Source organism: Stenotrophomonas sp. BIO128-Bstrain (assembly GCF_030128875.1).
Lineage (GTDB): Bacteria > Pseudomonadota > Gammaproteobacteria > Xanthomonadales > Xanthomonadaceae > Stenotrophomonas > Stenotrophomonas bentonitica_A.
This window is the reverse complement of record NZ_CP124620.1, coordinates 3,243,533-3,301,203: the sequence shown is the minus strand read 5'-3', so window position 1 is coordinate 3,301,203 and position 57,671 is coordinate 3,243,533. Positions and strand designations below refer to the sequence as shown.

46 protein-coding genes, 2 pseudogenes and 1 riboswitch (1 of these 49 cut by a window edge) are annotated in these 57,671 nt (G+C 67.6%); of the genes and pseudogenes, 40 read left to right on the top strand and 8 right to left on the bottom strand.

What is annotated here, in order from left to right; all coding sequences use genetic code 11:
* Window positions 1–41 precede the first annotated feature (41 nt).
* From POS15_RS15145 to bcsZ (POS15_RS15040), 22 genes are all read left to right on the top strand, one after another.
* A complete protein-coding gene (locus POS15_RS15145; protein ID WP_284128381.1) occupies window positions 42–1,895 on the top strand; it encodes a S8 family peptidase in 1,854 nt (617 codons plus the stop codon).
* A gap of 125 nt (window positions 1,896–2,020) precedes the next feature.
* Complete coding sequence (gene gspE / locus POS15_RS15140; RefSeq protein ID WP_070471691.1) at window positions 2,021–3,748, top strand: type II secretion system ATPase GspE; 1,728 nt, start codon at window positions 2,021–2,023, stop codon at window positions 3,746–3,748.
* 37 nt (window positions 3,749–3,785) lie between these two features.
* On the top strand, window positions 3,786–5,006 hold the full coding sequence (locus POS15_RS15135) for a type II secretion system F family protein (protein WP_070471692.1): 1,221 nt from the start codon (window positions 3,786–3,788) through the stop codon (window positions 5,004–5,006).
* Window positions 5,007–5,054: 48 nt separating this feature from the next.
* Window positions 5,055–5,486: a type II secretion system major pseudopilin GspG gene (gspG, locus tag POS15_RS15130; protein ID WP_019182542.1), complete on the top strand. Its 432-nt coding sequence runs from the start codon at window positions 5,055–5,057 to the stop codon at window positions 5,484–5,486.
* 24 nt (window positions 5,487–5,510) lie between these two features.
* A complete protein-coding gene (locus tag POS15_RS15125; protein ID WP_102789000.1) occupies window positions 5,511–5,996 on the top strand; it encodes a GspH/FimT family pseudopilin in 486 nt (161 codons plus the stop codon).
* Entirely contained in the window at window positions 5,993–6,409 is a 417-nt protein-coding gene (locus tag POS15_RS15120) for a prepilin-type N-terminal cleavage/methylation domain-containing protein (protein ID WP_070426591.1), read from the top strand. The genes POS15_RS15125 and POS15_RS15120 overlap by 4 nt, the downstream gene beginning before the upstream one ends.
* Complete coding sequence (locus POS15_RS15115; protein ID WP_026069676.1) at window positions 6,406–7,044, top strand: type II secretion system protein J; 639 nt, start codon at window positions 6,406–6,408, stop codon at window positions 7,042–7,044. The genes POS15_RS15120 and POS15_RS15115 overlap by 4 nt, the downstream gene beginning before the upstream one ends.
* Window positions 7,041–7,904, top strand: a complete 864-nt coding sequence (locus POS15_RS15110; RefSeq protein ID WP_046272732.1) for a type II secretion system protein GspK — start codon at window positions 7,041–7,043, stop codon at window positions 7,902–7,904. Before POS15_RS15115 ends, POS15_RS15110 begins: the two co-directional genes overlap by 4 nt.
* Complete coding sequence (locus POS15_RS15105; RefSeq protein WP_284128380.1) at window positions 7,901–9,049, top strand: PilN domain-containing protein; 1,149 nt, start codon at window positions 7,901–7,903, stop codon at window positions 9,047–9,049. Before POS15_RS15110 ends, POS15_RS15105 begins: the two co-directional genes overlap by 4 nt.
* On the top strand, window positions 9,024–9,767 hold the full coding sequence (gene gspM / locus POS15_RS15100; protein WP_254665259.1) for a type II secretion system protein GspM: 744 nt from the start codon (window positions 9,024–9,026) through the stop codon (window positions 9,765–9,767). The genes POS15_RS15105 and gspM overlap by 26 nt, the downstream gene beginning before the upstream one ends.
* Window positions 9,757–10,551: a general secretion pathway protein GspN gene (locus POS15_RS15095; protein ID WP_284128379.1), complete on the top strand. Its 795-nt coding sequence runs from the start codon at window positions 9,757–9,759 to the stop codon at window positions 10,549–10,551. The genes gspM and POS15_RS15095 overlap by 11 nt, the downstream gene beginning before the upstream one ends.
* Window positions 10,552–10,560: 9 nt before the next feature.
* The gene (gene gspD / locus POS15_RS15090) at window positions 10,561–12,762 is read left to right on the top strand and encodes a type II secretion system secretin GspD (RefSeq protein ID WP_070471697.1); all 2,202 of its coding nucleotides are present in this window, start codon (window positions 10,561–10,563) and stop codon (window positions 12,760–12,762) included.
* A 115-nt stretch (window positions 12,763–12,877) separates the two neighbouring features.
* Window positions 12,878–13,744 carry a glycosyltransferase gene (locus POS15_RS15085; protein ID WP_046272737.1) on the top strand — a complete coding sequence of 289 codons (867 nt, stop codon included), beginning with the start codon at window positions 12,878–12,880 and terminating at the stop codon, window positions 13,742–13,744.
* Window positions 13,741–14,577 carry a glycosyltransferase family 2 protein gene (locus POS15_RS15080; protein WP_284128378.1) on the top strand — a complete coding sequence of 279 codons (837 nt, stop codon included), beginning with the start codon at window positions 13,741–13,743 and terminating at the stop codon, window positions 14,575–14,577. Before POS15_RS15085 ends, POS15_RS15080 begins: the two co-directional genes overlap by 4 nt.
* 106 nt (window positions 14,578–14,683) lie before the next feature.
* Window positions 14,684–15,862: a nicotinate phosphoribosyltransferase gene (gene pncB / locus POS15_RS15075; protein WP_284128377.1), complete on the top strand. Its 1,179-nt coding sequence runs from the start codon at window positions 14,684–14,686 to the stop codon at window positions 15,860–15,862.
* 247 nt (window positions 15,863–16,109) lie between these two features.
* On the top strand, window positions 16,110–16,568 hold the full coding sequence (gene bcsD / locus POS15_RS15070; protein WP_284128376.1) for a cellulose biosynthesis protein BcsD: 459 nt from the start codon (window positions 16,110–16,112) through the stop codon (window positions 16,566–16,568).
* Window positions 16,569–16,592: 24 nt separating this feature from the next.
* A complete protein-coding gene (locus tag POS15_RS15065; protein WP_019182529.1) occupies window positions 16,593–16,955 on the top strand; it encodes a hypothetical protein in 363 nt (120 codons plus the stop codon).
* A gap of 100 nt (window positions 16,956–17,055) precedes the next feature.
* A complete protein-coding gene (bcsA, locus tag POS15_RS15060; protein ID WP_019182528.1) occupies window positions 17,056–19,206 on the top strand; it encodes a UDP-forming cellulose synthase catalytic subunit in 2,151 nt (716 codons plus the stop codon).
* A complete protein-coding gene (gene bcsB, locus POS15_RS15055; protein ID WP_019182527.1) occupies window positions 19,203–21,542 on the top strand; it encodes a cellulose biosynthesis cyclic di-GMP-binding regulatory protein BcsB in 2,340 nt (779 codons plus the stop codon). Before bcsA ends, bcsB begins: the two co-directional genes overlap by 4 nt.
* A gap of 2 nt (window positions 21,543–21,544) precedes the next feature.
* Window positions 21,545–22,708, top strand: a complete 1,164-nt coding sequence (gene bcsZ / locus POS15_RS15050) for a cellulose synthase complex periplasmic endoglucanase BcsZ (RefSeq protein ID WP_019182526.1) — start codon at window positions 21,545–21,547, stop codon at window positions 22,706–22,708.
* Entirely contained in the window at window positions 22,690–27,171 is a 4,482-nt protein-coding gene (locus POS15_RS15045) for a cellulose biosynthesis protein BcsC (protein WP_284128375.1), read from the top strand. Before bcsZ (POS15_RS15050) ends, POS15_RS15045 begins: the two co-directional genes overlap by 19 nt.
* A gap of 92 nt (window positions 27,172–27,263) precedes the next feature.
* The gene (gene bcsZ / locus POS15_RS15040) at window positions 27,264–28,418 is read left to right on the top strand and encodes a cellulose synthase complex periplasmic endoglucanase BcsZ (RefSeq protein WP_026069670.1); all 1,155 of its coding nucleotides are present in this window, start codon (window positions 27,264–27,266) and stop codon (window positions 28,416–28,418) included.
* A 31-nt stretch (window positions 28,419–28,449) separates the two neighbouring features.
* On the opposite strand, the gene POS15_RS15035 is transcribed toward bcsZ (POS15_RS15040), so the two are convergent.
* Both POS15_RS15035 and ettA read right to left on the bottom strand, forming a co-directional pair.
* Window positions 28,450–29,766: an NCS2 family permease gene (locus tag POS15_RS15035; RefSeq protein WP_019182523.1), complete on the bottom strand. Its 1,317-nt coding sequence runs from the start codon at window positions 29,764–29,766 to the stop codon at window positions 28,450–28,452.
* A gap of 125 nt (window positions 29,767–29,891) precedes the next feature.
* Window positions 29,892–31,556: an energy-dependent translational throttle protein EttA gene (gene ettA, locus POS15_RS15030; protein ID WP_019182522.1), complete on the bottom strand. Its 1,665-nt coding sequence runs from the start codon at window positions 31,554–31,556 to the stop codon at window positions 29,892–29,894.
* 235 nt (window positions 31,557–31,791) lie between these two features.
* Between ettA and POS15_RS15025 the strand changes: the two are divergent.
* From POS15_RS15025 to POS15_RS14960, 14 genes and pseudogenes are all read left to right on the top strand, one after another.
* Window positions 31,792–32,267 (top strand): annotated as a pseudogene (locus tag POS15_RS15025) (RcnB family protein).
* Between the two features lie 202 nt (window positions 32,268–32,469).
* Window positions 32,470–33,723 carry a serine hydroxymethyltransferase gene (glyA, locus tag POS15_RS15020; RefSeq protein WP_019182520.1) on the top strand — a complete coding sequence of 418 codons (1,254 nt, stop codon included), beginning with the start codon at window positions 32,470–32,472 and terminating at the stop codon, window positions 33,721–33,723.
* Between the two features lies 1 nt (window position 33,724).
* Window positions 33,725–34,147 carry a hypothetical protein gene (locus tag POS15_RS15015; RefSeq protein WP_284128374.1) on the top strand — a complete coding sequence of 141 codons (423 nt, stop codon included), beginning with the start codon at window positions 33,725–33,727 and terminating at the stop codon, window positions 34,145–34,147.
* Window positions 34,148–34,255: 108 nt separating this feature from the next.
* On the top strand, window positions 34,256–34,777 hold the full coding sequence (gene nrdR / locus POS15_RS15010) for a transcriptional regulator NrdR (RefSeq protein ID WP_019182518.1): 522 nt from the start codon (window positions 34,256–34,258) through the stop codon (window positions 34,775–34,777).
* A 70-nt stretch (window positions 34,778–34,847) separates the two neighbouring features.
* On the top strand, window positions 34,848–35,930 hold the full coding sequence (gene ribD / locus POS15_RS15005; protein ID WP_284128373.1) for a bifunctional diaminohydroxyphosphoribosylaminopyrimidine deaminase/5-amino-6-(5-phosphoribosylamino)uracil reductase RibD: 1,083 nt from the start codon (window positions 34,848–34,850) through the stop codon (window positions 35,928–35,930).
* A gap of 189 nt (window positions 35,931–36,119) precedes the next feature.
* Window positions 36,120–36,264: riboswitch (FMN riboswitch) on the top strand.
* A gap of 75 nt (window positions 36,265–36,339) precedes the next feature.
* Window positions 36,340–36,942 carry a riboflavin synthase gene (locus tag POS15_RS15000; protein ID WP_046272747.1) on the top strand — a complete coding sequence of 201 codons (603 nt, stop codon included), beginning with the start codon at window positions 36,340–36,342 and terminating at the stop codon, window positions 36,940–36,942.
* On the top strand, window positions 36,939–38,054 hold the full coding sequence (ribB, locus tag POS15_RS14995) for a 3,4-dihydroxy-2-butanone-4-phosphate synthase (RefSeq protein ID WP_019182515.1): 1,116 nt from the start codon (window positions 36,939–36,941) through the stop codon (window positions 38,052–38,054). Before POS15_RS15000 ends, ribB begins: the two co-directional genes overlap by 4 nt.
* Window positions 38,055–38,238: 184 nt before the next feature.
* Window positions 38,239–38,706 carry a 6,7-dimethyl-8-ribityllumazine synthase gene (gene ribH / locus POS15_RS14990; protein WP_019182514.1) on the top strand — a complete coding sequence of 156 codons (468 nt, stop codon included), beginning with the start codon at window positions 38,239–38,241 and terminating at the stop codon, window positions 38,704–38,706.
* Entirely contained in the window at window positions 38,703–39,182 is a 480-nt protein-coding gene (gene nusB / locus POS15_RS14985; protein WP_019182513.1) for a transcription antitermination factor NusB, read from the top strand. The genes ribH and nusB overlap by 4 nt, the downstream gene beginning before the upstream one ends.
* A 14-nt stretch (window positions 39,183–39,196) precedes the next feature.
* Window positions 39,197–40,153, top strand: a complete 957-nt coding sequence (gene thiL / locus POS15_RS14980; RefSeq protein WP_046272759.1) for a thiamine-phosphate kinase — start codon at window positions 39,197–39,199, stop codon at window positions 40,151–40,153.
* Between the two features lie 196 nt (window positions 40,154–40,349).
* Window positions 40,350–41,084, top strand: a complete 735-nt coding sequence (locus POS15_RS14975; protein ID WP_080150020.1) for a CS1 fimbrial subunit B flags: Precursor — start codon at window positions 40,350–40,352, stop codon at window positions 41,082–41,084.
* Window positions 41,085–41,193: 109 nt separating this feature from the next.
* A complete protein-coding gene (locus tag POS15_RS14970) occupies window positions 41,194–41,688 on the top strand; it encodes a CS1 type fimbrial major subunit (RefSeq protein ID WP_284128372.1) in 495 nt (164 codons plus the stop codon).
* 99 nt (window positions 41,689–41,787) lie between these two features.
* Window positions 41,788–44,256, top strand: coding sequence for a TcfC E-set like domain-containing protein (locus POS15_RS14965; protein WP_284128371.1), 2,469 nt, complete (start codon window positions 41,788–41,790; stop codon window positions 44,254–44,256).
* A 34-nt stretch (window positions 44,257–44,290) separates the two neighbouring features.
* Entirely contained in the window at window positions 44,291–45,478 is a 1,188-nt protein-coding gene (locus POS15_RS14960; protein WP_284128370.1) for a hypothetical protein, read from the top strand.
* A 44-nt stretch (window positions 45,479–45,522) separates the two neighbouring features.
* On the opposite strand, the pseudogene POS15_RS14955 reads toward POS15_RS14960, so the two are convergent.
* The 3 genes and pseudogenes from POS15_RS14955 to POS15_RS14945 form a co-directional block, all read right to left on the bottom strand.
* Window positions 45,523–45,932: pseudogene (locus POS15_RS14955) on the bottom strand (hypothetical protein).
* 416 nt (window positions 45,933–46,348) lie between these two features.
* Window positions 46,349–47,071 (bottom strand): molecular chaperone, encoded by a 723-nt coding sequence (locus POS15_RS14950; RefSeq protein WP_284128369.1) that lies wholly within the window; start codon window positions 47,069–47,071, stop codon window positions 46,349–46,351.
* Between the two features lie 58 nt (window positions 47,072–47,129).
* Window positions 47,130–47,645: a fimbrial protein gene (locus POS15_RS14945; protein WP_019182506.1), complete on the bottom strand. Its 516-nt coding sequence runs from the start codon at window positions 47,643–47,645 to the stop codon at window positions 47,130–47,132.
* 496 nt (window positions 47,646–48,141) lie between these two features.
* Here POS15_RS14945 and POS15_RS14940 point away from each other — a divergent pair, with 496 nt between their 5' ends.
* From POS15_RS14940 to POS15_RS14925, 4 genes are all read left to right on the top strand, one after another.
* A complete protein-coding gene (locus POS15_RS14940) occupies window positions 48,142–50,598 on the top strand; it encodes a fimbria/pilus outer membrane usher protein (RefSeq protein WP_284129656.1) in 2,457 nt (818 codons plus the stop codon).
* Between the two features lie 34 nt (window positions 50,599–50,632).
* Window positions 50,633–51,142 (top strand): fimbrial protein, encoded by a 510-nt coding sequence (locus POS15_RS14935; RefSeq protein WP_284128368.1) that lies wholly within the window; start codon window positions 50,633–50,635, stop codon window positions 51,140–51,142.
* A 34-nt stretch (window positions 51,143–51,176) separates the two neighbouring features.
* Window positions 51,177–52,172 carry a fimbrial protein gene (locus POS15_RS14930; RefSeq protein ID WP_019182501.1) on the top strand — a complete coding sequence of 332 codons (996 nt, stop codon included), beginning with the start codon at window positions 51,177–51,179 and terminating at the stop codon, window positions 52,170–52,172.
* Between the two features lie 207 nt (window positions 52,173–52,379).
* The gene (locus POS15_RS14925) at window positions 52,380–55,331 is read left to right on the top strand and encodes an autotransporter outer membrane beta-barrel domain-containing protein (RefSeq protein WP_284128367.1); all 2,952 of its coding nucleotides are present in this window, start codon (window positions 52,380–52,382) and stop codon (window positions 55,329–55,331) included.
* Window positions 55,332–55,418: 87 nt separating this feature from the next.
* Here the strand turns inward: POS15_RS14925 and POS15_RS14920 are convergent, their stop codons facing one another.
* From POS15_RS14920 to POS15_RS14910, 3 genes are all read right to left on the bottom strand, one after another.
* Window positions 55,419–56,804, bottom strand: a complete 1,386-nt coding sequence (locus tag POS15_RS14920) for an FAD-linked oxidase C-terminal domain-containing protein (RefSeq protein ID WP_019182499.1) — start codon at window positions 56,802–56,804, stop codon at window positions 55,419–55,421.
* Between the two features lie 85 nt (window positions 56,805–56,889).
* Window positions 56,890–57,258 (bottom strand): YraN family protein, encoded by a 369-nt coding sequence (locus POS15_RS14915; protein WP_026069665.1) that lies wholly within the window; start codon window positions 57,256–57,258, stop codon window positions 56,890–56,892.
* Window positions 57,259–57,263: 5 nt separating this feature from the next.
* Window positions 57,264–57,671, bottom strand: partial view of a penicillin-binding protein activator gene (locus POS15_RS14910; RefSeq protein WP_037552989.1) — the 3' portion only. 1,314 nt of this gene lie beyond the right edge of the window; the window shows 408 of its 1,722 coding nt (coding positions 1,315–1,722); its start codon lies off the right edge, out of view — the gene reads right to left on this strand; the stop codon is at window positions 57,264–57,266.

Here is a 57,671-nt window from a genome sequence, read left to right as displayed (position 1 = left end):
TGAACAGTCGTTTGATCCATGACCTTGAAGAGGACGTCAACGTGACCAGTAAGCAGAACCTTCGCATCAATGTGCTGGCAGCCGCCGTGCTGTCGTTGTCCGCAGGCGCCAGCGCCTATGCCGCGGGCCTGCCGGCCAAGGAGCCGGTGCGCCAGCCGGCTGCCGCCCAGGGCGCAGAGCGCATCATCGTCAAGTACCGCCCCGGCAGTGCCGCGGCCACGGATCGTTCGGCCAAGCTGACGGCCGTGCAGTCGGCGGTCGCCCGCGCCAGTGTCGGTGGCTCCGCCGCCGGGCGTGCCAGCGCGGTGAACCCGCAGATCGTGCGCAAGCTCGGTGTCGGTGCCGATCTGATCCGCCTGCAGGGCCGCTTGAGCCCGGCCGAACTGCAGAAGGTGCTGGCCGAGATCAAGGCCGATCCTTCCGTGCAGTACGCCGAAGTGGACGTGAAGCTGCAGCGCACCGATGTGCGCCCGCGCGACGCGACCCCGCAGCTGGTGCCGAACGATCCGTACTACGCGCAGTACCAGTGGCATCTGAACAGCGCTACCGGCGGCATCAATGCGCCGGCCGCGTGGGACATCGCCCAGGGCGAAGGCGTAGTGGTGGCGGTGCTCGATACCGGCATCCTGCCGCAGCATCCGGACTTCTCCGGCAATCTGCTGGAAGGCTACGACTTCATCAGCGACGCGGAGACCTCCCGCCGCGTCACCGATGACCGCGTGCCCGGCGCGCTGGATTACGGTGACTGGGTGGAGAACGACAACGAGTGCTATGCCGGCTCGCTGGCCGATGACAGTTCCTGGCACGGCACCCACGTGGCCGGCACCATCGCCGAATCCACCAACAATGGCGTCGGCATGGCAGGCGTCGCGTACAAGGCCCGCGTGCTGCCGGTGCGCGTGCTCGGCAAGTGCGGCGGCTACCTCTCCGACATCGCCGATGCGATCACCTGGGCCTCCGGCGGCACCGTTGCCGGGGTTCCGGCCAATGCCAACCCGGCCGAGGTCATCAACATGAGCCTGGGCGGTGGCGGCGCATGCGATGCGCTCTACCAGGACGCCATCAACGGTGCGGTATCGCGGGGCACCACCGTGGTGGTCGCCGCCGGCAACTCGGCCTCCAACGCGGCCAACTTCCGGCCGGCCAGCTGCGCCAACGTGGTGGCGGTCGGCGCCACCCGCATCACCGGCGGCATCGCCTACTACTCCAACTTCGGCCCGGTAGTGGATCTGTCCGGCCCGGGCGGTGGCGGCAGCGTAGACGGCAACCCGGGCGGTTACGTGTGGCAGTCCGGCTACAACGGCCTGACCACGCCGACCTCCGGTGCCTACAGCTACATGGGCATGGCCGGTACCTCGATGGCCTCTCCGCACGTTGCGGCGGTGGCGGCGCTGGTGCAGGGCGCGGTCGCCGCGGCCGGCAAGGATCCGCTCACCCCGGCCGCGCTGGAAGCACTGCTCAAGCAGACCGCGCGGGCGTTCCCGGTGACCATCCCGACCGCCACCCCGATCGGCACCGGCATCGTCGATGCCAAGGCGGCCCTGGACAAGGCGCTGGAAGAAGAGTGCACCGAGAACTGCGGTCCGGTGGCGACCCCGCTGACCAACAAGGTCGCCGTGGGTGGCCTGAGCGGCGCCGGTGGCAGCGAAGTGCTTTACAGCTTCGAGGCGCAGGCCGGCAAGGTACTGAGCCTGCTCACCTACGGCGGCAGCGGCAACGTCTCGGTGTATGTGAGCCAGGGCAAGGAGCCGACCGCGACCGCGTTCGATGCCAAGTCCACGCGTCCGGGCAACAGTGAAACCGTGCGCTTCACCGCACCGGTGGCCGGAACGTATTACATCAAGGTGGTGGGCGAGTCCGCGTTCAGCGGCGTGAGCATTCTCGCCAACCAGTAATACGGGTCAAACGCCACGGGAGTCCGTCATGTGACGGGCTCCCGTTTTTACATCTGGACGGTGTGGAATCCCGCGTACGATCGCGGTGAACTGCTAAAGTCGCAGCGGTTGCCAGGAGAAGCTTCTTGAACGCGGTTGCCCAGGACCCCACTGCAGAATCCACCGCTGAATCCCGCATCGTCGGGGTATTGCTGGAGAAAGGTCGGCTCAAGGACAGCGATCTGGCCCGCGCGCGTCCGCTGCACCGTGAATCCGGTGGCAGCCTGCTCGGCCTGCTGGTCCGCCTGGGGCTGGTATCAGAGCGCGACCATGCACAGACCTGCGCCGAGGTTCTCGGGCTGCCGCTGCTCGACGCCAAGGCCGTGCCGGAATCGCCGCCCGAAGCGCTGCTGGACGGGCTGCCGCTGACGGTGCGATTCCTCAAGCAGTTTCATGTCTGCCCCCTCGCGTTGCAGGACGACGCGCTGGATCTGTGGCTGTCCGATCCACAGGACCCGTATGCGGCCGACGCCGTGCAGCTGGCGATGGCGCTGCCGGTCCGCCTGCATGTCGGCCTGCGCTCGGAAATCGATGATCTGATCGAGCGCTGGTTCGGCCAGGGCCGCAGCGCGATGGGCGCGATCATCGAAACCGCGGACGGTGAAGGTGCGGCGGTCGACGACATCGAACACCTGCGCGACCTGGCGTCCGAAGCGCCGGTGATCCGGCTGGTCAATCTCGTGATCCAGCGGGCGGTGGAACTGCGCGCCTCCGATATTCATATCGAACCGTTCGAGAATCGCCTGAAGGTGCGCTACCGCGTAGACGGCGTGCTGATCGAAGGGGAAAGCCCGCCGGTGAATCTCACCGCTGCGGTGATCAGCCGCATCAAGATCATGGCGCGGCTCAACATCGCCGAACGTCGCCTGCCGCAGGACGGCCGCATCATGCTGCGCGTGCAGGGCAAGGAACTGGACCTGCGCGTGAGCAGCGTACCGACCGCGCACGGCGAAAGCGTGGTCATGCGTCTGCTCGACCGCGACACCGTTGTGTTCGATTTCCATCGGTTGGGGTTCACCGAGGCGTTCCTGCCGCAGTTCCGCAAGGTGCTGGAACAGCCACACGGCATCCTGCTGGTCACCGGCCCGACCGGTTCGGGCAAGACCACCACGCTGTACACCGCGCTGAGCCAGCTCAATACCGCCGACGTCAAGATCATCACCGTCGAAGATCCGGTGGAGTACCAGATCGAAGGCATCAACCAGATCCAGGCCAAGCCGCAGATCGGGCTGGATTTCGCCAATGCGCTGCGCAGCATCGTGCGCCAGGACCCGGACATCATCATGATCGGTGAAATGCGCGACCTGGAAACCGCGCGCATCGCGATCCAGTCCGCGCTCACCGGCCACCTGGTGCTGTCCACGCTGCACACCAACAACGCCGCAGGCGGCATCACCCGCCTGCTCGACATGGGCGTGGAAGATTATCTGCTCACCTCCACCATCAATGGCATCCTGGCCCAGCGCCTGGTGCGCAGGCTGGAGCCCCAGCACGCCCAGCGCTATCGCGCATCGCCCGAAGAGATCGATAAATTCGGCCTGCGCCGGCTGCAGCCGGAGGGTGAGATTTTCCTGTATCGAGCGCAGCCCTCGGCGATCGCACCGACCGGGTACCTGGGCCGGACCACCATCGTGGAATTCCTGGTGATGAACGATGCGCTGCGCAGTGCGGTGATGCGTCGGGCCGGGATGGGCGAGATCGAGCAGATCGCGCGTGCCGCGGGCATGCGCACCATGTACGAAGACGGGCTGTCCAAAGCCCTGCAGGGCCACACCACGCTGGAAGAAGTGCTGCGCGTGACGGAGGATGCCTGATGCGTGCCTGCGGCCAATACCGGGTGGGTGGCTGAGCATGCCCCAGTACCGCTACAAGGCGCTCAATGCCCACGGCGAACTGTTCGATGGCCAGATGGAGGCAGCCAGCGAAGCGGAGGTCGCCGCGCGGCTGCAGGACCAGGGCCACATGCCGATGGAGGCACGTCTGGCCAGCGAGGGTGTCGCTGGGGCGTCGTCGTGGCTGGCGCTGCTGCGCCGCAAGCCGTTCGATGGCGGCGCGCTGGTGCAGTTCACCCAGCAGCTGGCCACGCTGCTCGGTGCCGGCCAGCCGCTGGACCGCGCGCTGAGCATCCTGCTGGAACTGCCCGAAGACGAGCGTACCCGCCGCGTCATCACCGACATCCGCGACATCGTGCGCGGTGGCGCACCACTCTCGACCGCGCTGGAACGCCAGCACGGATTGTTCTCCCGGCTGTACATCAACATGGTGCGCGCCGGTGAGGCCGGCGGCAGCCTGCACGACACCCTGCAGCGACTCTCGGATTACCTCGAGCGCAGCGCCGAGCTGAAAGGGCGCGTGATCAACGCGCTGATCTACCCGGCGATCCTGTTGGTGGTGGTCGGCGGTGCGCTGCTGTTCCTGCTGGGTTACGTCGTGCCGCAGTTCGCGCTGATGTACGAGAGCCTGGATGTCGCGCTGCCCTGGTTCACCCAGTGGGTGCTCACCGCCGGGCTGGTGGTGCGCGAAGGCTGGGTCATCATGATCGTGGTGCCGGCCGTGATCGCGCTGGTAGTGGAACGGCGGCTGCGGCAACCGGCCGCGCGCCTGGCCGTGGATGGCTGGCTGCTGCAGCGCAAAGGCATCGGCCCGCTGCTGGGCAAGCTGGAGACCGCACGCCTGGCCCGCACGCTGGGCACGCTGCTGCGCAACGGCGTGCCACTGCTGTCCGGCCTGGGCATCGCGCGCAATGTGTTGAGCAACCGCGCGCTGGCTGCCGACGTGGATGCCGCCAGCGACGAGGTCAAGAATGGCAACGGGCTGTCGGCCTCGCTGTCGCGGGGCAAGCGGTTTCCGCGGCTGGCACTGCAGATGATCCAGGTCGGCGAGGAATCCGGTGCGCTGGATACGATGCTGCTCAAGACCGCCGATACGTTCGAGCAGGAAAGCGCGCGCGCGATCGACCGTCTGCTGTCGGCACTGGTGCCGGTGATCACCCTGGTGCTGGCCTCGGTGGTCGGCCTGGTGATCGTGGCCGTGCTGGTGCCGCTGTACGACCTGACCAATGCCATCGGCTGACCGGCCGCTGGTCAACACCTCTACGATTCGATGCAAGGAGCCTGCCACATGCAACGCCGCCGCCTGACCCGCTTCTCTTCCGCGCGCCACCAGTCCGGCATGAGCCTGCTGGAAATCATCATCGTCATCGTGCTGATCGGCGCGGTGCTGACCCTGGTCGGCAGCCGAGTGCTCGGCGGCGCCGACCGCGGCAAGGCCAACATCGCCAAGGCGCAGGTGCAGACCATGGCCGGCAAGATCGACAACTACCAGCTGGACACCGGCAAGCTGCCGGCCAAGCTGGAGGATCTGGTCACCCAGCCCAGCGGCAGTGCCGGCTGGCTCGGTCCGTACGCCAAGCCGGCCGATCTCAACGACCCGTGGGGCCACGCGCTGGAGTACCGCGTCCCGGGCGAAGGCCAGCCGTACGACCTGATCAGCCTGGGCAAGGATGGCAAGGTGGGCGGCAGCAGTTACGACGCGGACATCCGGTACGAGTAATCGGCATTGGGAGCACTGTGGTCCATGCCGAGCAGACCGCCGCGCCGCGTGCCCACGGGCATGCATGCGCGTGGCCTGTCGTTGCTGGAAATGCTGCTGGTGGTCGCGCTGATCGCCATCATCGGCGTGGTCACCGCCACCGCGATGAACGGCGGCATCGACGGCATGCGCCTGCGCAATGCCGGCAAGGAAATCGCCACCCAGCTGCGTTACACGCGTACCCAGGCGATCGCTACCGGGCAGACCCAGCGCTTCGTGATCGACCCGCGTGCGCGGACGTGGCAGGCGGCCAACGGCCGCCACGGGCAGATTCCGGCGGCGTTGGATGTACGGTTCCGTGGCGCCGGCCAGCTCGGTGCCGCACCCGGGCAGGGCGCGATCGCCTTCTTCGCCGACGGCGCCGCCAGTGGCGGCACCATCGAAGTGAGCACGCGGGGCGCAGCCTGGGACATCCACGTGGGCTGGATCACCGGCGAAGTGCGTGCCGGCCCGCGCCGGGAGGGCCGATGAGGCGCCAGCGTGGGTATTCGCTGCTGGAGGTGATCATCGCCTTCGCGCTGCTGGCGCTTGCGCTGACCCTGCTGCTGGGCAGCCTGTCCGGCGCGGCGCGCCAGGTCGGGCAGGCCGACGTGCGCAGCCGCGCGACACTGTATGCGCAATCATTGCTGGCCAGCACGGGGGTGGAAAGCCCCTTGCAGGAAGGCAGCACGCAGGGAGAGTGGGAGCAGGGCAGGTACCGCTGGCAACTGCAGGTGGCGCCCTACCAGGAGCCCCGCAGCGCTACCGGTCCGGTCACGGTGGACGTTGGCGGCCCGACCCTGGCACAGATCACCCTGCAGGTACGCTGGGGCGAGGGCAATGGCGAGCAGCTGCAATGGCGCAGCCTGCGCCTGTTGCCGCCGGTGCCGGGCGCACCACGATGACAGCACGCGCACGCCGGGCCGCCGGCTTCACCCTGATCGAAATCCTGCTGGCGACCGCCTTGCTCGTCGGCGGCCTGGCGTTGGCCTTCGCCACCGTGCGCTCGGCCATGGCGATCAGCCAACGCGGCGAGCGCATGGCCGCGCAGAACGAGCGCATGCGCGCGGTGGAAGGTTTCCTGCGGCGGCGCCTGTCCACCGCACTGGTGATCGCGACCACCCCGCCGGACCCGACCCGCGATCCGGTGTATTTCATGGGCGAGCCGCAGCGCATGCTGTTCGTCTCGGATCTGCCGGGCTATCTGGGTCGCGGCGGGCCGTATGCACACGAGCTGCAGGTCCGCCACGCCGCGGGCGCCGAGCAGCTGGAGGTCGCGCTGACCCTGCTGCAGAACGGCGAGGCGATCGAGGAAGATCCGCCACGCCCGCCGGAAATGCTGGCCGATCAGCTGCGCGAGGTGCGCTTCCGTTATCGCGGCACCGACCCGCGCACTGGTCAGTTGACGCCGTGGCTGGACCGCTGGGATGACACCCGCCGCCTGCCGTTGCTGGTCTCGATCGAGATCGTGCCGCTGCAGGGGCCGGCCTGGCCGCCGATGATCGCCGCGCTGCCACCGTCACGTGGGGATCGCCCATGAGGCCGGTACGTGGCGCCGCGCTCGTCCTGGTGTTGTGGCTGATCGCCCTGCTGACCGCGGTGGTCGGCGCGTTCGCCCTGAGCGCGCGCGTGGAGCACATGCAGCAGCGCGTGATCGGTGACGATGCCATCGGGCAGGAGTACGCGCGCGCAGGGCTGGAGTACGCGCTGCACCGCCTGCAGCCGCGCGCCGCCCAGCCGGCCTGGGTTGCCGATGGCCGCCGCTACCGGTGGACGTTCGATACGCGCCGGATCGATCTGACGATCCTCGATGAGAACGGCAAGATCAATCTGAACCTGGCCGACGTGAGCCTGCTCAACGCGTTCCTGCGTGCGATGGGGGAGGAGCCCGGGCGCGCCCAGCAGTTGGCCGGCGCCATCGTCGACTGGCGTGACGCGGACAGCCTCAAACAGCCCGGTGGCGGCGCGGAGACGCCCGATTACCTCGCCGCCGGGCTGCCCTACGGCGCACGCAACGCGCGCTATGAGACGGTCGGCGAGCTGCAGCGCGTGCTCGGCATGGAGGCGGACCTGTATGCGCGGATCGAGCCGATGCTGACCCTGTACAGCCGCCAGGCACGGCCTGACCCGCGCGTTGCCGCGGGCCCGGTGCTGACCGCACTGGGGCTGGATGCAGAGCGCCTGCTGGCCGAACGCGAACGCGCGGCCGCCGCTGATGAAGCTGGATTGCCGGTCGCGCCGCTTGCAGGTGGCAGTGGCACCTATAGTATCGAGAGTCGCGCCACGGACGAACGCGGCCGGGTATCGGTACTGCGCGCCGTGGTGCGGATGGGGTCGGCAGGCACGCCGGGAACGGCTTACACAGTACTTCGCTGGGAACAGGGAATGGCAGCAAGATGACGGCATGGCGTGACAGTCTGGTGCGGGCCCGCGGGCGCGTGTCGCCGGGCGTGGGCAGCAGCCTGCGCTGGTGGCGGCAGTCGTTGCTGGCCTGGCTGCCGGTGCGGTGGCAATGGGCGATGGGCTGGTCGCGTTCGCGCCTGCTGCTGCTGCGCGAGGGCGAGGTACTGCGCCTGCAGCGACAGACCGGCGAGCAGATCGACGCCATCGCGGAGCTGCCGTGGCCCGTCCCGCCCGCCGCGCTCGATGGCGTGCTCGATGCGCGCCTGCGCAGCCTGCCCCGGCACTGGTTGCTGCCGGTCGGGAGCGTGCTGCGCCGTCCGCTGCGCTTGCCGGCGGCCGCCGCCGAGCGGTTGCGCGATGTGGTCGGATTCGAAATCGATCGGCAGACCCCGTTCGATGCCAGCCAGGTCAGCTATGACGTGCGCGAGCTCGGCGCCTTGCCGGATGGCCAGCTGCAGGTCGAGCTGGTGGTGATCCCGCGCGCGCAGCTGGACCAGTGGGCGCAGCAGGCCGGGCCATGGGCACAGGCGGTGGCCGGCGTCGATGCAGTGGATGCCGCTGACCGGCCGCTCGACGTCAACCTGCTGCCGCTGGCGCAGCGGCAGCCCTATCGCGACCCGATGGCCCGCTGGAACTGGCTCCTGGCCGCGAGCACGATCGTGCTGCTCGCGCTGGCCGGCCACCAGCTGCTGGACAACCGCCAGGCCGCGGCGGACCAGCTGCGCGCACAGGTGGATGACGCCGCGCGTGATGCGCGCCGGGTCGCGGCCGAGCGCCAGCAGTTGCAGAGCCTGGTCGAAGGCGCCGCGTTCCTGGAAGGCCGGCGCGGCGAGCATGCCAGTACCGTGGAACTGTGGAACGAGCTGACCCGCCTGCTGCCCGATGGCACCTATCTGGAAAAACTCTCGATCGAAGGCAACACACTGCAGTTGATCGGGCTCAGCCGCGAAGCCTCGCAGTTGGTGCCGCTGCTGCAGGACTCGCCGCTGTGGCGCAAGGTCAACCTGACCGGCGTGCTGCAGGCCGATGGGGCAACCAGCGGCCACGACCGTTTCACGCTGACGGCCGAGCTGCAGCCGCTGCCCGGTGCGGCCCCGCCCGCGAAGGAGGTTGCCGATGGCAGCACAACCGACGCGCCGTGATCGCTGGCTCGCGCTTGGCCTGCTGCTGGCGGTGATCGCCGTGGCGTACCTGCTGCTCGTGCACCCGTGGTTGACCCGCCCCCTGCTGGCGATCAATGCCGACATCGCCGCCGTGCAGGAGCGCCAACAGCGCGTGGATGCGCAGCTGGCGCAGCGCGGGCAGATCGCCACCCAACTGCGCGAGGTGCAGGCCGCCCTCGAGGGCCGCCCTGGCTTCCTGCGCGAGGCCACTGCCGAATCGGCCGCCGCGGCGCTCTCCAGCCGCCTGCAGGATGCGGTGGCGTCGGCCAGCCCGGGCAACCGCAGCTGCACGATCAGCAATCGCACCCCGCTGCCCGATGCCAACCGCGAGGCTGCCTTCCCGCGTGTGGCCCTGCAGGTGCGCCTGCGCTGCGGCGTGCCGGAAATGGCGGCCGTGCTGCACACGCTGGAGACCGGCAGCCCGCGCCTGTTCGTGGAGAACCTCAACCTGCTCGCGCAGCGCTTCCAGCAGTCGCCCAGCGAAACCGGCACCGGCCTGGATGTGTCCTTCGAACTGGTCGGTCATCTGCGCCCGGGCGCAGCGCTGGAACCTGACGCGCCCGCGCCGGCCCCACTGCCACCGCCGTCCGGGCAGGACGGCGGGCAGGACGTTGGCCCGGATGCGGCCCCGCCCAGCGATGCAGCCGAGCCCGCGCCCGCACCGGACGCTGCCGGGGAGGCCCAGCATGAAGCTTGAAGCAGCTGGCCTGCGGACCTGGTGGCTGGGCGGCATCGCCCTGTGGGCGCTGGCGATCTGGATCGCCACGCTGTTCGGTCTGGGCCAGCGCATCGCGCCGGCCACGGACGGCGATATGGGCCCTGCGCCGCTGCCCCACCTGGCTCCCGCCGCGCCCGAGCGGATGAGCTCGGCCAGCACCTATGCCCAGATCGGCGCCCGCCCGCTGTTCGCCGAAGATCGCCAACCGCGCCCGTACCTGCTCGGTGGCACCGAACAGGGCACCGCCAGCAGCGTGTCACTGACCGGCGTGCTGCTTACACCGGGTTTCGGGATGGCGATCCTGACCACCGACCAGCGCCAGTCGCTGCGACTGCGCCTGAATGGTGAAGCGGTGAACGGCTGGCAGCTGCTCGCGCTGGAACCGCGTCGCGCCACCGTCAGTGGCCCCGGTGGCACGCAGGTCCTGGAATTGCCGGTGTTCAATGGGCAGGGCGGTGAACCACCGACGGTGCTGGGCGCTACGCCGCTCACCGCGGTTCCTCCGGCCGGTGCCGGCGCGCGCCCGATCAATGGCGCCGCAGCGATGCCCGCACCGGCGCCGGGCGCATCACCTGCGCCGCAGGCAGCGACGCCATCGAATGCGGGGGCCCCCCCGCAGAACGCGCAGGGTCCCAGCGAAGCCGACATGAAGGCGATCCGCGAGCGCATCCAGGCGCGTCGCCAGCAATTGCAGCAGCAACAGCAACAGCAACAGCAGCAGTCGCAGCAACCGCCCGCGGGCGGCTCCGGCCACAACCCTTAGAGTGACAGCATGACCCTGCGCCTTTTTCCCGTGTCTTTCCTTGTCGCCCTGCTGGTGGGCTGCACCACCGTGCCCGCGCCCGAGGTACGCCGCGATGCGGTGCTCGACAGCCACCAGGTGGTCGCCGGCGACGGATCCCGTGAAGGCGTCGAGGCCGAGCCGCTGGGCAGCGCCGGCACCCCGCAGGCGGTGATCCGCCGTGGCACCGGCACCATGATCAACCGCAGTGCCGCGGCCGCGCCGCAACCGTCGCTGGGCAATGCCTCCACCGGCAACGCCACCTTCAACTTCGAAGGCGAATCGGTGCACGCGGTGGTCAAGGCGATCCTCGGTGACTTCCTGGGCCAGAACTACGTGATCGCGCCGGGCGTGCAGGGCACCGTGACCCTGGCCACGCCCAAGCCGGTTTCCTCGGCGCAGGCGTTGAACCTGCTGGAAATGGTGCTGGGCTGGAACAACGCGCGCATGGTCTACAGCGCCGGCCGCTACAACATCGTGCCCGCCGACCAGGCACTGGCCGGTACGGTCTCGCCGAGCACGGCGTCGCCGGCCAATGCGCGCGGCTTCGAAGTGCGCGTGGTGCCGCTGCAGTACATCTCGGCCACCGAAATGAAGAAGGTGCTGGAGCCCTACGCGCGCCCGAATGCCATCGTCAACGTCGACAACGGCCGCAACGTGATCACCCTCGGCGGCACCCGCAGCGAGCTGGAGAACTACCTGCGCACGGTGGAGATCTTCGACGTGGACTGGCTCTCGGGCATGTCCGTGGGCGTGTTCCCGATCCAGTCCGGCAAGGCCGAACAGGTTGCCGCCGATCTGGAGAAAGTGTTCGGCGAGGAGAGCAAGACGCCCAGCGCCGGCATGTTCCGCTTCCTGCCGCTGGAGAATGCCAATGCGGTGTTGGTGATCACCCCGCAGGCGCGCTACCTGGACCAGATCCAGCAGTGGCTGGACCGCATCGATACCGCCGGCGGCAATGCGCGGCTGTTCTCCTATGAACTGCGTTACGTCAAGGCCAAGGACCTGGCCGAACGCCTGGCCGAAGCCTTCGCCAACGAGAATGGCCGCAGTGGCCGTGGCAGCAGTTCGTTGGCGCCGGGCGCCTCGCCGATGGATATCGGCAGCCGCGATGGCAACAACAACACCAACGGCAATTTTTCCAACACCGGCAGCAGCACGGGGAGCAGCCGCGGCGGGCTGGGCGATGGCACGATGAACCTGCCGCAGCGCCAGTCCGGCAACGCCAGCTTCAGCCTGGAAGTGCAGGGCGATACGGTCGGCGTCTCGGCGGTGGAGGAAACCAACACCCTGCTGGTGCGCTCCACCCCGCAGGCCTGGCGCTCGATCCGCGAAGTGATCGAGAAGCTCGACGTGATGCCGATGCAGGTGCACATCGAAGCGCAGGTCGCCGAGGTCGCGCTGACCGGCGACCTCAGCTACGGCGTGAACTGGTTCTTCGAACAGGCCGTGACCACCGGCAAGACCGAGAGTGGCATCGACCTGCCCAGTGCTCTGGGTCGCTCGATCTGGGGCAGCATCTCCGGCACCGTCGGCGATGGCGGGGTGGGCTGGACCTTCCTCGGCAAGAATGCCGCCGCCGTGGTCAGTGCACTGGACAAGGTCAGCAACCTGCGGCTGCTGCAGACGCCGTCGCTGTTCGTGCGCAACAACGCCGAAGCCACCCTCAACGTCGGCACCCAGATCCCGATCAACTCGGTCTCGGTCAATACCGGCATCGGCGGCGACAACACCTACAGCCAGGTCCAGTACCTGGACACCGGCGTGATCCTCAAGGTGCGCCCGCGCATCACCCGCGATGGCGTGGTGTTTCTGGATATCGTGCAGGAGGTGAGTTCGGCCGGCGCGATCCCGAGCGGCTGCGACCCGACCCGCACCACCTGCAACCCGCCGATCAATACCCGCAAGATCTCCACCGAAGCGGCCGTGCAGAGTGGCGACACCATCATGCTTGCCGGGCTGATCACCAACTCCGACGATGATGGCGCCAATGGTGTGCCTGGCCTGAGCAGGATCCCGGTCATCGGGGCGCTGTTCGGCAGCAAGACGAAGAAGTCCGGGCGTTCCGAAGTGATCGTGCTGCTGACCCCGACCATCGTGCGCAACGCGCAGGAGTCGCGCAACCTGACCGACGAGTACAGCAGCCGCTTCCGCGCGATGGAGCCGTTCCCCGAGCACAAGGGCAAGCGCTGAGTGCTGCCCGGCCCCGGCTGTCACCGCAGGGGCCGATCTTGCTACGCTGGCCCCGCCCAGGGGAGTCCGCGATGACACAGCGACACGGCGAAGACGGCAGTACGCAGAGGTCCGCATGAGCACGGTCGTCCTGCTGCCGATCGGGGTCGACGATGCCGCGCTGGACCGTTGCCTGGCCGCCCTGGATGCCGGTACCGCGCCGGGGACCGCCCTCTGGCTGGCCGATGATGGCCAGGCCGGGCCGCGCGCCCAGGCCGTGATCGAGCACTGGCTCACGCACACCCCGCTGCAGGCCGAGTACACCCGCCGTGCCCGCGCCATCGGCGAAGTGGCCCATCTGGATGAAATGCTGGCTGCCTGCGCCGGGGCCGATGTGGTGGTGCTGGCGCCGGACGCGATTCCGGCACCGGGATGGCTGCAGCAGCTGCAGGCCTGCCTGGCCCGCGATGCCTCGATCGGCTCGGCCACGCCGTGGTGCAACGCCGGCGAGACGGCGGCCTGGCCGCGCCTGGGGGAAATCAACCCATTACCGGATGACCTGGATCTGGCCCCGTTGGCGCAGGCCTGCGCGGCGATGCCGCCGCTGCATCCGGAGTTGCCGTGTGCCGTGACCCATGCAGTGCTGTTGCGCGGCAATGCGCGGCGCAGGGCCGGCGGACTGGACATGCACAGCTATGCCTCGTGGAATGCCGCGCTGATCGACCTGAGCCTGCGCATGGCCGGGCTCGGCTGGCGCAACGCGCTGTGCGAGACCGCCTTCGTCGCCCGCGTGGCCGAAGGCGTGACCGGCGAGGGCGACATGGACGCGCTCGCCACGCGCTGGCCCGGTTGGCCGCCGCGGTTGGCGGGCTTCCTGATGGCCGACCCACTGCAGCAGGCACGCCACGATCTGCAGCAGCATCACCGGCAGGCGATAATGCCCAAGGCGCAGGGCGATCTGTTCGCGCCGCCTGTCACTGCCGCCCCGGAGCCGCCCGTTTGAGTCCTGCCATCGCCGCCATCATCGTCAGCTACCAGAGCGCCAGCACGCTGGATGCCTGCCTGCTGCGCCTGCGCGAGGCGCGCGACATCGCCGAGATCCGCGTGGTCGACAACGATTCCACCGATGGCACCCTGGAGATCGTGCAGCGCCACGCCAGCGCCGATCCGCGGGTGCGCTTCATCGCCAACCCGGACAACCCCGGATTCGCCGCCGCCAACAACCAGGGCGTGGCCGACAGCCAGGCACCGTGGCTGGCCTTCATCAATCCGGACCTGATGGTCGGTCCCGATACCCTGGCCCTGTTGCGCGAACGCGCGCTGCCGCTGGGCGACTGCCTGCTGGGCGTGGAACAGGTCGACGAAGACGGCCGCCCGGACGATGCGGTGCGCCGCCGTGACCCGGATTTCGCCGCGATGCTGCGCCGCCCGGGGCAGGGCGGCAAGCTGGCGATCCCGGTCGATCGCCGCCAGCCGCTTCAGGTCGTGCCGGCCCTGTCCGGCGCGCTGCTGCTGATGCCGCGTGCGCTGTTCGAGCGGATCGGCGGCTGGGATGCCGGCTATCGCCTGCACGCCGAGGACCTGGACCTGTGCCGCCGCGCGCGTGAGGCCGGCGCGGTGATCGCGATCGCCAACGACCTGCAGGTCACCCATGTCCGCGGCGTCTCCAGCCGCTCGCGGCCATTCTTCGTGGAGTGGCACAAGCATCGCGGGTTGTGGCGGTACTTCCAGAAATTCGAGGCACCACAGCGTGCCTGGCCGGTGCGTTGCGCGGTGTGGGGCGCGATCTGGGCGCACGCGCTGGTGCAGGTCCCGCGCCTGCTGCGCCGCCGGTAGCGCCCGCGCACCGCATGCGCCCAGGCGCGATGCGTGCCGGTAACGCATTCCACCCCGAGGGGGCCGGGCGTTGGTCGGACCCCCTGGCAGGCGCATAATCCCCTGCATGATCATCCAGTCCCTGCTCGACACCGACCTGTACAAATTCACCATGATGCAGGCGGTGCTGCATCAGTACCCCGGCGCGCAGGTGCAGTACCGGTTCAAGTGCCGGACCCCGGGCATCGACCTGGCGCAGTTCATCGACCAGATCAACGCCGAGATCGACCACCTGTGCAGCCTGCGCTTCAGCCCCGAAGAGCTGGACTACGTGCGCGGCCTGCGTTTCGTCAAACCGGACTTCGCCGATTTCCTCGGCCTGTTCCACCTGGACCGCAAGTACATCGCGCTGCGCCCCTCGGCCACCGCACCGGGTGAGATCGAGCTGGACATCACCGGCCCCTGGCTGCACACCATCCTGTTCGAGGTGCCGCTGCTGGCGATCATCAACGAGGTCTGGTTCCGCAATACCACCGATTCGGACTTCAGCGAGGGCGAGCGCCGCCTGCAGGCCAAGACCGCGCTGCTGCGCGATACGCCCGGTTTCGAGCTGTGCCGGATCGCCGATTACGGCAGCCGCCGGCGCTACTCGCGCGAGTGGCACGGGCGCATGCTGCCGATGCTGCGCGATGCGCTGGGCGCGCAGTTCGTGGGCACCAGCAACGTGCACTTCGCCCGCCTGTACGGCATGACCCCGCACGGCACCATGGCCCACGAGTACCTGCAGGCCTTCCAGGCGCTCGGCCCGCGGCTGCGCGATTCGCAGGTGGCGGCGCTGGAGTCGTGGGCACGCGAGTACCGCGGTGACCTGGGCATCGCGCTGTCCGATGTGGTCGGCCTGGAGGCCTTCCTGCGCGACTTCGACATGTATTTCTGCAAGCTGTTCGATGGCGTCCGGCATGATTCCGGCGACCCCTTCACCTGGGGCGACCGCATGCTGGCGCACTTCCACAGCCGCCGCGTGGACCCGCGCAGCAAGGTGCTGGTCTTCAGCGACGGGCTGAACATCGAAAAGGTCATGCAGCTGTTCGATTACTTCCGCGGCCGCTGCCAGGTGGCCTTCGGGGTGGGCACCCACCTGACCAACGACCTGGGCCCGACTCCGCTCAACATCGTGATCAAGATGGTCCGCTGCAACGGCCAGCCGGTCGCCAAGCTGAGCGATTCGCCGGGCAAGAGCATGTGCGATGACCCGGGGTACCTGGCCTACCTGCGGCAGGTGTTCGAGCTGCCGGCCGAGGCCTGACCCCGGCACCGGCTGGCACCCTTGGCCGCCGTCCGGCTCCGGCGCCGGCGCGGCCCGGTACGCACATCCGTTCAGCGAAGCGGTGGCGGGTGACGCGGCGGGTCAGGAAGCGACGCAGGGCGCTCGCTATGCAGGAAAGCCAGATGTGCCACAATATTGTGAGGCGTAGTTCACACTTTTGACCGACATCGATGCCGGTAATTGCCCGTATACCGCCTCTGCATCGTGGTTCGTCTAGGCTTTCCACATGAAGTCATCAGCATTGCTCGATTACTACCGGACCCACGCGTGCTCACGCCAGTGGCGCGGCTTCCTGCTGGCGCTCTGCGAAGAGTTCGACAGTGCGTTGCCCGATGCCGAACTGTCGCGGTTGATGGCGAGTATCGGTGAGCGCTTCGGCCGTGACCATGCGCTGCCGGCGGTCGCCACACTGGATGAACTGCAGCAGGCGGCCAATGCGGTGTGGTCCTCGACGGAATGGGGGCAGGTCGTGTTCGAGGAAGCCCCCGAACAGGTCCGCATCCACCACGCCGCCTCGCCGCTGTCAGCCGTCCTCGGCGCCCGGGCCGGGTGGGACACTGGATTTCTGGAAGGTGTGTACCGCCAGTGGTTCCGGGCCGCCGGGATGATGTCGGTGCTGGATGTGCGCTATCTGCAGAGTGATCATCCCGATGTAGCTACCTACACGCTGTCGCGTGTGTTCTGACCCTCTCCCCCTTTCGATGGTGCCATGAGCAAGTTTCAGCAACCTGCCGATGCCGAGAGCCACGACGACGTGGCTGGTCTCTTCAACCGCCTGGGGGATCGCGATGACACGCGCGCTTACCGGGATTTCTCCCACAGCCAGTCCCGCGTGAGCACGGTGGCCAAGCCGCGCGATGAGGTGCCGCCGCCGATTCCGGCCGCGACGAACCTGCCGCCTGCGGTCACTCTCGCGCCGGTGACCACGCCGGCCCAGGCGATCCCCGTGGAGACGCCGGTCACGGCCGCACCGGGGCGCAAGACACCGCTGGAGCAGTTGTTCCAGCGCCTGGCGGAGGCACGTAGCGCCACGCCGGGGCACAGCCCGCTGAGCCGTCTGCGCCAGGGTTGAAACGTAGTCGGTGATCGTCCGTCGCGCCCAGCCGGGTGCGGCAACGGGACCGGCTGATGCAAGGGGATGCCGCGATCTGCGGCCGTGTTGGGGGAACATCATGAGCAAGTCATCCACCCCGAGAGGGGATGCCATTCTGGCCCGCCTGGCGCTGCTCGCGCTGGCGGTCGGCGGCGCCGTGCTGCTGGCCTTTGTGGTTACCGTCCCGATGGAGATCGGCCAGCAGTTCCTGTTCTCGGCCGTGGTGTTCCTGATCGCCCTGTGCCTGCGCAACCGCGAGAACCGGTTGATCCCGCTGGTGTTGATGGGGCTGTCGCTGGTGATGTCCACGCGCTACATGTACTGGCGCCTGACCGACACCATGGGCATGAGCAGCTTCGTTGACCTCACCCTGGGCCTGGGCCTGGTGGCCGCCGAGGTGTACTCCTTCATCGTGCTGGTGCTGGGCTACTTCCAGGTGGCATGGCCACTGCACCGCAAGCCGATGCCGCTGCCCGAAGACCAGTCGCTGTGGCCGAGCGTGGACGTATTGATCCCCACGTACAACGAGCCGCTTTCGGTGGTGCGTACCACCGTGCTCGCCGCGACCGTGCTGGACTGGCCGGCCGACAAGCTCAACATCTACCTGCTCGATGACGGCCGCCGCGACGAGTTCCGGGCGTTCTGCGAAGAAGTCGGGGTGCAATACATCACCCGTACCAACAACAACCACGCCAAGGCCGGCAACATCAATGCGGCGTTGAAGAAGACCAGTGGCGAGTACGTGGCGATCTTCGACTGCGACCACATGCCGACCCGCTCGTTCCTGCAGATGTCGATGGGCTGGTTCCTTCACGACGAGAAGATGGCGGTGGTGCAGACCCCGCACTACTTCTTCTCAGCCGATCCGTTCGAACGCAACCTGGGCAACTTCGGTCGCGTGCCCAACGAGGGCGAGCTGTTCTACGGCCTGCTGCAGGACGGCAACGACCAGTGGAATGCGACCTTCTTCTGCGGTTCCTGCGCCGTGATCAAGCGTGCCCCGCTGGAGGAAGTGGGCGGTGTGGCGATCGAGACGGTGACCGAGGATGCGCATACCGCCATCCGCCTGCACCGTGCCGGCTACCGCAGCGCCTACATCCCCGTGCCGCAGGCGGCCGGCCTGGCCACCGAGAGCCTGTCGGCGCACGTCGGCCAGCGCATCCGCTGGGCACGCGGCATGGCGCAGATCCTGCGGGTGGACAACCCGATGTTCGGCAAGGGCCTGAGCTTCGTGCAGCGGCTCTGCTACACCAACGCGATGCTGCACTTCTTCTACGGCTTGCCGCGGATCATCTTCCTGACCGCGCCACTGGCCTTCCTGTTCTTCGGTGCGCACGTCATCCACGCCTCGGCGCTGATGATCCTCGCCTACGCGCTGCCGCACATCGTGATGGCCAACCTGACCAACCTGCGCGTGCAGGGCAAGCACCGCCATCTGCTGTGGAACGAGGTATACGAGACCACGCTGGCCTGGTACATCCTGCGCCCCACCCTGATGGCCGTGATCAACCCCAAGTTGGGCAAGTTCAACGTCACCGCCAAGGGCGGCCTGGTGCAGCGCAGCTACTTCGATGCGCAGATCGCCCGCCCGTACCTGTTGCTGCTGCTGTTGAACCTGGCCGGCGTGATCGCCGGCATCGTGCGGATGGTGATGGCCCAGACCAGTGGCGAGGTCAATACGATCTGGTTGAACCTGGGGTGGACCGTCTACAACATGATCATGCTCGGGGCGGTGATCGCCACCTCCAGCGAGCAGCGCCAGATCCGCCGCGCGCACCGGGTGCCGCTCAACATGCGCGCCGTGCTGCACCTGCCTGATGGCCAGGCGCTGCCGTGCCGCACGCTGAACTTCTCCACCGGTGGCATGGCGATCCGCCTGGACCAGGCACAGCCGGTGCAGCCGGGCACGCGCGTGGAGGTCGAGCTGGCTCATCGCCAGCGCAGCCAGCGGCTGCCGGCCGAAGTGCGGCATGACCGCGACGACCAGGGCATCAGCATCCAGTTCGGTGAGCTGAGCCTGGAGCAGGAGCGCTGGCTGGTCACGTCCACCTTCGCCCGTGCCGACATCTGGGTGAAGCTGTGGGGCCGCCACGACCGCGACACCTTCCTGCGTTCCACCACTGACGTCCTCAAGGCCAGCATGCGCGGCTTCCACCGCCTGGGCCAGTTCGTTTTCGCGGGCGGCCGCAAGGATGCCCCCACGCCGCCGCGCACCGGAGATTCCGCATGACCCGTCGTCACCGTTCCCTGTTCCGCCCGGTGCGCCTGCCGCGCCCGTCCGCCGCAGCGGTGGCGTTCACCCTGACCCTGCTGTGCGGGGCGGTCTATGCGCAGAGCCCGCCCGTGCCCGCGACAGCGCCCGCTGCCGTGCCAGCGACCACCCCGGCAGACGCCGCGCCGATGATGCCCGCCACGCCGGCTGCAGGGACCCGGCAGAGCCGCTCCACGCTCAAGCAGCTCGGCATCGACTATGAGATCACCCTGCGCGGCATCCAGGGCACGGCCGGCGTGCCGTTCTCGATCCGCAACGACCAGGTCGTGGACCGCGCATCGCTGCATCTGAAATACAGCTATTCGCCAGCGCTGCTGCCAGACCTGTCGCACCTGAAGGTGACCGTCAATGACGTCACCGTGGCGACCCTGCCGACGCCGGTGGACCAGGCCGGCCGGATGATCGAGCGCGATATCGATATCGACCCGCGCATGATCATCGACTACAACCGCATCAACCTGCAGTTGATCGGCCACTACACACGCGAGTGCGAAGATCCCGATCACACCAGCCTGTGGGCCAACATCGACAGCGCCAGCTACCTGGAGCTGGGCTGGGCGCCGCTGCAGCTGACCAATGATCTGTCGCTGCTGCCGGTGCCGTTCTTCGACGCACGCGACACCAACCGGCTGGAACTTCCGTTCGTGTTCACCGGCCAGCCGGGGCAGGGCCTGCTGCAGTCGGCCGGCATCGTGTCGTCGTGGTTCGGTGCACTGGCCGGTTACCGTGGCGCGCTGTTCCCGGCCTCGATCGATACGGTGCCGATGGAAGGCAATGCGGTGGTCGTGGCCACCCCGCGCAATCCGCCGGCCGGCCTGGTGCTGCCCGACATCAGCGGGCCGACCCTGGCCGTGATCGCCAACCCCAACGATGCCAACGGCAAGCTGCTGCTGGTGCTGGGTCGCGATGATGCCGAACTGCGCATCGCCGCCACCGCGTTGACCTTGGGCGCGCCGCTGTCCGGCCCGACCGCAAGCATCGGGGACTTCAAGGAGATCGCGCCGCGCAAGCCGTACGACGCGCCGAACTGGATTCCCAGCGACCGGCCCGTGCGCGTGTCCGAACTGGTGCGGCAGACCAGCGAGTTGAACGTCGTCGGCTACCACCCGGACCTGATCCGCATCGGCCTGCAGCTGCCGCCGGATCTGTTCGTGTGGCGCCGCGACGGCATTCCACTGGACCTGCGTTACCGCTATACGCTGCCCGAAGGGGCGGACAAGTCGGCGCTGAACATCAGCATCAACGACGCCTTCGTTACCACCCTTCCGTTGAACGGTCGGCCGGCACCGCGCTCGGTCTCGGACATGGTGTGGAACAAGCTCAAGGCACCCGGCGCGATGCCGATCCAGCAGAAGGTGATGCTGCCGACCGGACCGTTCTCGTCCAACAGCCAGCTGCGCTTCCACTTCTTCTTCGACCGCCCGCAGGCAGCCGAGTGCAAGAACACCTTCCCGGATGTCTCCGCGGCGATCGATGGCGATACCAGCATCGACCTGAGCGGTTTCGACCATTACATGGCGATGCCCAACCTGGCCGCCTTCGGCAACGCCGGTTACCCGTTCACGCGCCTGGCCGATCTGTCCGAGACCGTGCTGGTACTGCCGGACAACCCCAACGCCGATGACGTCGGCAACGTGCTGACCCTGCTCGGCCGCATGGGTGCCTCGACCGGCTACCCGGCGCTGCGCAACCGCATCATCGCCGCGCGCCAGGTCGGCGAGCACGCCGACCAGGACCTGGTGGTGCTGGGCTCGCGCCGCAGCCAGCCGCTGTTCGGCGAATGGGCGGCGCACCTGCCGATCGGCGAGGCGGGGCAGTCGCGCCGCGTGCAGCTCTCGGACTGGGTGTTTGAACGCATGCCCTCGTTCCTGTCGCCGGATGCGCGCCGCACCGATCTGCCCACCACGGCCGAGGTCTCCGTGCGTCCCGATGCCGGCGACGTCGTGTTGATGGGCTTCGAGTCGCCCCTGCGCAAGGGCCGCAGTGTGATCGCGGTGATGGCCGATGACCCGGCCCAGGTCAACCGGCTGTTCGAAGCGTGGTTTGATCCGGACCGCCTGCGCGATTTCCAGGGCAGCGTGGTGCTGCTGCAGAAGGACAAGGTGCGCAGCCTGGCCGGCAACCAGAGTTACTACGTCGGCCACCTGCCGCCGCTGACCTGGCTGCGCTGGTACTTCTCGCAGAGCCCGTTGCTGCTCGGCGCCCTCGTCGGCCTGGCCTGCCTGTTGTTGGCGCTGATCGCGCGCTGGCTGCTCAAGCGCAACGCCAGGGCACGCATCGGGATGTCCGGCTGAGCATGCGCGACCCGTCCGTCCCCGCGCCGGCGCCTGCGCGCCGTCGCTTCCTGCAGGCGATGGCGGCCGCTGGTGCTGCCGCCGTGCTGCCGCTCGACGTTCTGGCACAGGCCTGCGGCACGCCGTGGCGTGAGTGGCGTGCGTTTGTCGATCGGCATATCGAGCCGGATGGCCGCGTAGTCGATCATCTCAATACCGACCTGCGCAGCACCTCCGAATCGCAGTCCTACGGATTGTTCTTCGCACTGGTGGACAACGATCCAGTGCTGTTCGACCGTATCCTGGCCTGGACCCGCCGCCACCTGTGCCGCGGCCGTGCCGACCTCAATCTGCCTGCGTGGTTGTGGGGGCGTGCCGCCGATGGCCAGTTCCGCGTGCTCGACCCCAACACCGCCGCTGACGGCGAGCTGTGGATCGCCTACGCGCTGCTTGAAGCGGGCCGCTTGTGGAAACGGCCGGGGCTGGTCGAAGCCGGCCGGCAGACGCTGGCGCTGATGCGCACGGCTGAAGTCGTCGAGCTGCCCGGCTTCGGCCCGATGCTGCTGCCCGGCAACCGCGGGTTCGTGCAGGCCGACCGCTGGACGCTCAACCCGAGTTACCTGCCGTTGTTCGTGCTGCGTCGTTTTGCCGCCGTCGATGCACGTGGCCCGTGGGCGCGGCTGGCCGAACGCAGCGTGGCGATGACGCGTGCCAGTGCGCCGGTCGGGTTCGCGCCGGACTGGATCGCCTGGAACGGCAAGGCCTTCGTAGCCGACCCGGGCAAGGGCGCGATCGGCAGCTACGATGCGATCCGCTGCTATCTGTGGGCAGGCATGACCGATCCGGCCGATCCGTTGCGGCGCACCTTGCTTGACGGCCTGTCTGGGCCGGCATCGATGTTGCGCGCGCAGAGCGGCTTTGCCGAAAAGATCGACACACGGCTTGGGGTGGGCACCGGTACGCCGTCACCGGGCTTTGCAGCCGCCCTGCTGCCGTATCTCAGTGCACTTGGCCAGCCCGCATTGGCCAAAGCGCAGCTGGCGCGGATTCCCGCCGCCGGCACCCTCAACTATTACGATCGTGCCTTGGTGCTGTTCGGCAAGGGCTGGATGGATCGCCGCTACCGTTTTTCTGCCGATGGGCGACTGCTGCCCGCGTGGAGTTCGCCATGTTCCGCAAGACCCTGACACCTCTTTGCCTGGTTGGCCTGTGCGTGCTGACCGTGCCGGCCTTCGCGCAGAACGCGTCGTCGACGCAGCAACTGGTCAGCCAAGGCAACTACTGGCAGGACCAGGGCCGCGAGGATCTGGCCGCCGATGCCTGGCGCAAGCTGCTGGCCACCGATCCCAACCAGGCCGATGCACTGCTCGGCCTGGGCCTGATCGACCTCAACCAGGGCCGCCGTGCCGAGGCGCAGAAGCGACTGCAGCAGCTGCAGGCGCGTCATCCGTCCTCGGCGCAGACCACGCGCCTGCGCATGGCGCTCGGCGGTGGCGGTGGCGGGAACCAGCTGCAGACCGCGCGTCGCGCGGCGGCGGCCGGTCGCTATGTCGAAGCGGTACGTGCCTATGACGAGGCCTTCGGCGCAGGCGGTCCGCCCAATGATCTGGCGCTGGAGTACTACCAGGTGCTGGCCGGTACGCCGGAAGGCTGGACGCGCGCGCGCGATGGCCTGCGCCGCATCGCCACCGGCAACAACAACCCGGCCAAGTTGGCGCTGGCTCAGGTGCTGACCTACCGCGAGCCCACCCGCCGCGAGGGCATCGCCCAGCTGCGTACGCTCAGCCAGGCCACCGATACCGCCGGCCCCGCGCGTGCGGCCTGGCGCCAGGCGCTGCTGTGGCTCAACGCCACCACCGCCGATGCACCGCTGTACCAGGCCTTCCTGGACGTGGTGCCGAACGATCGCGAGGTGGCGGCCAAGCAGGCGCAGCTGCGTGAACAGGCCATCGCCAACCGTCCGGTGCCGCAGGACCCGAACCAGCGGCTGCTGGGCGAGGGCTTCCGTGCCCTGGACAGCAACAACCTGGCCCAGGCCGAAGCCCGTTTCGCCCAGGTGCTGCGCGCGCGTCCGCGCGATGCCGAGGCACTCGGTGGCTTGGGCTCTGTGCGTCTGCGCCAGGAGCGCTTCGGCGAAGCCAATGAACTGCTGCGCCCGGCGGCTGCGATCAACGGCAAATGGCGCAGCGCGGCCGATGCCGCGCGCTACTGGCTGACCCTGCAGGAGGTGCGTCGCCAGCCCAGCGGCGATGCCATCGCCCGGGTGCAGCAGGTCATCGCGCTGCAGCCGAAGGAGCCTGCGGGTTACGTCGCGCTGGCCGACCTGCAGAGCGGGAGCGATCCGGCCGCGGCCGAACGCGGCTACCGCAAGGCACTGGAACTGGATGCCGGCAATGCCGGTGCGCTGCAGGGCCTGGTCGGCCTGCTTGGTCGTCTTGGCCGCGCCGATGAAGCGGCCGCACTGTTCGACCGGCTGACCCCGGCCCAGCAGGAAAGTGCCGGCGGCCAGTCGGTGCTGCGTGCCAACCTGGCGCGTGCCCGCGCGCAGCAGGCGCTGGCCGAGGGCAGCATCGAGATGGCGCAGATCGAGCTGGAAGATGCATTGCTGGTGCAGCCGCGTGACCCATGGCTGCGGTTGGAACTGGCGCGCCTGTACACGCGCGCGGGTCGTCCGGACCAGGCCAATGGTGTCATCGAAGGGCTGCGCGCGCTGGACGACAGCTCGGCGACCTCGCTGTATGCGCAGGCCCTGTTCGCTCAGGAGAACAGTGACTGGCCGCGCGCGTATGCGTTGCTGGAACGCATTCCCACCGCGTCGCGTGATTCGGAAATGACCGCGTTGCACGACACCGCGTGGGTGCAGGTGCAGGCCGCCCAGGCGCGCTCGCTCATGCAGCGCCAGCGCAGCGGCGAAGCGCAGCTGTTGCTGGCCCGCGCCGAAGCCGCACTCGGCGACCGGGTCAAGAACCCGGCCATCGTGGCCGCGTTGGCCGGTGCCTACGCCGACATCGGCAGCCAGCAGCGCGCCCTCGTGCTGGCGCAGCGCCTGATCGAAGGCGGTTCGCCCAGCGTCGACAACCGCCTGGAATATGCCTCGGTGCTGCTGCGCGCCGGTCGCGATGGCGAGGTCGCCGCGATCCTGCGCCAGCTCGCCGACGTGCCGCTCTCGGCCAGCCAGCAGACCCGCTTGAACGATCTGCGCAGCGGCTACGTGCTGCGCCAGGTCGATGCCCTGCGGGAGCTTGGCAATCTTGAAGGCGCGTACGCGGTGTTGGCCCCGGCATTGGCCGAGCGCCCGCAGGACCCGCGCAATATCGCGGCCCTGGCGCGCCTGTATGCCGCCGCAGGCGACAACGGCCAAGCCCTGGCGCTGTACCAGCAGCAGTTGCAGCTGGCACCGGGCGATCTGGATGCGATGGTTGCCGCCGCGGGCAGTGCCGCGGCGATGCGTGACATGGATCTGGCCGAACAGTATCTGGAGCGCGCGCTGAAGCAGGCGCCGGAGTCGCCGGATGTGTTGGCGGCGGCAGGGCGCGTGTATCGCGCGGCCGGCAAGAACCGCCGCGCCGAAAGCTACTTCCGCGCGTCGCTGGCCGCCGCCGCGAAGGGCAGCGGCCAACTCGACAATGGCTACCCGCAGGCCAGCACCGCGATGCTGGCCAGCGGTGGCAGCTTCAATCCGTTCGCCGGTCTCAACCGTGGCGGTGGCACCCGTACCGCAGCGCTGCGCGATGGTGGTCTGCCACTGCCGGCCGCGACTGCCCGCCTGGCTGCCCAACCCCTGCCGATGGACGCCGGCCCGGCGATGGGCATGAGCCTGGGCCCGGCAAGCGTCACTCCAGTAATCGATGCCGATGGCCTGCCGGAACCGGTCATGGCGACGGCTGCGGCCAGCGGCGGTGTCGCCCTGCCGTTGCCGGTGCCCGGCTCGCGCCAGGTGCCCAGCCAGGCGAGTGCGCCGCGCGCCTCGCGCAATACCGCGCTAGGTCCGCTGCCGCCAGCCACCACCGGCAACGGCGTGCTCGACGAACTGCGCGCGCTCAAGGCCGAGAACAGCAGCAGCCTGGCGGTCGGCGCGGCGTATCGCACCCGCGCTGGCGAAGCCGGCATGGGCCAGCTCGATGACCTGCAGGTGCCGCTGGAAGGGCAGTTCGCGGTCGGCGACGGCAAGCTCAAGGTGGCAATCACCCCGACCGTGCTCGATGCCGGGCGCCCCGATCCGGAATACACCAGTGCCAGCCGCTTCGGCGGTGGCCCGCAGGCCGCTTTGGCCGGTGCACTGGCCGCTGACCGCACACCGGTCGATGACCTGGTCGGCTCGTCGCTGTACCAGACGCTGCTGACCCGTGGCGAGAGCAACGCGACCCGCAATCTGATCTACGACCGCGCGCTGGACAACGGTCGTTACCAGGAACTGTTCAACCAGACCGACGGTTCGCTCACCCAGGCCGAACGGGCCGCTGCCGCACGTGCGCTGCTGTTCGCCGATCCGCTGCCGAGTTACATCCTCAGCCGCGATCTGGCCAATACCCCGATCAGCGACATCGCCACCCAGGTACTGGGCAATGCCGGCCTGGTGCGCGGGCTGAGCGCGGCCGAGCAGGCCCAGCTCAAGACGCTGGCCCAGGGCGGCGGTGGCTCACAGACACCGCAGGCGTTCCAGGACACTTTGTACGCGATGGTGGCCAATGCCGCCGGTGCCCGCCGCATGAGCTCCCAGGATGCCAGCGGCGCCGGTGTTTCGGTGGGCTATGAGCGGGGTGGCTTCCGCGCCGATGTCGGCAGCACGCCGCTCGGCTTCGATGACACCCAGATCGTCGGCGGCATCGGCTACCGCGGTCAGATCGGCGATGCGCTGACCTGGTCCGGTGAGGCCTCGCGCCGTGCGGTGACCGACAGCCTGCTGTCCTTCGCCGGCGTGGAAGACGGGCGCAACGGGCTGCGCTGGGGCGGGGTGACCGCGAGCGGCGCCAAGCTCGCCGCGACCGTCGACAACGGTCAGTTGGGCGGCTACGCCAGCGCGTCCTGGCATCGCCTGGAAGGCGAGAACGTGGCCGACAACGATCGCCAGGAAGTTGGCGTGGGCGTCTACGTGCACGCCCTGGAGACCGACAACCAGTCGCTGACCGCCGGCCTCAACCTGACCGCGATGCAGTACGACCGCAACCTCAGCGGCTTCACCTACGGACATGGCGGTTACTTCAGTCCGCAGCGCTATGTGGATGTCGGCTTCCCGGTGCACTGGAACGGGCGTACTTCCAGCGGCCGCGTGGCGTGGCAGCTGGATACCAGCGTCGGCGTACAGCACTTCAAGGAAGACGCTGCGCCGTACTTCCCGACCGATCCGGCGATGCAGCAGGCTGCTTACGAGGCCGCCTCGATGGCTGCGTTGCTGGGACTGACCACCGAGTACGTGGACCCGGTCTATACCGGCCAGACCAAGACCGGCGTGTCCTACAACCTCAGCGCCGCGGCCGAATGGCAGCTGTCTTCGCAGCTGTTCCTGGGCGGGCGCATGGAGTTCAACAACGCGCGTGACTACCGGCAGTTCGGTACCAGCCTGTACCTGCGCTTCCTGCTCGACCGCCTCGGCGCCGGGCTGGGCAAGCAGCCGCAGCCGCTGCGCTCGCCGTACGCGTCGGGTGAATGATTACCGTCATGCGTTGATGACCGGCCCGCTGCCAGGCTTTACCTGGCCGCGGGCGTCCCGCAGGCTTCCCAGGTCCCGCTGCGAAGAGGCTGATGTCCGTGACTGAATCCCCATCGTTCCATCGGATGCGCCGCCGCCTGCTGCAGGCGCTGGCCGTTACTCCGCTGCTGGCCTGCTCGGCCAACGGCCCGGCGCGCGGGCCCGGCCCGTGGACGGCGTGGCAGGTGATGCGTGCCTCCAGCGTGACTCCGGACGGGCGCATGGTCGACCACAACAACGCCGACCAGCGTTCGACCTCCGAAGGCCAGTCCTACGCGCTGTTTTTCGCGCTGGTGGACAACGATCAGCCGCTGTTCGATCGCCTCCTGCGCTGGACCGAGGACAACCTCGCCGGCGGCAGCATGGCCCAGCGCCTGCCCGCCTGGCTGTGGGGGCGCGACACCACGGCCAATGCATGGAAGGTGCTGGACGACAATCCCGCCAGCGACTCGGATGTCTGGCTCGCCTATACCCTGCACGAGGCAGCGCGGTTGTGGAAACGGCCGGCGCTGCGGCAGACCGCCGAAGCGATGCTGGCGGCGATCCAGGTGCAGGAGCTGGTCGATGTTCCGGGCCTGGGCACGATGTTGATGCCTGGGCCCAAAGGATTTGCGACGGAAGACACGTGGCGGTTCAACCCCAGCTACCTGCCGTTGCCGCTGCTGCGCCGCTTCGCCGCGCTTGATCCGAGCGGGCCGTGGACCACCGTGATCGGCAACAGCGTTCGCCTGCTGCGCGATACCGCACCCCACGGCTTTGCGCCGGACTGGACCGCGTGGCGCGACGGCGGCTTCATCGCTGATCCGGACAAGGGTCCGCTCGGCAGTTACGACGCCATCCGCTGCTATCTGTGGGCAGGCATGACCGCCGTGAACGATCCCAGTTTCCGCTCGGTTCTGGATGCGCTGCACGGCCCGCTGAGCACCCTGCGCGAGGGCCAGCCGATGCCGGAGAAGGTCAACACGCTCACCGGCATACGCGAAGGCACCGGCAACTACGGTTTCCAGGCGGCCCTGGTGCCGTACCTGCAGGCGCAGGGCGAGGCCGAACGCACCAAGGCAATGGTCGCTGCGCTGCCGACACCGGAGCAGCAGCGCGCCGCGCCGCCGCGCTATTACGAGCAGGTGCTCAGTCTGTTTGCCCTGGGCTGGTACGAAGGCCGCTATCGCTTTGCCGCCGACGGCCAACTGCGCCCAGCCTGGGCCTGACCAGCACCGGCACACGGCCGGTGCCCGTCGATCACTCCAGCGCGTAGCGCAGCACGAACAACCCGGCCACCAGCCACACCGCCGGATGCACGTCGCGCCAGCGCCCGGTGCCGGCCTTGAGCACCGCATATGCGATGAAGCCGAAGGCCAGGCCGTTGGCAATGGAATAGGTGAACGGCATCGCCAGCGCGCACAGCGCGGCCGGCACCGATTCGGTCAGGTCGCCCCAGTCCACATCGACCAGCTCGCGCAGCATCAACCCGGCCACGAACAGCAGGGCAGGGGCGGTGGCGTAGCCGGGCACCATCGCCGCCAGGGGCGAGAACAGCAGCGCCGCCAGGAACAATGCCGCCACCACCAGCGCGGTCAGACCGGTACGGCCACCGGCCTGCACGCCCGAGGCGCTTTCAGCGAAGGCGGTGGTGCTGCTGGTCCCGAGCAGCGAACCGGCGACGATCGCGGTGCTGTCGGCCAACAAGGCACGGCCGAACCGCTTCTGCGCGCCGGGCAGTTTCAACAGGCCCGCACGACCGACCACGCCGTACAGCGTGCCGGTGGCATCGAACACTTCCACCAGCACGAACACCAGCACCACCTGCAGCAGCACCGCGATCGGCGCGCCACCGTCGTGATGCAGCAGGCCCGGCAGGTCCAACTGCAGGAACGTCGGCGCCAGGCTCGGCGGCAGCGAGATCAGGCCATGGAACTGCACGTCTCCGAGCAGCCAGGCCGCCCCGGTCACCGCCAGGATGCCGATCAGGATTGCGCCGCGCACCTTGCGTGCCTCCAGGATCGCGATCAGCAGAAAGCCAGCCAGCGCCAGCAGCGGTGGGGCGGTATTGAGCGGCCCAAGCGCGACCAGGGTGTCGGTGTTGGCGATGATCACGCCGGATTTCTGCAGCGCGATGATCGCCAGGAACAGGCCGATGCCGGCCACGATCGCCGCGCGCAGCGAAGCGGGGATACCCGCCACCAGCCAGGCGCGTACGCCGGTCAGTGACAGCACCAGAAAGACCAGGCCGGAGATGAACACCGCCGCCAGCGCCTGCTGCCATGGCAGGCCGGCCGCGCCCACCACGGTGAAGGCGAAGAACGCATTCAAGCCCATGCCGGGCGCCATGCCGACCGGGAAGTTGGCCGCGAATGCCATTACCAGCGAGCCCAGCGCGGCGGCCAGGCAGGTGGCGACGAACACCGCGCCCGGGTCCATGCCGGTGGTGGCCAGGATGTCCGGGTTGACGAAGACGATGTAGGACATCGTCAGGAACGTGGTCAGGCCGGCCAGCAGTTCGGTGCGCACGGAGGTGCCGTGCTGCTGCAGCTGGAACAGGCGTTCGGGGAGGGACATCGCGAAATCTCAAACCGTTGGTGGTGGGTACCGACCGTTGGTCGGTACGCTTCAAAGCATCACCACCAACGGTGGTGACCTACCGAAATGAGAAAGGCCGCGCGAGCGCGGCCTTTCCGGTTGCCTTATTTCAGCGCCTTGAAGCGCAGGCGCTTCGGCGCAGCGTCGTCGCCCATGCGGCGGCGCTTGTCTTCTTCGTACTCGCGGTAGTTGCCCTGGAAGAACTCCACGTGCGAATCGCCTTCGAACGCCAGGATGTGGGTCGCGATGCGATCCAGGAACCAGCGGTCATGCGAAATCACGAAGGTGTTGCCCGGGAACTCCAGCAGCGCATCTTCCAGCGCACGCAGGGTTTCGATGTCCAGATCGTTGGACGGTTCATCGAGCAGCAGCACGTTGCCACCCTGCAGCAGGGTCTTGGCCATGTGCAGGCGGCCACGCTCACCACCGGACAGCGAACCGACCAGCTTCTGCTGATCCTGGCCCTTGAAGTTGAAGCGGCCGATGTAGGCGCGCGACTGGATCTCGATGCCGTTGATGTTGAGGATGTCCAGGCCGCCGGCGATTTCCTGGAAGACGTTGTGGTTGCCTTCCAGCGCGTCGCGGCTCTGGTCCACGTAGGACAGCTTGACGGTCGGGCCGACGGTGATTTCGCCCGAATCCGGCTTTTCCTGCCCGGTGATCATCTTGAACAGGGTCGACTTACCGGCACCGTTGGGGCCGATGATGCCCACGATCGCGCCGGCCGGCACCAGGAAGCTCAGTTCGTCGAACAGCAGGCGGTCGCCGAACTTCTTGGAGACGTTCTTGAACTCCATCACCGAGTTGCCCAGGCGCTCGCCCGGCGGGATGAAGATTTCATTGGTCTCGTTGCGCTTCTGGTAATCCACCGACTGCAGCTCTTCCAGGCGGGCCAGACGGGCCTTGCCCTTGGTGCGGCCACCCTTGGCGTTCTGGCGCGACCACTCCAGTTCCTTCTGGATCGCCTTCTGGCGGGATTTTTCCTGGTTGTCTTCCTGCTTCAGGCGCTCGTCCTTCTGCATCAGCCAATCGGTGTAGTTGCCCTTCCACGGAATGCCGCGGCCGCGATCCAGTTCCAGGATCCACTCGGCGGCGTTGTCCAGGAAGTAGCGATCATGGGTGACCGCCACGACGGTGCCGGTGTAGCGCGCCAGGAACTGTTCCAGCCACTCAACGGACTCGGCGTCCAGATGGTTGGTCGGTTCGTCGAGCAGCAGCATGTCCGGCTTCTGCAGCAGCAGGCGGCACAGGGCCACGCGGCGCTTTTCACCACCGGAGAGCTTGCCGATCACCGCATCCCACGGCGGCAGGCGCAGCGCATCGGCGGCCACGTCCAGCTGGTTTTCCAGGGTGTGCGCATCGCCGGCGGCGAGGATCGCCTCAAGGCGCTCCTGTTCCTTGGCCAGCTTGTCGAAGTCGGCGCCTTCCTCGGCATAGGCCAGGTAGACCGCGTCCAGCTGGGCCTGCGCCTGCAGCACTTCGCCGACGCCTTCCTCGACTGCTTCACGCACGGTCTTGGTCGGGTCCAGCTCCGGTTCCTGGGCCAGGTAGCCGACCTTGATGCCGGGCTGCGGGCGGGCTTCGCCCTCGAAATCGGTGTCCACGCCGGCCATGATCTTGAGCACCGTGGACTTGCCGGCACCGTTCAGGCCCAGCAGGCCGATCTTGGCACCCGGGAAGAACGACAGCGAGATGTCCTTGATGATCTGCCGCTTGGGCGGGACCACCTTGCTGACGCGGTTCATGGTGTAGATGTATTGCGAGGACATGAGCTCTCCGAAGGCGCAACCCTGCGCCCGTTCCGGACGGAACAGGAACAGAGGAAGAAAAGGATGCCCCGATTATAGCCGGAAGCGATCAATGCCGCCGGAAGCCAAGGGCGCCGGGGCTTGCCGCCGCCTGAATGCGGGGTCAAAGCCCTTGAATTGGAAACCGTTTCCAGCCGGAGACCGTTCAGATGGGGTGCGCATGATGGAGCCATCAACCCACCAAGCGAGGCCAGTCATGCGCATGAATCGATTTGTGGTCGGGGCCGTCGCCTCGCTGCTGGCCTTGGGCACCGTGGCCCGGCCTTCGCCGATGACCACCGTGGTCGCGGTCACGACCGCCGGGAGTGGCGTGATGACCGCCGCGACAGCCGCCACGATCGCCATGACCGGCACGATCGTCATGACCGTCGTGAGGTCCGCCATGACCGCCGTTACGACCATCGCTACGACAATCGTGGTTACTACCGTCCAGGCCCGCCGCCGCGTGTGGTCTATCGCCCGGCGCCGGGGTATGGCTCCTACGGCTGGGCGCGTGGCCACCGCTACCGTGAGTACTACGGCGGCCCGGTCTACGTGGTGGACGATTACAGCCGCTATTCGGTGCGCCGCCCGCCGCGCGACCATCACTGGATCCGCGATGACCGCGGCAACCTGCTGCTGGTCGCCATCGCCACCGGGATCATTGCCGACTACGTGATCAACAACCGGTAAGACCGGGTCCAATCGCGGCGGTACCTCACACGGACGGCGCCCTTCGGGGCGCCGTTCTGGTTTCCGCGGCGGGCCGCTGCGGCTGGCGCCCTGGGCAGCATGCGGTGGTGCCGGCGATCGGCGGCACAATTGGTCAGCCCCGCGCCCGGGGACTACAATCCAAGGCTCGCGCTGTACCCCCTCTGCCTGCCTGGAGTAACCGATGTTCCCGCGTGACGTCCGCATCGAAACCTACGATCCCGAACTGGCCAAGGCCATCGCCGCCGAAACCCAGCGCCAGGAAGACCATGTCGAGCTGATCGCCAGCGAGAACTACACCAGCCCGGCCGTGATGGAGGCCCAGGGCAGCCAGCTGACCAACAAGTACGCCGAGGGCTATCCGGGCAAGCGCTACTACGGTGGCTGCGAATATGTGGACGTCGCCGAACAGCTGGCGATCGACCGCCTCAAGCAGCTGTTCGACGCCGACTACGCCAACGTGCAGCCGCACAGCGGTTCGCAGGCCAACCAGGCGGTGTACTTCGCGCTGCTGCAGCCGGGCGACACCATCCTGGGCATGAGCCTGGCCCACGGCGGCCACCTGACCCACGGTGCCAAGGTCAATGCCTCGGGCAAGCTGTTCAACGCCATCCAGTACGGTGTCGACGAAGCCGGCCTGATCGACTATGACGAGGTCGAGCGCCTGGCCCTGGAGCACAAGCCGAAGATGGTCGTGGCCGGCTTCTCGGCCTACTCGCAGGTGGTGGACTGGGCACGCTTCCGCGCCATCGCCGACAAGGTCGGTGCCTACCTGTTCGTGGACATGGCGCACGTGGCCGGCCTGGTCGCCGCCGGCGTCTACCCGAGCCCGCTGCCGCACGCCCACGTGGTCACCTCGACCACCCACAAGACGCTGCGCGGCCCGCGTGGCGGCATCATCATCGCCAAGGGGGCAAGCGAAGAACTGCAGAAGAAGCTGCAGTCCATCGTGTTCCCGGGCATCCAGGGCGGCCCGCTGATGCACGTCATCGCCGGCAAGGCCGTGGCCTTCAAGGAGGCGCTGGAGCCGGGCTTCAAGGCCTACCAGCAGCAGGTGGTCAAGAACGCCCAGGCGATGGCCAACACGCTGATCGCGCGTGGCTACAAGATCGTGTCCGGCGGCACCCAGAACCACCTGATGCTGGTCGACATGATCGGCAAGGATGTCTCGGGCAAGGATGCCGAAGCCGCGCTCGGCCTGGCCCACATCACCGTCAACAAGAACTCGGTGCCCAACGACCCGCGTTCGCCGTTCGTGACCTCGGGCCTGCGCCTGGGCACCCCGGCGGTCACCACGCGCGGTTACGTGGAACAGGACTGCGTGGACCTGGCCAACTGGATCGCCGACGTGCTCGATGCCCCGGCTGACGAGGCCGTGATCGCCCGCGTGCGCGATGCGGTCAGCGCGCAGTGCCGCAAGTACCCGGTCTACGGTTGACATGGACGAGGGCCGGCAACGGCGTATCTACGCCGTGCTGGCCCTGGTCTGCGGCATCGTGGGGATGGCTGGCGGTGGCACCTTCGCCGCCATCGGGGTCTGGGTCGCATGGGTCGAGCCGGCCTATCTGGACCGGGCCTCGCGCCTGGTGATTGGCGGCTGGGGGGCGGCCGGCCTGATCGGGATCGTGGGCTGGCTGTGGTTGAGTGGCCGCTATCTCCGAAAGGGACGCACCGGCCTGCGCGATGCCGGGCCTTGGCCGTGGGCTGCATTGGGCCTTGGCGTCCTTGCCGCCCTGGCGGTGGTCGGCATTGCATTCTGGCAGGCCGTCGCGAGTCCGATGGCACTGGTTCTGCTGCTGGCCGGGCCGCCGATGCTCTCCTGTGCGGCGCACCTGCTGTGGCTGCGCCGGCAGCCGGCCTAGGCTGGGCTGGCCTCTGCCCCCAGCCATTTGCTGTTGCCTGTCTCTCTCAGGTACCGTTGCGACGCTGCCGTGACCACGGCATGACGTTTTCCCGATGCAAGGCGTTCCATGTACTGTCCGTTCTGCCAGCATGCCGATACCCGTGTGATCGACTCGCGCGTCTCTGAAGACGGCGCGACGATCCGGCGTCGCCGCGAGTGCGAGGCCTGCAACGAGCGCTTCAGCACCTTGGAAACCATCGAACTGAAACTGCCGGCGATCGTGAAAAGCGACGGCAGCCGCGAGGCGTTCGATGCGCGCAAGGTCCGCAGCGGCTTTGATCGCGCGCTGCAGAAGCGTCCGGTACCCGAAGACAAGATCGAGCTGGCGGTGCGCGCGGTGATGCAGCAGGCGCGCATCTGTGGCGAACGCGAAATCCCCTCGATCAAGGTCGGCGAGTTCGTGATGAACGAACTGCGCAAGCTGGACCACGTGGGTTACGTGCGCTTTGCGTCGGTGTACCGCAGCTTCGAAGACGTGGCCGATTTCCGCGAAGAGATCGAGAAGCTCGAACGCGAGCTGCCCTCCAGCACCGAGCAGTTGCAGTTGCTCGGCGATGTGATCGCGCTGACCAAGAAGAAAAAGGGCTGAGCCCTTGCCGCATCGCGGCCACCCCGGCTGGGCTACCATCGCGGCTGCACGCCGCCAGATGATCCCCGCCATGACCGATTTCTCCGCTCTCGACCATCAGCACATGGCGCACGCGCTGCGCCTGGCCGAACGTGCCGCGTACACCGCGCGGCCCAATCCCATGGTGGGGTGCGTGATTGCCCGCGATGGGGTCGTGGTGGGCGAGGGCTGGCACCAGCGCACCGGCGGCCCGCACGCCGAAGTGTTCGCGCTGCGCCAGGCCGGTGAGCAGGCCCGCGGCGCCACCGCCTACGTCACCCTGGAGCCCTGCGCGCACCACGGGCGCACACCGCCGTGTGCACTGGCCCTGATCGACGCCGGTGTCAGCCGCGTGGTGGCCGCGATGCGTGATCCCTTCCCGAAGGTCGACGGGGGCGGCTTCGTGCTGCTGCGCGAGGCCGGCATCGAGGTGGCCGAAGGCCTGATGGCCACGCAGGCGCGCGAGCTCAACAGGGGCTTCCTGTCGCGCATCGAGCGCGGCCGTCCGTGGCTGCGGGTGAAGCTGGCCGCCAGCCTGGATGGCCGCACCGCGATGGCCGACGGGACATCGAAATGGATCACCGGCGCGGCCGCGCGCGAGGATGTGCAGCACTGGCGCGCGCGGGCCGGCGCCATCCTTACCGGTGCGGCCACCGTGCTGGCTGACGATCCGATGTTGACCGTGCGCCTGGCCGATACCGACGTGCTGCCGCCGCTGCGCGTGGTGCTCGATGCACGCCTGCGTTCGCTGGAATGTAGTCGCGTACGCGAGGGTGGGGCGCCGACGTTGTACGTGCACGACGCCGCCGTCAGCCCACCGGATGTGGCTGATGCCGAATTCGCCAGCGTGCCCAGCCGCGATGGCCGCCTGGACCTGGGCGCGGTGCTGGCCCTGCTCGCCGAACGCGGCATCAATGAAGTGCACACCGAAGCCGGTGCGACGCTGGCCGGTGCATTGCTGGCCGGCGGTTGGGTCGACGAACTGCTGCTCTACCAGGCGCCCACGCTGCTCGGCGAACATGGCCGGCCGCTGCTGTCCGGCCTGGGCATCCACGCGATGGAGCAGCAGCGTCGGCTGCGGGTGGTGGACCAGCGGCAGGTGGGGGCAGACGTGAGGCTGTTGATGCGCCCATAAAAAACGGGCCCCTTGCGGGACCCGTTCGATCATGGCGCGGCGCGGACGCTGCAGCTCGATCAGTAACCGACGTGTGCGCCGTCATATCCACGCGGCGCAGCACTCAGTCGCGTAGCTTAACACTTATTTAACTTAAAGCCTCCAGTCAGGGTGCCCTGTTACACTAGCCGGGCCGGTTCGCCGGTACATAAACGTCTTCAGGGCGGGGTGCGATTCCCCACCGGCGGTAGGTGCGCAAGCACGAGCCCGCGAGCGCTTCCCGGCCCCCGGGAAGGTCAGCAGATCCGGTCCAATGCCGGAGCCGACGGTATAGTCCGGATGAAAGAAGACGGTGCGGCCGGGCCTTGTGCCCGGCGTGCACCTATATGCCTTGCGGCGTTTTTCGCTCACTTTCCGCGGAGAACGTTACGTGTTTACTGGAATCATCGAAGGCGTCGGCCGTCTGGCCGCACGCGAGTCCCTTGGCGGCGATGTCCGCTTCACCTTCAACGTGGGCACCCTGCCGTTCGAGAACGTGCAGATGGGCGAGAGCATCGCCATCAACGGGGTCTGCCTCACCGTCATCGCATTCGACGCCAGCAGCTTCCAGGCTGACGCCTCGACCGAGACCCTGGGCCTGACCACGCTGGGTCGGCTGGCCGACGGCGCCGTCATCAACCTCGAACGCGCGATGCGCCCGACCGACCGCCTCGGCGGCCATCTGGTCAGTGGCCATGTCGATGGCCTGGGCCAGGTGTTGTCGGTGCATGACGACGCGCGTGCCCAGCGCTGGCGTTTCGCCGCGCCGGCCGCGTTGCTGCGCTACATCGCCAAGAAGGGCTCGATCTGCGTGGACGGGGTCAGCCTGACCGTCAACGAGGTGGACGAGCAGGGCTTCGAGGTCGCGCTCATTCCGCACACCGTCGCCAACACCGCCTTCGCTGCCACCGCCGTGGGCAGTGCGGTCAATCTTGAAATCGATCTGGTCGCCCGCTACGTCGAACGTTTGCTGGGTGCAGGAGCACGCGCATGAATTTCGCCCCGATTCCCGAGATCCTCGAGGACATCCGCCTCGGCCGCATGGTCGTCATCGTCGATGACGAAGACCGCGAGAACGAAGGCGACCTGATCATGGCCGCCGAGCTGGTCAAGCCGTCGGATATCAACTTCATGGTCACCCATGGCCGTGGCCTGGTGTGCCTGCCGCTGACCCGCGAGCGCGCTGCCGATCTCGGCCTGGCGCCGATGGTCCAGGCCAACACCGCGCAGTTCCAGACCAACTTCACGGTCAGCATCGAGGCCGCCGAGGGTGTCACCACCGGCATCTCGGCCTACGACCGCGCGCACACCATCCGCACCGCGGTGAAGCCGGACGCCAAGCCGGCCGACCTGCACCAGCCGGGCCACATCTTCCCGCTGATCGCCCAGCCGGGCGGCGTACTCACCCGCGCCGGGCATACCGAGGCGGGCGTGGACCTGGCCATGCTGGCCGGGCTGGAACCGGCCGGCGTGCTGGTGGAGATCCTGAATCCGGACGGCAGCATGGCGCGCCGCCCGGAGCTGGAGGTGTTCGCCCGCGAGCACGGCCTGAAGATGGGTTCCATCGCCGACCTGATCGCCTACCGCCTGGCCACCGAGAAGACCGTCGAGCGGGTGGACGAGCGTGAGATCGAGACCGAGTTCGGCCCGTTCACGCTGGTCACCTACCGCGACCGGATCGCCCACGACCTGCACTTCGCGCTGGTCCGCGGCACCCCCGATACCGAGCCGACCCTGGTCCGGGTGCAGGTCGAAAACCCGCTGGCCGATCTGCTGCACTGGCGTCGCGACGATTTCGGGGTGGCCTCCACCGATGCGCTGCGCGCGATCGCGGCTGCCGAGCGTGGCGTGATGGTGGTGCTGTCGGCCCCGCGCGACACCAACAGCCTGCTGGCCCGCCTGCGCCAGCAGCCGCAGCCGGTGGTGCCGGGCAAGGACAAGGATGTGAGCCAGTGGCGCCGCAACGGCGCCGGGGCCCAGATCCTGTCCGATCTGGGCCTGGGCAAGCTGCGCGTGCTGGGCACCCCCCGCCGCCAGATCGGTCTGGCCGGGTATGGCCTGGAAGTGGTCGAGACGGTGGGGAACACGTCATCGCATTCGCGCTGACGCCCCACGATCTGCTGTGCAAACCGCGGGTCCTTCCTGGCCTCATCCAGACTCCCGCCGCTTCGCGGCAGCCCCCTGACCCAGGGGGGCTGCTGCACCCGACCCGTCCCGTAACGCGCAGCGGCCCGGCTACACGCGGCCATGCGCTAGAATATTCACCTATTAAATGGACCCCACGCCGAACATGAGCCATTACGAAGGCGACCTCCGTACTCCGGAAAAGGCCCGTTTCGCCATCCTCGCCAGCCGCTGGAATGCCCGCATCACCGACGTGCTGGTGGCCGGTGCGCGGCAGAGCCTGGCCGGCAATGGGATCGACGAGTCCGCCATCGACGTGATCCGCGTGCCCGGCGCGTGGGAACTGCCGCTGGTCGCCGCGCGCCTGGCCGCCGCCCATCAGCATGCCGCGATCATCACCCTGGGCTGCGTTATCCGGGGCGATACCCGTCATTACGAACACGTCGCCGACCGCTGCGCGGAAGGCCTGATGCGCGTGCAGCTGGATTTCGGCGTGCCGGTGCTCAATGGCGTGCTGGCGGTGGAGCGGGTCGAGGATGCCGAAGCCCGCGCGGGTGGCAGCCACGGCAACAAGGGTGAGGAAGCCGCACTGACGGCGTTGGAAATGGTCAATCTTCTGGAGCAGCTGCCATGAACAAGTCAAACCCGGGCAAGCCCTCCGGTAAGCCCGTCCGCCGTGATGGCGTCGATCCGGTGCTGCGTTCGCGCGCCCGCCGTCGTGCGCTGCAGGCAATCTATGCGTGGCAGATCTCGGGGGGCAACGCGCAGAGCGTGATCGCCCAGTTCGCCCACGAACAGGCCCGCGAGATCGCGGACCTGGCCTACTTCGAAGCGCTCGTGCACGGCGTGCTCGACAACCGCAAGGACCTGGACGCGGCGATCGATCCGTACCTGGACCGCGGCATCGAGGAAGTGGATGCGATCGAACGCGCCGCGCTGCGCGTGGCCGCCTATGAAATGCGTTACCGCCTGGACGTGCCGTACCGCGTCGTGATCAACGAAGCGATCGAATCGGCCAAGCGCTTCGGTTCCGAGCACGGCCACACCTACGTCAACGGGGTGTTGGATCGCGCCGCCGTGGAATGGCGCAAGGTCGAAAACGGGGGCTGATCGGCCCCATGTCCCTGGCTGAATTCGCCCTCATCGACCGCATCCGGGCGCGCACCGTCGAGCGCGACGACATCGTGCTCGGCATCGGCGATGACGCTGCACTGCTGCAGCCGCGCCCGAACGAACAACTGGTGGTCACCGCCGACACCCTCAACAGCGGGGTGCATTTTCCGGCGGAGACCCCGGCGTTCGACATTGGCTGGAAGACGCTGGCCGTCAACCTGTCCGACCTCGCCGCGATGGGCGCACGCCCGGCCTGGTGCACGCTGGCGCTGTCGCTGCCCGAGGCCAGCGAAGACTGGATCGATGCGTTTGCCGATGGCTTCTTCGCCCTGGCCGACCAGCACGACATCGCGCTGATCGGCGGCGACACCACGCGTGGCCCGCTGTCACTGTCCGTCACTGCGATGGGGCAGGTGTCACGCGGCCAGGCACTGCGCCGCGACCGCGCACAGGTGGGCGATGACATCTGGGTGAGCGGCACACTCGGCGATGCCGCCGGTGCGCTGCGCCTGTGGCAGCAGGGCGCATTGAACGTGGCCACCGCCACCTTGCTGGCCGACTACGAATGCCTGCGCCTGCGCCTGCTGCGGCCCACCCCGCGCGTCACCCTGGGCCTGCGCCTGCGTGCATTCGCGCACGCAGCCGTGGATATCTCCGATGGGTTGCTGGCCGATCTGGGCCACATCGCGGCGCGCAGCGGTGTCCGCGCCGACGTCGATGCCGATACGCTGCCCATCTCACCGGCGTTGCGTGAACTGCTGGGCCGCGACGCGGCCCGCGAGTGCGCGCTGCGCGGCGGCGATGATTACGAACTGTGTTTCACCGCCGCCGCCGACCAGCGCGACGCGCTGCACTTCGTGGCCGAATCGCTGGACCTGCCGATCACCCGCATCGGCCGTATCGCCGAGGGGCAGGGCGTACACACCGAAGGCCACGACGGCCCGAGCGGATACGAGCACTTCGCCTAAGTGCGGCAGGGATTGGTGTCCTGCCGGTACGCGGCTGCGGGCAAGGGGCCATGGTGGCCGGCCATGCTGGCAGCACGGGCGATGAGCATTTAGGAATTCTCCGAATTCGCCGCTGCGCGCTTCGGCTTACAACTATTTTCATAGCCGTGCGTTTGACGCGACGACACACTTCACGCTCCTGAAAACGAGCGGTCCCATGTCACGTGTCGTCCATGTCCTGCTGCTGTGTGCGCTGGCGTTCCCCAGTCACGCCAGCGCACCGCAGATCAATGTCGGCGTCCTCTTCGACTACCTGCAGCCCGGCAGCAGCAACCTGCTCAAACGCATCCGCAATACCGGCGCCGGCACCGCCTACGTCCGGGTGGAAGTGGCAGAGATCGTTTTCGATGCCGATGACAAGCCCGTCGAAGTTCCGGTGGATGCGCCATCGTTGGTGCGCAACGCGCCTGGGGCGCATGGGGTCATCGCCAGTCCCAGTCGCCTGATCATCGCAGGCAACGGCCAGCAGGCCACACGACTGGTGTATCGGGGCCTGCGCGACGAGGAACGCTACTACCGCCTGCGCTTCGTGCCGGTGGCGCCGAGTGCCGAGGAATTCTCGCTCAGCGAGGAACAGGCACAGCAGGCCGCAGAGCTTTCCTCGGCCATCCGCGTGTTCACCGGCTTCGGCACCGTGCTGTTCATCGCGCCACAACACCCGCGCTATGACACCCGCATCGAGTCCGGCCAGATCCACAACCACGGCAACGCCACCATTGTTCTGGAAAACCTGCGCCAGTGCGAGCGGGCCAAGGTCGACGCCTGTACGCCCGGAATCATCGTGCACGTACGCCCCGGTCGCTCTCACGTGCTGGCGTCTGACGATACGCATTTCATCCGTTACGACCTGAAGGAGGGCGAACGCCAGCGCAGCATCGACAGCCGCCGCTGACCGTCCGTCCCCCACCAACGCCATTGTCCCGCCCGGGCCCGCCAGGAGTCCGATGGGACAGCTTTGCCCTTGTCCTGGCTTTTGTACCCATTCACCCAGGAGTATCTGAATGTCCTTCTTGAAACACGCGATGGCGGCTGCGGCAGTCCTGCTCATCACCCCGGCCGTCAGCTTTGCGGCTACCGAAACCAAATCGATCACCGTCAATGTGTCGGCTGACGTGCCCAACGTTGCCGGCCTGCAGGTGTCCACGCCGGACGGCTGGGAAGGCCTGCCGCAGAATCTGCCGTGGGATACCGCACGCCAAGTGCTCGGCGAACTGACCGGTCGCGTGATCAACGTGAAGTCGCCGGCTGCCATCACCGCCTATCTGTCCGCCCCGGCGCAGATGGCCTCGGCCGCGGACGTCGTGGATCTGGTGGTGAAACTGGACAACGTGGTCGTGCCGGCAACGGCCGCCGCCAAGATCACCGTTGCCAACGCAGCCCAGGCCGCATCCGGCAAGTCTCTGGCCTTCGCCATCGCGCCTACCGAACCGGGCGGCGGTTACAAGCAGGGTAATTACGGCGGTCAGTTCCACATGATCTTCGAAAGCGACATCTGACGCCTGCCGAGCTCTGTGCCTTCCTGCCCCACCGCGCGTGCGGCAGGAAGGCCAATGTCATCTATGCGCCTTTCACACCTACCTCCGCGACCGGTTCCGATGCGACTGGCGGTTGCCATTGCCGCCATGCTTGCTGCTGCCTCGGCGCAGGCGACCGCAGGCGCGCCAGACGCACAGGTCAGCCTGCTGGAGCAGCGCGACCGCATGCCTGCGGAGTTCCGCGAGCATCTGTTCGGCAATCCGCTGACCGTGCGCGTGGAACTGGACGGGCAGTACTTGGGCGACGCCGAAGTACTGCTGCATGAAGACAACCGCGTACAGCTGATCGGCTTCGTCGAAAGCATCGACAGCCCATGGCCGCAGAGCGAGCGCACGCGCTGGGCCGAGCAGCTGGCCGAACCGCTGCCGCTTGGCATATGCGCGCCGCAGTGCCGTGGCCTGGCCGCGCTGCACTACAGTCTGGCCAATTCGCTGCTGAGCCTGTTGACGCCGGCAACTGCCAGTGCGGAACAACGCAACACTGCCCTGCCGGCGTCCGGCAGCCACGGCTTGATCGTACGTAACAGCCTGGCCGTGCATGGCGGCCAGGACCAGCCGGCCAGCGCACGCTACAGCGCTGAACTGAGTGGCAGCATCGGTCTGTGGAGCACGGTTGGCAGCTACCAGTACTACGCCCAACCCGGCAGCACGGAGCACTATCTCAGTGCGTTGTATGCACAACGCGAGCTCGGCGATCATTTCGTCCGCGCGGGCTATTTCCTGCCCACGTTCGAGGGCATCATCCGCCAGCCACGCGCGCCGGGTACGCAGAATGACACCGCGCTGGGGGTGATGTTCGGTTCGTCGGATGTGCTGCTGGCCGACACGCGCAGCGCCAGCGTCTATCCGGTGTACGTCACCGCCAACCGCGACGGTGTGGTGGAGATTCTGCGCGACGGCAACCTGCTGGCCACACAGGCCGTGAAGCCCGGCGTGCAGGAGATCGACACACGTCGCCTGCCAGGCGGCATCTACGACGTGGTGCTGCGGGTCATTGAAGACGGCCAGGAGGCCTCGCGCGAAACCGCCTCGATCCACAAACCCAGCCGTTGGCGCGATCCCACCCGGCGCTGGCGCTACAGCGCGTTCGCCGGCCAGCAGCGCAGCCTGCTCGACAGCGATCATTCAATGCAGGAAGGCGAGATCGCCGCCGGTGCGGTGGTCAACTACCTGTTGCACCCGCGCGCAGTGGCCGGTGCCACCGTGCAGCAGATCGGCACGCGCCGCGCCACCGGCCTGTCGATGGACTGGCAGGCCAGTGATCGCTTCAGCGCCTACACCAATTTCTACACCTCCAGCGATGCCGGGCGCGGCGTGGAACTGCAGGGACTGTATCGCTACCGTGCCGGTTCGGTGGTCGCCAACCACGCGCGCAGCTGGGCAGAGCAGCGTCATCGGCTGCCCGCCAGCGAGGGTGCGCCGCCACGTTGGGAAACCCGGGGAGGCTGGCAGGACATCACGGCCGTATCGATCACCCATCGCTTCAGTCACCGCGACAATGCGAGCCTGCGCGTGGCCCGCAGTTCCGGCTTCACCCGTGGCACCGGCATCGACGTTTCCTACGGTCGCCGCGAAACCCTGTTCGGCAGGCATGACGTAAACTGGCGTGTCTCGGCCTACGACCGTCCGGGCAGCCGCTTCACCCACTATCGCCGCCAGCGCGGCATCGATCTGACCGTCAGTGTGTCACTCGGCAGCGAACGCCGCAGCTACAGCGGCAGCCTGGGCAGCCGGACCGGCGAAGCCGGCCAGCGCGACGGCTACGTCACCGCGGTCGCCACCCAGCGTGTGGATGGGAAGATCCTGCGCAGCGTCAATGGCATGGTCACAGCTGAACGCAGCGGCATTGGCGCCGGCGCCGGCGCCTATCTGCAGAGCCCACTGCTGGAAGGCGATGTGCAGCTGTATCGCGGTGCCGGTTCTGGCCACGTTGGCGGCAGCGCCAACCTGGACAGCACCGTGGTGATCGGGGGAGGACATGCTGCCGTGCTGGGCCAGGGACGCAGCGGCAGCGTGGACACCGGCATCATCGTCGACGTGCGCAGTGACTTCCCCGATGTCACGTTGCGTGCCGACGACAGTCGTGGCGGTGGCGTGCAGCTGCGCCCGGGACGCAACTTCGTTCCGGTCACCGCCTATCGTGCGGGACAGGTGCAGTTCGACTTCCACGGCCGGCACGCACCTGCGGCGGCGCTGCAGCCGTCGACCATCAGCTACCACCTCAACAAGGGCGGCGTGGTTCACACCACGGTGGATGTACTGCGCACCTTCACCGTGATGGGTCAGGTACTGGATGCCGATGGCAACGGCATGCGCGGTGTGCAGGTGATCAACCACGCCGGCCGCAGCGTCAGCCAGGAAGAAGGCTTCTTCACCCTTGAACTCAGCGCACGCGCGCCGGTGGTGGAGCTGCGCTACCCGAACCGGATCAGCTGTGTGCTGACCATGGAAGAGGGCCGTCACCCCCGCGAAGGCGATGTACTGATGGTGGGCGGCATCGGTTGTCCGCCGTCGGTGGTCGCGCACTAGCCCATTGTTCCGACGAACCAGGCAGGTCTAAAGCATGACTATTGGCATCCGGCTGTTCCCGTTGCTGGCCGTAATGGCGGCGTTGCCTGCCACCGCACAGGTGGTGGACGTCAACGTCACCGGCGAATTCAGGCCCAACGCCCTGGATCCGGGCGATACCGCATTCCGCAACACGACACCCCGGGGCAGCTTCTGCAACTGGAGGCCGGCCGAATGCGATAGAAACGGGGCCTATATCTTCGATCTCGGCAACCGTGAGTACTGGCGCAAGGAGGGGCCGAGCGACGACACATCAAGGCGTGATACCACCTACATCCGCTTCCCGCCGCCGCGTACGATCACCCTGCAGGAGGTGTCGAGCGGACGCACCTTCGAGGCGACCATCAGCTTTGCGGCGCTGTCCATGCGCATCAACTTCGGTGGTGGCGCCGATCCCTGGTACTACGGCGTCAGTGGAGGTTGCACGGCCATCCGCGGCGCCGGTGGGCGTGGATGGTCGCTGGGCGGTTGGGCGGTACGGACGCCAGCCAGCCCCACCGAGTGCTACAGCACCAACACGCGGTATGCCCGCAGCTACTCCTACAGGAACGTGGGGCTCGGCATCCACGTTACCCTGCCCAATGCAATGACGCTGCAGGATGGCCGTTACATGGCCCAGGAAACCTGGACCACCGGCGGCGCCGGGGCCGACATCGATCTGGGCGACAACATCACCGGTGTCGAGGCCGTGCGCATGAACTTCGTGTTCGATGTGATCCACGATTTCCAGGTGCGCTTCGCCACCGAAGCGCCGCGCGTACAGTTGGCGCCCGAAGGGGGCTGGTCGCCCTGGATCGATCATGGCACTGCTCCGGCGAGGCTGCGCCAGGAGCTGCCGTTTCATCTGACCACGTCGATGGACTTCAGCATGAAGCTGCGCTGCCAGCACCACGTCGGCGACCAGTGCGGCATTCATGATCCGCAGGCGGACAAGCAGGTGCCGGTGGAGGTGGACGTCACCCTTCCGGGCATGAACAACCTGCGCGATGGCCGTCCGGCGCAGAACACCGTGCTGCTGGCCGATGACGGTCAGGCACCGCGCTTCACGCCCGATGGTTACCTGATGCAGCGCCGTTCGACCCTGCGCTTCACCGCCGGGCGTGACGCGGTGCTGGAGATGGTGAAGACACCGGGCTCGCGCTGGGAAGGAGACATGACCGTGCTGTTCGACGCCAATCCCTGAGCCAGGGACAGGGATTGGCGTGGCCGAGGTGCCGCGGAAGCTGGCTACGCCACCCGCAACTGCACATCCACATACTCGGCCAGCCCACGGCAGGCCAGCAGCAACCCTTCGCGCACGTCATCGCCCACCTGCTGGTCGGCATCGCCGTCCACGCGTACGCGCTCGATGGCGTGCAGCAGTTCCAGCAGCAAGGTGAGCCCGGCATTGGCGCGGTCGATGCGTGCCATCGCGAAGCCAAGCGCTGCTTGCGTCCTTTGCCCGGCCACGGCTGGCCATCGGTGGCGTCCACGTGGCGGATGCGCTGCAGGCAGCCGAGCAGGGTGATGCCTTCGTCGGCGTGGGCGCGCATCGTGCTGCCCAATGTGGTTTCCAGTGCTTTGGCCAGGTCATCCGGCAGGCGTTCGACGGCGTCGCCCAGTGTGGCGAACAGATAGGGATAGAGCGAAGAAGTCATGGCGGCGTCCTTGAGTGCGAAGCAAGGGGCCGCCCTCGCGCTGGGCGAGGGCGGCGGACGGTGCGTGGTTGCAATACCGGGGACCAACGCGTGTTAGCCGGCGGGCGCAAGGCCCCACGCACCGCCCGCCATAGGGCACGGACGGATTGCCTGCCGAGGCCGCCCAACAGGAAGGAGCGACGCCGGCAGACAAGCGTAAACAACGCGATAGTCCTACGGGATTGCAAGCCCGTGCCACCCGTTGTCGGTGGCGCGCCATGATGTGCACGCAGGTGCTGTTACACCAATCAGAAAACTTTCAAATTCGAAAACGTTGCAGATGCGTGTCGCATGCGCTGCGCTGAACCGGGCGCACATGCGCGTGCCAGTTGCGACATTTCCTGCATGGCAGATGTCGAACGCATGCCCGGCTGCGTTCAACGCGCGACTGCGGCCTCGGCATCGCGCGGGGTACCGTAATCGTCCAGCCACTGGAACGTCACCGACGACGGCATCGCCGCACCGCTCGGCAGCGGCAGCCGCACCTCGGCCCCCGGCGCGATCATGTCCGCCTCCACCTTGCGGCCATCGGGCAGCGTCAACGTACTGATGGTCACGTGGTAGGCGCTGGGGTTGCTCACCTGCAGAGCGCCGCCCTGTGCTCGCCACTGCAGCTGGCCTGCTGCATCACGGGCATTGCCGGGCAGGCCAGCCGGGCGATGGAACAGCTTCACCCGGGTGCGCACGGCGAACTGCAGCAGGTTCTTGCCGGCGGCATCGGTAGGCTTGGGGGGAATATCCAGCAGATTGAAATAGAACACCGATTCGCGATCGGTGGGCAGCGGCGCTTCCGACGGCCGCGGCGCGTACGTCACGCGGTAGGCCTGGCCCTGGTGTGCCTGGAGCAGGCGCGGGTCGGCCGGGGTCAACCGGAAGGGGGTGCGCACATTTTCCGGCCGCGCATGGCTGTCGCCATCGTCGATCCAGATCTGCACCATGGCGGGCTGATCACCGCTGTTGGTCGCCTTTACGGTCACGTCGCGTCCCTTGCCGGCGTCATGCACGATACGCGTGCCCTGCAGGGTCACCGCCGCCGATGCGGGCAGCGCCACTGCGCCAGCCAGCAGCGCGGTCATCCACGTCATTGCACGAATCTTCATCGTCATTCCTCATCGGGTGGGAAAGTGCCGGCCTGGTATCGGGCCGGCACGGCAGGACTCAGTCGTACAGAACGACAAAGTCGCCAGTGGCGTTGGCGGAACCGGCAGTGGCGTTGCGGCCCGGCGACGAATACCAGGCGCTGTAGTCCAGCTGGCCCGTGCCGGCGGCCGGAATGTCGACCCACTGCAGCGGGTCTTCGCCCAGCTTCTGCTGGTTGCCGCTGGCGTCATACAGTGCAACGCCCACATTGGTGGCAACAGACGTCGCATCCAAGGCCAGGTTGCCGGTGCTGCCATCAGGGGTGCCGCCGAAGCGCACGCCCACCTTCTGGGCTGCGCCGGAACCGGTGCAGTCGAGCAGGATGCTGAAATTCTTCATGCCGGCGCGGTCGGCGGCATTGACCGACGCCACATCCACCTTGCCCATCGGCACGGTGACGGTGCCGCCGGTGGCATCCACGGAACAGGTGCTGGTCATCAGTTCACCGGTGATCTCAAGCTTTTCGGCGAAGGCGGCGGGGGAAACAGCCAGTGCGAGCGCACTGGCAACGAGCAGATTCAATCGGTTCGACATGGGAATGTCCTTGGTTGGGTAAACAGGAGATCCGCACCGGCCGGGCCGGCGGATGCGCACAGTGTTCCCGGGCATGCCCGGCGGGAACATGCAATTAGTTGCAAGGTGCTTGTGCGATGCGTCGGTTCGTGCTTGCGGTAAAGCGCGCGGTCAGGAAACGACATATCGCCCTGCGACAGCCGGTTGCAGGCAATCGGTGCGACAACCGCAACACATTCGATTGACTGTCTTTGCGCCGTGAAAACAAGCCTGAATTGCCCTGAAACAGTCAGTGCATGGAAAGTCGCGTCGTTTCGTGCTTCGGTGTCGCTTTGCAACAAATTGCATGGGAAGGCGGAGGGGGGCTGTCTACGCTTCGGCCCACTTCGACTACGAGCGATGTCGGCTTCGGCCTCATCGAATGACGTTTTCCATGCAGAAGCGCCCTCTCCATCACCGCACACAGCGTCCTTTCATCAGCCGTCCGCTGGGAGCGGCCATCGCCCTTGCCATGGCGATGACGCTCAGCAGCTACGCCCATGCTGAGGCCGGCGAGCCACTCCAGTTCAGCGAAGGGTTCCTGATCGGCGGCAAGTCCATCGACATGCAGCGGTATGCACAGGGCAACCCGATGGAGCCGGGCCTCTATCCGCTGGACGTGGTGGTGAATGGCCAGTTCCTGGAGAACCGCGACATCCGCTTTGTCGAAGCCCCCGCACCGGTGGGCGCCACGCCATGCCTGCCCGTGGCCCTGTTGCGTCGATTGAATCTGAAAGACAGCTACCTGGCGGATCTGGAGCAGGACGACGATGCCTGCATTGCATTGGCTGCGCTGGTGGAGGGCGCAACGGTGGAGTACGACGCGGGCAACCTGCAGTTGCTGGTGAACGTGCCGCAGGCCGCACAGGCGCGCAATGCGCGCGGCTACGTGGCACCGGACCAGCGCGACCATGGCGTCACCGCGGCGTTCTTCGACTACAACATCAACCACAACCGTGCGCAGGGCCAGAACGCCACGTACCTGGGCTTGAACACGGGCGTGAACCTCGGCGCCTGGCGCCTGCGCCATCGTTCCTCCTTCAGCCAGAGCAGCTACGGCTCGCGCCACGACGTCATCAGCAGCTACCTGCAGCGCGACCTGCCGGCGTGGAACAGCCAGCTGCTGCTGGGGCAGGGCAACACGGGCGGCGAGCTGTTCGAGTCGCTCTCGTTCACCGGCGTGCGCGTGGCCAGCGATGAACGCATGCTGCCTGATTCGCTGCGCGGCTTCGCGCCGGTGGTGCAGGGCATCGCCGAAGGCAACGCGATGGTGACCATCCGCCAGAACGGCAACATCATCCATGAAGTCAGCGTGGCCCCCGGCCCGTTCTCCATTGAAGACCTGTACCCGACCAACTTCGGCGGCGACCTCGATGTCACCGTCACCGAAGCCGACGGTCGCCAGCAGACGTTCACGGTGAACTTCTCCGCCGTGCCGCAGGCCCTGCGACCGGGGGCCAGTCGCTTCAGTGCCACGGCCGGTGAACTGCGCGATGCCCGTGGCGTGCGCGAATCGCTGCGCTTTGCCGAAGGTACCTATGCGCGTGGCATCAGCAACCACTTCACCGCCCTGGGCGGCATGCAGGTGGCAGGGGATTTCCAGTCTGCACTGTTCGGTGGGGCCATCAACACGCCGCTGGGCGCGTTCGGTGCCGACGTCACCCACTCGCGCGCACGCCTGGCCAATGGCGAGCAGATCACCGGCAACAGCTTCCGGCTGAACTACCAGCGCTACGTTGCGGCCACCGGCACCAACTTCGGCCTGGCCGCGCACCGCTACAGTACCCGCGGCTACCTCTCGCTCAATGACTTCGCGCAGGCGCGTGCGGATGATTGGGGCTACAGCAGCCGCGCCCGGCAGCGCTTCCAGGTGAATTTCTCCCAGCGCATGGGCGAGCGCAGCACGCTGTCGCTCAGTGGTGGCCACGTCCGCTACTGGGATGGCACTGCAACACAGAACGACCTGCAGCTGCGCTTCCAGAGCACGCTCGGCCGCGCCAACTACAGCCTCTCGGCAATGCGCTACCGGCAGGGTGATGGCCGCCAGGACACCCGCTACTCGGCCACCTTCAGCATTCCGCTTGGCAAGGCGCCCAGCGCACCCCGCCTGAGCACGCAGCTGGCACAGTCGGCCCGCGGCGAGCAGGCACAGCTGGGCGTGAGCGGCACGCTGGGTGCAGACCAGCAGCTGAACTACAACGTGTCCGCCAACGCTGCCAGCGAGGGAGCGAGCGGCGCCAGCGCCTATGCCTCCTACCGCGGTGGGCATGGCACCGTCACCGCCGGCTACAGCCGTTCGGGTGACTACAACGCTTTCAACGCCAGTGCGGCCGGCAGTGTGGTGCTGCATCGCGATGGCATCAACTTTGGTGCGCCGGTGGGCGATGGCTTCGCCCTGATCCAGGCCGACGGTGCGCAGGGCGCGCGCATCGGTTATGGCAGCGATGTGCGCATCGGCCGCAACGGCTACGCGCTGCTGCCGCATGTCAGCCCCTACCGCTGGAACCAGATCGAGCTGGATCCGTCCGGCCTGTCGATGGACGTGGAGCTGCTGCGGACCTCGCAGCGGGTGGCACCGACCGCAGGCAGCATCGTGCGCGTGGCCTTCAACGCCACGCGGGAGCGCACGCTGTTCATCGATGCCACCGATGCGCTGGGCCAACCACTGCCGTTTGCCGCGCGCATCGAAGATGAGACCGGCCGCAGCTATGGCGCGGTGGGCCAGGGCGGTGTGATCCAGTTGCGCGGCGCCCCGGAACAGGGCGGGTTGATCGTCGACCCCGATGGCGCGCAGCGATGCCGCCTCGAATACACCACCCCCGCTGCACCGGATGCCTACGGGCTGTCCTGGAGCCAGGCGGTGTGCACGCCCTTGCCGCCGCCCAGCCCCGGGTTGCAGGCCGCCTTGACTGCGGTCGATGCCACCTCGCTCTGAATCCTTTCCCTTACGTCACTTGCAGGAGTTTTCCATGAAGCTGTTCAACCGCATCGCCCTTTCTACCGCTCTGCTGGCCGCTGCGCCGGTGGCCCTGGCCGACAGCGCCACCCTCACCATCACCGGGCGCGTGCTGCCCGGCACCTGCACGCTCAATGACGCGCTGATCGACCTGGACCCGGTGAAGGCCAGCGACCTCACCCCCGGCGCGGACAGCCAGATCAAGGCCGGCGCCCTGGAGTTCACTGGCTGCGTGGGCGTGAACAAGGCCGTGCTCTCGTTCGCCGGCACGGCCGCCGATGGCGATGCCGAGCGCTGGAAGAACACCGCCACCACCGATGAGGCCAGCGGTGTGTCGATCTCGCTGCTGGCCGGCACCACCGGCAACACCTACCTGAAGGATGGCGACACCGGCATCGATGTGCCGGTGACCGGCGCCACCGCGCGCTACGACCTGCGCGCGGCGTACCACGTGCCCACCGGTGCGGTGCTGCGCGCCGGTGACGTGTCCACCGAGATTGTGGTTACCGCTGACTACGAGTGAGTTCTCTCACCCCCAAGCGAACTGGAGACAGCTGATGAGGTTCATCGACAAGCAGAAAGCAATATCCCGCCGTAGCCATTGGTGGCAGGCCCGCGCCATCGCGCTGCTGGCGGCACTGGGCATGGCCGGCGCAGCACAGGCCTGCGTGGAGGAATGGCACCCAACACGCGCCGAGCACAAGGTCATCGATACCTATCCGACCGATCGCGAGCGCTATATGGGCCAGTTGGCCTGGGCGTTCGAGTTCGTAGGGTGCGTGCAGCATGACGCCTTCGACGTGGACGTGAGGCTTGAGATGCCCGGAATGACGTACGTGGGCGAGATCACCTTCGACGGAATGACCTATCCCGCGTTTGAGGCGAATTCCGAAGCGCCATTGATGATCTTTCTGTTCCAGCGGGTTGTTGGATTCCCAGAGTTGCCGATGCGGCCGGGAGTTACTTACCCTTACCGGGTCGATGCCATGTCGCCCAACCCCACTTACATCGCGACCTTCAACTTTCGTCCCCAGTACTTCTCACGTGGTGGACGCATGCGTTCCTACGCCAACACCGGTCGGGTGGTCTGGAATGTCGCCAGGTTCCCACACCTGGATGGTGAGCTAACCCTGGATCACAGTTTCACCTTCCCTGCAGTCACCTGCCCCCTGCAGGACAGGGCCGAAACCCTGCAGGACGTGCAGACGGCGGAGCTTGCCGTCCCCGGTTCCACCGCGAAAGAGAAGCTGGTCGCGATACGCATGGACTGCGGCGTGGATCCGCCGCGTGCGCGCATGACCCTCAGTGACGCCGGCGATGCGGGCAACACCGGCAGCCAGCTGACCCCCACCGCCGATTCCGATGCCGAAGGCGTGCGCGTGCAGTTGCTGCGCGGTGGCGCCGAAGTGCAGTTCGGCCAGACCTGGGATTTCGATCCGGGCGTGGGTGGCGTGCACGATCACCAGTTCACCGCGCGCTACATCCGCACCAACGATGCGCTGGTACCCGGAACCATCAAGGGCGAGGCCGTGCTGAACGTTGATTACTGGTGACGTTGAAGTGGCTGCACTGCGTCCCCCCTGCACCTGCGCCGGGCAGCTGGGCGTTCGCGTAGCGCGGTAGTGGGCGCTGCCCAGGCGCACTGCGGCCCCTTGCCTCGCGAGGTCGCTGCCATACCGCTAGCGAGATTACAACTAATTGGATGGTGGGTGCGCAACGCGACATCCACCATGCCGCTCCCGACAAAAAGAGACCCCCACATGCGACCCCATCACATTCACTACTCAGCGCTGGCCATGGCCCTCGCCGTCGCGCTTGCCGCTGCAATTCCTGTCCGCGCACACGCACAGCAGGTCATCGCCGACGGTGATGAACAAACCCCTGCAGCGGGTGATTACAGCGCAGCCGGCGTGGGCAATCATGCCTTCCATGCGCTCAACGGCGGCAGCATCGTGCCGCTGGGTGCGGTCAACGTGAGCGCCAGCGGCGGTGGCGCATCCGCCGCCCGTGCCGAAGGAACTGGCAGCCGTATTGAACTGAACGGCTCGACCTTGGTCACCACTGGCTTTGGTGCCACCACGGCGCTGGCGACGACCGGCGGTGAACTGCATCTGACGGCGACCGACGTCATCAACAAAGGCACAGGCATGGGCGTTGTGGCGCATACCGGCAGCCAGGCCACGCTGCAGGATGTAAACATCCGCATGGAGGGTGTGTCGTCGGTCGGCCTTGCCGGTGGCGGTGACATCACCATGACCGGTGGCTCGATCTCGGCGATGGGGCTGGGTAGCCGCGCGGTGTCGGCCACCGGTGCGAACATGGTGTTGTCCGATGTGGCGATCGAAGGTGAATCGGGTATCTGGCTGCAGGACAACAACCAGCTTGAACTTGCAGGAAGCACGGTGAGTGCCAAGGGCATCGCGCTGGACATCAATGGTCGCGGCAACACGGTCATCGTGGCCGACTCCACACTGCACAGCACCGGCAACGGGGTTGGAACCGTGGTCATGTTTGCCGATTCGACACTGGCGATGTCAGGCAGTGCGATCATCAGCGAGGGAGATCGTGCGGTCGGCATCGATGTGCGAGCCGGCACCGCGGATCTGGAACGCGTGGATGTGACCACATCCGGCGAGAGCAGTCATGGGCTGTATGCCGACTTCACCGCCTTCGGCGCGAGGGCGACCATCAACGCACGCGCTGCCCAGGTCCACACCTCTGGTACCGGTGCGATTGGCGCGGTGGCGCGCCAGGGCGGCAGCCTCCACCTGCAGGACAGTGTCATCCTCACTGAAGGACAGCAGGCGCACGGCGTACTGACCGGTGGCGGCGGTGGGATGACATTGACCAACACGCACGTCCGCACCGAAGGCGAAGGCGCGTGGGCCGCGGTGATCAACGACAGCGGCAGTCTGGGCATCGACGGTGGTTCGCTGGCAAGCGCGCAGCATGGCGGCGTGTGGGTGCGCAGCAGCCGTGATGCAGGGCTGACCCTGGCCAACGGTGCATACGTATCGGGTGGCAACGGCATTGCCATCGCGCTGGATGCAGCAGTGGCCGGGCGTTTCGACGTGGTGTTGGATGGTCACTCGCAGATGGTGGGCGACATCGTCATCACGCCCGAGGACGAGGACGCCGGCCTGGTGCCGCAGTCCGATGTGCACGTGCGCCTGGCTGACGGATCGCTGTGGCAGGGGTCTTCCGACCTGGTGCAGACGATGGCGATCGAAAGCGGCAGCCAGTGGACGCTGACCAGCGACGCCACGGTGGGTGAACTGCAGGTGCTCAACAGTGGCGTGGCGTTGTCCGACGGCAGTGGTCGATTCAACACGCTCACCGTGGACGGTGATCTGCACAGCGAGGACGCGACGTTCCTGTTCCAGGGGGCCTTGGGCGGTGACGACAGCGCCTTTGATCGCCTGCATGTGCGTGGCGATACCTCGGGAGACGCGAGGATCGCGGTGAAGAACATTGGTGGTGTCGGCGGCCAGACGACCGACGGCATCCAGCTGATCGAGGTGGACGGCGCATCGCTGGCGACCTATGCGCTGGCCGGGCGTGCAGTGGGTGGTTCCCATGAGTACTTCCTGTTCCAGGGCGGGCTTGCCGATCCTTCCGATGGCAACTGGTACCTGCGCTCGCAGTGGTTCGATGTCTGCAAGGACGATCCGGGTGCGCCGGGCTGCGCGGTCGATCCTGGCCCGGGGCCGGGGCCTGACCCGGGTGAAGGCGGCGAAGAAGGTGAGGGCGGCGAAGAAGGCGAAGGTGGCGACACCCCGGTGATACCGCCGCCGGTGCTGCGCCCGGAGGCAGGTGCCTACCTGGCCAATCAGTCGGCCGCCATCAACATGTTTGCCCATCGCCTGAACGACCGTATTGGCGCGGTGTCGCTACAGGACGGTCCCACGGCATGGGCACGCGTGGGCCGCCAACAGGCGGATTTCAGCGCGGTCGGCGGTCAGCTGTCGGTGGATGGCAATACGTCGGTACTGCAGATTGGCAGCGACGTGTTGCGTCGGGGTAACGCGGCCTTTGGCGTGATGCTAGGCAGCGGCCGCACCGACAGCACGGTAGTGTCCGGGCTGACCGGCTACAGCGCCAAGGGGCGTGTGCGCGGCAATGCGATGGGGGTGTACGGCACCTGGATGCGGGATGCCGATGGCACGCAGGGTGCCTACGTCGATGCAAACCTGCAGTACGGCCGTTTCGACAACCGGGTGCAGGGCATCGGCCTGGAGCCGGAGCACTATGATTCGCGGGTGGCCAGTGCCTCGCTGGAGACCGGCTACACTTTCAATGTGTGGCAGGACGCCGCCAGTGCGCTGTATGTGCAGCCGCAGTTGCAGCTGACGTATGCAGACTACCGCGCCGACCGCCATGTGGAGAGCAACGGTACAGTGATCGACCGTGCCGAAGCCGGTGGCCTGAGCGGGCGTTTGGGCGCGCGCGTGTTCGGCCATGGCACCGCAGCCGGCAACATCGTGCAGCCGTACCTGGGCGTCAACTGGCTGCGTGGCAGTGGTACCAGCACGCTGCAGTTCAACGGTGACACGCTGGGCGCGGAGGTACCGCGCAACCGCTACGAGGTGCAGGCCGGTGCCGAGTTGAAGCTGGGCCAGCGCTGGGGCGCATGGGGTGGCATGACCGTGCAGCGCGGCGACCACGGCTACCGCAACGTGGGTGGCCAGGTGGGTCTGCGCATGGCCTGGTAAGCAGTGTGGGTGGGGTCGGATCCCAGTGCTTGGCAGTGGGATCCGACGCCGGGCAATCGGTAGCGCCGGGCCATGCCCGGCGGATCGTTAAGCCGGCGGCAGCACCTTGCCCGGGTTGAGGATGCCATCCGGGTCCAGCGCGGCCTTGATCGCGCGCATCGCCGCCAGCGTTTCCGCGGTGAACGCCTTGGCCATGAAGTCGCGCTTGGCCAGGCCGATGCCATGCTCGCCCGACAGCGTGCCGCCCAACGCCAGCGTCAGTTCGAAGATCTTCGGCAGCGCGGCATGCGCGCGTGCGTTCTCGTCGGCGTCGTCGGGGTGGTAGAGGATGTTGACGTGCAGGTTGCCGTTGCCGGCATGACCGAAGGTGACGATGGTCAGCGTGTACTCGTGCGCTAGTGCCTGCACGCCGGCCACCAGCTCCGGAATGCGCGATACCGGCACCACCACGTCTTCGTTGATCTTGCCCGGGGCGATGCTGCGCAGCGCGGGCGACAGCGCCTTGCGTGCAGCCCACAGTTTTTCGCGCGCGGCCCCTTCCATGGCCACGTCCAGCGCGATCATGCCGTCACCCTCGGCAGCAGCAGCCAGCGCCTGCAGCAGATAGGGCAGGGTGTCGTGGTCGCCATCGGCCTCGACCAGCAGCATCGCACCGGCCTCTGGCACGTCGGCGCCATTGAGCCGCAGCAGTTCAAGGCTGCGCGCGTCCATGAATTCCAAGCGCGTGGGAACGACCGGCTGCGACATCAGGCGTGACACGGCAGCGGCGGCCGCGTCGGCATCGCGGTACAGCACACGCAGCCCGGCTTGGCTGACCGGCAACGGGGTCAGCTTCAGCGTGGCTTCCACGATCAGCGCCAGCGTGCCTTCGCTGCCGACCAGAAGATGAGTCAGGTCGTAGCCGGTGGCGTCCTTGGTGTAGGCGCCACCGCAGCGGATCACGTCGCCGGCACCGGTCACCGCCACCAGGCCCAGCACGTTGTCGCGGCTGGTGCCGTACTTCACCGCGCGCGGACCACCGGCATTGCACGCCAAGTTGCCGCCGATGCTGCAGATCTCGGCGCTGGAAGGATCCGGTGCCCAGAACAGGCCGTGCGGTGCCAGTGCCTGCTGCAGCGTTCCGTTGAGCACGCCCGGCTGCACCACCGCGCAGCGGTCACCGGCGCGGATCTCGACGATGCGGTCCATGCGGGTGAACGACAGCACGATGCTGCCGGGCAACGGCACCGCAGCGCCGGTGGTGCCGGTACCCGCGCCGCGCGCGACCAGGGCCACGCCATGCACGCGGCAGGCACGCACCAGCGCCTGCACCTGTTCGATGTCTGACGGCAGTGCCACCGCAGCCGGGCGCTGGTGCCGCCAGGAGTTGTCCTGCGCATGTGCGTCCAGTGCGCTGTCATCGGTGCGCCAGCCGTCCTCGCCAAGCAGGGCATGCAGGGTGGCAGCGAACGCAGCGGGCAGGGCGGTGGTCATCATCGGGTCCGGGTATCGGCTGGGGCACATCGGCGCGGCGCACCACGACGGCGGTGGAATGAGGCGTGGGTAACGCTCGCCGGCATCAGCAGTCTTCCAGCCGGAACGCGTCGCGCAGCCAGTTCAGCTGCGGCGGCTCGCCACTGGCTTCAACCACGTCGAAGCGGCAGGGCTGCTCGGCCAGCCAGGGATGCGATTGCAGGAACAACTGCGCGGCGATCACCAGCTTGCGTCGCTTGCGCAGGTCCACCGAGGCCGCGCCGCCGCCAAAGCGGGCATTGGCGCGGTAGCGCACTTCCACGAACACGACGACATCGCCGTCGCGCATGATCAGGTCGATTTCACCGCGGCGATAACGCGCGTTGGTGGTGACCGGGCGCAGCCCGGCCTCACGGAGATGGTGCTGCGCGGCGGCTTCCACCGCCGCGCCACGTAGCGCGCGCCCTGTCGGCACGCCGATCAGTTGCTGCTGGCGATCGGCATCGGCCGGCCGCCGCTGAAGGTCGACCATGCCGGTACCCGCAGCACGTTGCCGTTGCTGTCCAGGAACAGGGTGCCGGTGGCGCCGGCCAGGCCGCCTTCGGTGGCGACCTTGTCCAGGTAGGCGCTGATCTTCCAGGCGTCGAAACCAAACGCGAACAGCCGACCGGAGGCGCCACGTGCCGAGGGCAGGATCTGCCCGGCGGTGGATGCGGCTGGCAGGCCGGGCACGCCGCGCACGTTCCAGGCTTCGTTCGGGTAGACGATGCCGTCCAGCGCCATGTCTTCTTCGGGCTTGCCGGCGCCGACGGTGAGCTGGGAGGTGCCGACGCGGGTGGCGCCGCCCGCACCGGCCAGTGCGAGTTGCGGCGTCAGCGCACGCGCCTG

Excerpts from the sequence above, each read along its gene's own strand:
- POS15_RS15125 (WP_102789000.1), top strand. The coding sequence starts at position 5,511 with ATGCCGAGCAGACCGCCGCGCCGCGTGCCCACGGGCATGCATGCGCGT.
- bcsB (WP_019182527.1), top strand. The coding sequence starts at position 19,203 with ATGACCCGTCGTCACCGTTCCCTGTTCCGCCCGGTGCGCCTGCCGCGC.
- ribB (WP_019182515.1), top strand. The coding sequence starts at position 36,939 with ATGAATTTCGCCCCGATTCCCGAGATCCTCGAGGACATCCGCCTCGGC.
- POS15_RS14950 (WP_284128369.1), bottom strand. The coding sequence starts at position 47,071 with ATGAAGATTCGTGCAATGACGTGGATGACCGCGCTGCTGGCTGGCGCA.
- POS15_RS14960 (WP_284128370.1), top strand. The coding sequence starts at position 44,291 with ATGACTATTGGCATCCGGCTGTTCCCGTTGCTGGCCGTAATGGCGGCG.
- POS15_RS15035 (WP_019182523.1), bottom strand. The coding sequence starts at position 29,766 with ATGTCCCTCCCCGAACGCCTGTTCCAGCTGCAGCAGCACGGCACCTCC.
- POS15_RS15015 (WP_284128374.1), top strand. The coding sequence starts at position 33,725 with ATGGACGAGGGCCGGCAACGGCGTATCTACGCCGTGCTGGCCCTGGTC.
- ettA (WP_019182522.1), bottom strand. The coding sequence starts at position 31,556 with ATGTCCTCGCAATACATCTACACCATGAACCGCGTCAGCAAGGTGGTC.
- glyA (WP_019182520.1), top strand. The coding sequence starts at position 32,470 with ATGTTCCCGCGTGACGTCCGCATCGAAACCTACGATCCCGAACTGGCC.
- POS15_RS14970 (WP_284128372.1), top strand. The coding sequence starts at position 41,194 with ATGTCCTTCTTGAAACACGCGATGGCGGCTGCGGCAGTCCTGCTCATC.
- POS15_RS15120 (WP_070426591.1), top strand. The coding sequence starts at position 5,993 with ATGAGGCGCCAGCGTGGGTATTCGCTGCTGGAGGTGATCATCGCCTTC.
- nusB (WP_019182513.1), top strand. The coding sequence starts at position 38,703 with ATGAACAAGTCAAACCCGGGCAAGCCCTCCGGTAAGCCCGTCCGCCGT.
- POS15_RS14925 (WP_284128367.1), top strand. The coding sequence starts at position 52,380 with ATGCGACCCCATCACATTCACTACTCAGCGCTGGCCATGGCCCTCGCC.
- POS15_RS15095 (WP_284128379.1), top strand. The coding sequence starts at position 9,757 with ATGAAGCTTGAAGCAGCTGGCCTGCGGACCTGGTGGCTGGGCGGCATC.
- bcsZ (WP_019182526.1), top strand. The coding sequence starts at position 21,545 with ATGCGCGACCCGTCCGTCCCCGCGCCGGCGCCTGCGCGCCGTCGCTTC.
- POS15_RS14975 (WP_080150020.1), top strand. The coding sequence starts at position 40,350 with ATGTCACGTGTCGTCCATGTCCTGCTGCTGTGTGCGCTGGCGTTCCCC.
- ribH (WP_019182514.1), top strand. The coding sequence starts at position 38,239 with ATGAGCCATTACGAAGGCGACCTCCGTACTCCGGAAAAGGCCCGTTTC.
- POS15_RS15045 (WP_284128375.1), top strand. The coding sequence starts at position 22,690 with ATGTTCCGCAAGACCCTGACACCTCTTTGCCTGGTTGGCCTGTGCGTG.
- POS15_RS14945 (WP_019182506.1), bottom strand. The coding sequence starts at position 47,645 with ATGTCGAACCGATTGAATCTGCTCGTTGCCAGTGCGCTCGCACTGGCT.
- POS15_RS14920 (WP_019182499.1), bottom strand. The coding sequence starts at position 56,804 with ATGACCACCGCCCTGCCCGCTGCGTTCGCTGCCACCCTGCATGCCCTG.
- bcsA (WP_019182528.1), top strand. The coding sequence starts at position 17,056 with ATGAGCAAGTCATCCACCCCGAGAGGGGATGCCATTCTGGCCCGCCTG.
- gspD (WP_070471697.1), top strand. The coding sequence starts at position 10,561 with ATGACCCTGCGCCTTTTTCCCGTGTCTTTCCTTGTCGCCCTGCTGGTG.
- gspG (WP_019182542.1), top strand. The coding sequence starts at position 5,055 with ATGCAACGCCGCCGCCTGACCCGCTTCTCTTCCGCGCGCCACCAGTCC.
- POS15_RS15085 (WP_046272737.1), top strand. The coding sequence starts at position 12,878 with ATGAGCACGGTCGTCCTGCTGCCGATCGGGGTCGACGATGCCGCGCTG.
- bcsZ (WP_026069670.1), top strand. The coding sequence starts at position 27,264 with ATGTCCGTGACTGAATCCCCATCGTTCCATCGGATGCGCCGCCGCCTG.
- ribD (WP_284128373.1), top strand. The coding sequence starts at position 34,848 with ATGACCGATTTCTCCGCTCTCGACCATCAGCACATGGCGCACGCGCTG.
- POS15_RS14935 (WP_284128368.1), top strand. The coding sequence starts at position 50,633 with ATGAAGCTGTTCAACCGCATCGCCCTTTCTACCGCTCTGCTGGCCGCT.
- nrdR (WP_019182518.1), top strand. The coding sequence starts at position 34,256 with ATGTACTGTCCGTTCTGCCAGCATGCCGATACCCGTGTGATCGACTCG.
- POS15_RS15110 (WP_046272732.1), top strand. The coding sequence starts at position 7,041 with ATGAGGCCGGTACGTGGCGCCGCGCTCGTCCTGGTGTTGTGGCTGATC.
- POS15_RS14965 (WP_284128371.1), top strand. The coding sequence starts at position 41,788 with ATGCGACTGGCGGTTGCCATTGCCGCCATGCTTGCTGCTGCCTCGGCG.
- bcsD (WP_284128376.1), top strand. The coding sequence starts at position 16,110 with ATGAAGTCATCAGCATTGCTCGATTACTACCGGACCCACGCGTGCTCA.
- POS15_RS15105 (WP_284128380.1), top strand. The coding sequence starts at position 7,901 with ATGACGGCATGGCGTGACAGTCTGGTGCGGGCCCGCGGGCGCGTGTCG.
- pncB (WP_284128377.1), top strand. The coding sequence starts at position 14,684 with ATGATCATCCAGTCCCTGCTCGACACCGACCTGTACAAATTCACCATG.
- POS15_RS15115 (WP_026069676.1), top strand. The coding sequence starts at position 6,406 with ATGACAGCACGCGCACGCCGGGCCGCCGGCTTCACCCTGATCGAAATC.
- gspM (WP_254665259.1), top strand. The coding sequence starts at position 9,024 with ATGGCAGCACAACCGACGCGCCGTGATCGCTGGCTCGCGCTTGGCCTG.
- POS15_RS15135 (WP_070471692.1), top strand. The coding sequence starts at position 3,786 with ATGCCCCAGTACCGCTACAAGGCGCTCAATGCCCACGGCGAACTGTTC.
- POS15_RS14940 (WP_284129656.1), top strand. The coding sequence starts at position 48,142 with ATGACGCTCAGCAGCTACGCCCATGCTGAGGCCGGCGAGCCACTCCAG.
- POS15_RS15065 (WP_019182529.1), top strand. The coding sequence starts at position 16,593 with ATGAGCAAGTTTCAGCAACCTGCCGATGCCGAGAGCCACGACGACGTG.
- POS15_RS14930 (WP_019182501.1), top strand. The coding sequence starts at position 51,177 with ATGAGGTTCATCGACAAGCAGAAAGCAATATCCCGCCGTAGCCATTGG.